Raw genomic sequence first — 55937 nt, forward strand, 5'->3', positions numbered from 1 at the left:
CGGCCACAGCGTGTTGATGCCGCCGAGCGGGTCGGTCACGCCCTGGTAGAGGAAGTAGCCCCAGGCGCCGACCGCGATGGCCGTCGCCAGGATGCTCGGCACCCAGGCGTTGGTCTGCTTGAACGACGGCACCGCCAGCCCGACCAGGTCCTGCACCATGAAGCGGCAGGCGCGGGTCCCCGCATCGACCGCGGTGAGGATGAACAGCGCCTCGAACAGGATCGCGAAGTGATACCAGAACGCCATCATCGCCTTGCCGCCGATGGCGCTGGAGATGATGTGCGCCATGCCGACGGCGAGGGTCGGCGCGCCGCCGGCCCGCGCGACGATGGTGCGCTCGCCGACATCGCTGGCGGTCTGGGCGATCACCTCGGGCGTGGTCGGGAAGCCGAGCTTCGTCACCGCGGCGGCGGCGGTCTCCGGCGTCGTGCCGAGGAGCGCGACCGGCGCGTTCATCGTGAAGTACACGCCCGGATCGATGACGGTGGCCGAGACCAGCGCCATCACCGCGACGAAGCTCTCCATCAGCATGCCGCCGTAGCCGATGAAGCGCGCATCCGCCTCGCTGGCGATCAGCTTGGGCGTGGTGCCCGAGGCGATCAGCGCGTGGAAGCCCGAGACCGAGCCGCAGGCGATCGTGATGAACAGGAACGGGAAGAGCTGGCCCGCCCAGACCGGCCCGGTGCCGTCCACGAACTTGGTCACCGCCGGCATCTGCATGTGCGGGGCGACGAAGGCGATGCCCAGCGCGAGGCCGACGATCGTGCCGATCTTCAGGAAGGTCGAGAGGTAGTCGCGCGGGGCCAGCAGGAGCCAGACCGGCAGGATCGAGGCGACGAAGCCGTAGCCGATCAGCATCCAGCAGAGCTGCGTCCCGGTGAAGGTGAAGGCCGGGCCCCAGACCGGGCTGTCGGCGATCGCGCCGCCGCCGAAGATCGCCGCCATCAGCAGGACGAAGCCGAGGATCGAGACCTCGCCGATGCGGCCGGGGCGGATGTAGCGGGTGTAGACGCCCATCAGCATCGCGATCGGGATCGTCGACATCACGGTGAAGGTGCCCCACGGGCTCTCGGCCAGCGCCTTGACGACGATGAGCGCGAGCACCGCCAGCAGGATCACCATGATCAGGAACGTGCCGAACAGCGCGATGATGCCCGGGACGGTGCCGAGCTCGGTGCGGATCAGCTCGCCGAGCGAGCGCCCGTCGCGCCGCATCGAGACGAACAGGACCATGAAGTCCTGCACCGCGCCGGCGAGCACGACGCCGGCGAGGATCCAGAGCAGGCCGGGCAGGTAGCCCATCTGCGCGGCCAGCACCGGGCCGACGAGGGGACCGGCACCGGCGATCGCCGCGAAGTGGTGGCCGAACAGGACGCTCTTGTTCGTCGGGACGTAGTCGAGCCCGTCGTTGTGGAGGACGGCCGGCGTCTCGCGCTTGGGATCGAGCCGCATCACCTTCTCGGCGATGAACAGCGCGTAGTAGCGATAGGCGATGAGGTAGACGCAGACCGCCGCGACGACGAGCCAGAGCGCGTTCACCGCTTCGCCGCGCTCGACGGCGACAATGGCGAGCGCCGCCGCCCCCAACGCACCGACCAGGGCCCAGGGGCCATGCCTACCGATCGCGCCCATCGTTCCACTCCCGAAGCCGGCACTCGGGGGCCGACGATCCCGCGCGTGATGCCGCAATTTTGGATTGAGGAAAATCCCCATCGCGGCAGCGAGTGGACAACCGCGCGGCGTTGTCGCGATCCGCTTCGCATCGTCGCCGCCGCGGTTTGACGCTGCGGTGCGCGATACCTAGACCGCTCCAGCAGCACACGAGACGGAGACGGATGATGGCGAAGGTCGCGTTCCTGGGGCTCGGCGTCATGGGCGCCCCGATGGCCGGACACCTGGTCAAGAAGGGCCACTCGGTCACCGTCTACAACCGCACGGCCGCCAAGGCTGAGGCGTGGGTGGCGGCCAACGGCGGCGCGCATGCGCCGACGCCGCGCGAGGCTTCCGAGGGCGCAGAGATCGTCTTCGCCTGCGTCGGCAACGACGACGACCTGCGCGGCGTCGTGCTCGGTCCGGACGGCGCGCTCGCCGGCATGGAGGCCGGTGCGATCTTCGTCGATCACACCACCGCCTCGGCCGAGGTGGCCCGCGAGCTTGCCGAGGCCGCGACCGCGAAGGGGCTGGGCTTCATCGACGCCCCGGTCTCCGGCGGCCAGGCCGGCGCCGAGAACGGCATGCTCACCGTGATGTGCGGCGGCGGCCAGGGCTGCTACGACAAGGTCGAGAGCGCGATCGGCGCCTATGCGCGCGCCTGCCGGCTGATGGGGCCGGTCGGGGCGGGCCAGCTCACCAAGATGGTCAATCAGATCTGCATCGCCGGCCTCGTCCAGGGGCTGTCCGAGGGCGTGCACTTCGCCAAGAAGGCGGGGCTCGACGTGGAGGCGGTGCTTTCCGTGATCTCGAAGGGGGCCGCCGGCTCCTGGCAGATGGAGAACCGCGGCTCGACCATGAACGCGGGGAAGTTCGACTTCGGCTTCGCCGTCGACTGGATGCGCAAGGACCTCGGCATCCTGCTCGACGAAGCGCGCCGCAACGGCGCCAAGCTCCCGGTCTCGGCCCTCGTCGACCAGTTCTACGCCGACGTCCAGGCCATGGGCGGCAACCGCTGGGACACGTCGAGCCTCGTCGCGCGCCTGGAGCGCTGAGATCCCTCAGGCGATTTCCGCCATCGCCGCCTCGGGCGCCAGCCAGCGCCACTCCGCTCCCATCTGGTGGCGGAACCAGGTGAACTGGCGCTTGGCGTAGCGCCGGGTGTCGGCCTGCCCGCGCACGATCGCCTCCTCGAGCCCGATCGCGCCGTCGAGATGCGCGATCAGGCCGGGCACCCCGTGGGCGCGCATCACCGGCAGCAGCGGGTCGAGGCGGCGCTCGCGCAGCGCCGCGACCTCGTCGAGGGCGCCCCGCTGCATCATCATGCGGAAGCGCGCGTCGATGCGGGCGCGCAGCAGCTCGCGCTCGGGCGCCAGGAAGATCTTCAGCAGCCTTCGCCCCGCGAGCGGACCGGGCACGCGTGGCCCGTGGAACGCGGCGATCGGCCGGCCGGTGGCGGCGAGGATCTCGAGCGCGCGCATGACCCGGGCGCGGTCGCTCGGCCGCAACAGGGCGGCGCCGGCGGGGTCGCGTTCGGCGAGATCGGCGTGCAGCGCCTCGGTCGGGCGGCCCTCGCTCTCGCAGCGGATCGCGGCGCGCACGGTTTCCGGCACCGGCGGGAGGTCGGACAGGCCCTCCTCCAGGCTGCGGAAGTACAGCCCGGTTCCGCCGACGAAGACGGGCAGTCGCCCGTCGAGACCGGCCAGCAGCGACGCGGCGTCCCGCGCGAAATGCCCGGCAGAGTAGTTCACCGCCCCGTCGACATGCCCATAGAGGCGATGCGCGACGCTTGCCTCCTCCGCCCGATCCGGTCGCGCCGAGAGGATGCGCAGGTCGGCGTAGACCTGCATCGAGTCGGTGTTGACGACGATCCCGCCGTGACGGAGCGCCAGCGCCGTCGCGAGCGCCGACTTGCCCGACGCGGTCGGCCCTGCAATGAGGATCGCCTCCGGCCGCCCCTGCGACGACGCACTTGAAAGCGGCAACACGAAATCGTCGGCTCCGATGACCCTTGTCGCGACCCTGATAGCAAACGAGGCCCGCCCCGCCATCACCGATGCGGTGCTGGCCGAGGCGCGCCTGGTTCTCGCGACCGAGCATCAGCCGCGCATCCTGCACGGCGAGGTCGCCGCCGAGTTGCTGGTGCCGGGGGCTGCGGTCGCCGCGCCGGCCTTCACCGCGCGGTTGCGGACGGCGCTCGCGGGCGAGCCGATCGACGTCGCGGTGCTGCCGGCGGACGCCCACCGGCGCAGGCGCCTGTTCCTCGCGGACATGGACTCGACCATGATCGAGCAGGAATGCATCGACGAGCTCGCCGACACGATCGGCCTGAAGCAGCAGGTCTCGGCGATCACCGAGCGCGCGATGCGCGGCGAGATCGCCTTCGAGCCCGCTCTGCGCCAGCGCGTCGCCCTGCTTCGCGACGTGTCGGCCGGCGTCGTCGACGCGCTGATCCGCGACCGGCTGACCCTGACGCCGGGCGGTCGCACGCTCGTGCACACGATGAAGGCGCACGGCGCACGCACCTGCCTGGTGTCGGGCGGCTTCACGCTGTTCACCGGGCCGATCGCCGAAGCGCTCGGCTTCGACGAGCATCACGCCAACCGGCTCGGTCTCTCGGACGGGCGCCTGACCGGCATGGTGGACGACCCGATCGTCGGGCGTGCCGAGAAGCGCGCGACGCTGATCGCGCTCCGCGATGGCCTCGGACTGGACGTTGCGGAGACGATGGCGGTCGGCGACGGGGCCAACGACCTCCACATGCTCGGCGAAGCGGGCCTCGGCGTGGCGTTTCGCGCGAAGCCGGCTGTGGCCGCCGCGGCGCGCGCCCGGATCGAGCACGGCGACCTGAGCGCGCTGCTCTACCTGCAGGGCTACATGGCGAGCGAGTTCGTCGCCTGACCGCCGTCAGTGCAGGCTGCGGACGAGCGCGACGACCGCGCCGAGGATCGCGACCGTCTGGAACCCGATCATCCCGAACATCCACTTGATGATGTCGGACTTCGCCGTCGCGATGTCCACGCGGGTTGCTAGATGCAGGGCATCGATGTCCGCCTTCGTCGAGAAGCGCAGCGCATCGATGTCATGTCGGACCGCGACGATGTCGGCCTGCGTCGTCACGCGGAACGCTTCGATGTCGTGCCGGACATCCGCGATGTCGGTCTTGGTCGGAATGCCGCTGGCGAACACCTCGGACATGGCGTCCGCCATCCCCTCCGCCTGCTCCGGCGTGAGGTGAGCCTTCTCGTGCAGGTTGCGCGCGAACTTCAACGTATCGAAGGCGATGGCGTTCACGGGGGCGGCCGACTCGCGCGCGGGCATCCGCCGGATGCGAAGGGTGACGGGTTCGGTCCTTGCGGGCAAGGCATCCGCCAGCTTTCGTCCGCCACCAAAGAGAACGCCGCCGCCCGGATCGGGCGGCGGCGTCGGTTCGTGCCGTTATCTTCGCGAAAAGGTTAGTCCAGGCCGATCGCCACGAACCGGACGTCGCCAGTCGCGCTGGCGACCAGCAGAAGCACCGACTTGCGGGAATCCTTGCGAAGAGCCTCGACGCGCTTGGTCACGTCGGCCGGCGTGTTGACCGCCTCCTGCCCGACCTCGACGATGACTTCGCCCGGCTGGATGCGCTTGTCGGCCGCGGTCGAGTTCGGGTCGACGCGGGTGACGACCACGCCCTTCACGCCGTCCTTGATGCTGTACTTCCGGCGAAGCTCGTCGGTGAGGCCCGAGAGGTTGAGGCCGAGCGCCTGACGCGTGGCGCTCTCGGCCTCGGGCTGGCGGAGGTTGGCGAGCTGCGGCTTGTCGCTGTCCTCGAGACGGCCGAGCGTCACGGCCTTGGTGCTCTCCTCGCCCTTCCGGACGACGACGACGTCGACCTTCTGCCCGACCGGGGTCGAGGCGACGATGCGCGGCAGGTCGCTCGAGGCCTTCACCGCCGTGCCGTTGAACTTGACGATCACGTCGCCGACCTCGAGACCCGAGGTCTTGGCCGGCCCCTTCTCGTCGACGCCGGCGATCAGCGCGCCCTTGGCGCCCCCCTTCAGCCCGAGCGCTTCGGCGGTGGCGTCGTCCACGTTCTGGATGCGCACGCCGAGCCAGCCGCGACGGACCTCGCCGAACTCGCGGAGCTGGTCGATCACCGGCTTGGCCGAGCTCGACGGAACCGCGAAGCCGATGCCGACGGAGCCACCGGTCGGCGACAGGATCGCCGTGTTGATGCCGATCACCTCGCCGTCCATGTTGAACAGCGGGCCGCCCGAATTGCCCTTGTTGATGGCCGCATCGGTCTGCAGGTAATTGTCGTAGGGACCGGACTCGATGTTGCGGCCGCGCGCCGAGACGATGCCGGCCGACACCGAGCCGCCGAGGCCGAACGGGTTGCCGATCGCGATGACCCAGTCGCCGGCGCGCATCTTGTCCGAATCGCCGAACGGCACCGCCTTCAGCGGGCGCTCGGCCGTCGGTTTCACGCGCAGCACGGCGAGGTCGATCTTGGAATCCTTGCCGATGATCTCGGCCTTCAGCTTCGTGCCGTCGTGCAGGATCACCTGGATGTCGTTGGCGTCGCCGATGACGTGGTTGTTCGTCACCACGATCCCGGACGCGTCGATGATGAAGCCGGAGCCGAGCGAGCTCGACTTGCGCTGCTGGCGCGGGTTGTCGCTCTCGCCGCGCTGCTCCGGGCCGCCGCGCCCGCCGCGCTTGTTGAAGAATTCCTCGAACAGGTCCTCGAACGGGGTCCCGGGCGGCAGCTGCGGGCCGGCGCGGTTGCCGGGGCGCGCTTCGACGGTGGTCGACGCCGAGATGTTGACCACCGCGTCGTCGACCTTCTCCGCGAGGTCGGCGAGCGAATCCGGGCCCTTGGCATAGGCCGGCATCACAACGGACGAGGATGCGATCAGGATCGCGGCGGCGACGGACCGCGCGGAGCGGCGGAACCGGGCGAGGGGATGCGCGGGCGCGCTCGCGGCGGGGTGCATGATCGACCTCTTCAAGAACGCGTTTCCGGTGCTGTCGGGTGCCGCCGATCGGCGGCTAGCGGTTCGATGGCCGCCTTAAGATCGGCGGCGGCCCGCCCCGTTCAAGGGCGGGCCGCCTGCGTCATGGTCAGCGTGCCGGGCCGGTCGAGCCGGTCGTCGCCGCCGGGTCGGACCCGCGCGGCGCCCCGCCCTGCGCCGCCTTGCCCTGCGGATCGCTGAAGTAGCGGAAGAAGTCCGAGTTCGGGCTCATCACCAGCCGGGTCTCGTTCCCCTTCAGCCCGGTCTCGTAGGCCTGCATCGAGCGATAGAAGCTGAAGAAGCCCGCATCCTTCCCGAAGGCCTCGGCGAGGATGCGGTTCTTGTCCGCGTCGCCCTGGCCGCGCAGCTTCTCCGCCGTCTGGGTCGCGTCGGCGAGGATCACGGTCACGTCCCGGTCGGCCTTCGCCTTGATCGTCGCGGCGATCTGGTCGCCGTTGGCGCGGATGTCGGCGGCCTCGCGCTCGCGCTCCGTCTTCATCCGGCGATAGACCGCGACGCTGTTCTGGGCGGGCAGGTCGACGCGGGTCATCCGCAGGTCGACGATCTGCACGCCGAGCGCCTTGGCCTCCCGGTTCACGTCCTCCTGGATCTGGTTCATCAGGCGGGTGCGCTCGGTCTTGACGATGGCGTCGCGTGTCGAGCGCGCCAGGACGTTGCGCAGGGACGAGTTGGTGAAGCTCGCGAGGCGCTGGTTGGCCAGCGCGACGTTGTTCACCGACTGGTAGAACCGCAGTGGATCGACGATCCGGTAGCGGGCAAAGGCGTCGACCTCGAGGTTTTGCCGGTCGGCGGTCAGGAGCGTCTGCACCGGCAGGTCGAGGTCGAGGACGCGCTTGTCGAAGAGCACCACGTTCTCGACGAAGGGCAGCTTGAAGTAGAGCCCGGGCTTGTCCTCGCCGGTCTGGTTCAGGACGGCGCGGACGCGGCCGAACTGTAGCACCAGCGCCTGCTGCATCTGCCCGACGGTGAAGACCGAGGCATAGAAGGCGAGTGCGAGGGCGGCGGCGACGACCGCCGAGCCCGTGCGGATGGCCTGTGCGTTCATCGGGCCGCTCCATTGGTCTGCGCCGGGGCGGGGGTGCGGGACCCGAACTCGGCCAGCGGCAGCACCGGCACGACGCCAGCGGCACCGGTCGCGCTGGAGCCGGCGACGCCCTGATCGATGATCACCTTGTTCACGGAGCCGAGCACCTTCTCCATCGTCTCCAGGAAGATCCGCTCGCGGCTGATCGCCGGGGCGGTCTTGTAGGAGGCGTAGACCTCGTCGAAGCGCGCGGCCTGGCCCGTCGCGTCGGCGGTCGCCTTGGTCTTGTAAGCTTCCGCCGCCTGGACGATCTGCGAGGCACGGCCGCGGGCCTGCGGAACCTCGCGGCTGGCATAGGTCTTGGCCTCGTTCTGCGCCGTGTCGGCGTCCTGCTGGGCCGCGTTCACGTCGATGAAGGCGGGCCGGACTTCCGGCGGCGGGTTGACGCTGACGAGCTGCACCACCTCGATGCGCACGCCGGCGCCGTACTCGTCGAGCGCGTTCTGGGTGATCTCCTTGACCTCCTGCGCGACGCTCGACTGCTCGTTCGTCAGGATCGCCTGGATGTTGCGGCGGCCGACCACCTCACGCATCGCGCTCTCGGCGATCGCCTTGATCGTGCCTTCCGGGTTCTGGAGATTGAACACGTAGTCCGAGGCCTTGAGCGGGTTCACGCGCCACTGCACCTCGAAGTCGAGGTCGACGATGTTCTCGTCGCCCGTCAGCATCAGGCTCTCGTCGGGCATGTCGCGCGAGCGCGCCTGGGTTCCGCCGCCGGAGCGGAAGCCGACCTGTATCGAGTTCACCTGGCCGACATTCGGCTTGATCACGCCGCCGACCGGATAGGGGAAGTTGTAGCGCAGACCCTCGCCCTTGGAGCCGACGTAGCGCCCGAAGATCGTCTCGATGCCGACCTGGTTGGGGGCGACGGTGTAGAAGCCGGTCGCGAGCCAGAGGCCCACCGCCAAGGCGCCGATCACCACGAAGCTCTTGCCGCCGCCGAGCGAGCCGCCCGGCATCACGCCGCGCAGGCGGTCCTGGCCGCGGCGCAGAAGATCCTCGAGATTGGGCGGTGTCTTGCCGCCACCGCCACCGCCGCTGCCCCAGGGGCCGCCGCCATTGCCGCCGCCGCCACGACCCCAGGGACCTCCCCCGCCGCCACTGCCGCCGCTCTGATTGCTCCAAGGCATGCTAGCCGTCTTCTCCTGCCTGCTGCGGGATTGCCCGCGCGCCAACGGTTCGAACCGCCCGAACGGCCCGCGACCGTGTCCAAACCTGCCCGGATGAGGCAGCCACCGGAACGAGCGGAGGCCTACGCACCTGCGAGGGACCGTCGCCTGCTGTCAAGGCAAGCAGGTGGGCATCGGCGCCGCCTTTGGCAACCGCGACCGGACGCCCCTCCACATCCGAGGGAAATCGTGGTTTTCACGGGATGCGTTCGAGGTTCACGAACGTGTAGGCGTGCTCGTCGTGCGGACCGGCCGGATGCGCCTCGCGGAAGGTCTCGCGAAACAGGGTTCGGTCGAAGGCGGGGAAGCGCGTATCGCCGTCCGGGCTCGCCGCGACCTCGGTCAGCCTGAGGGCGTCGGCATGGGGGAGCGCGAGCCGGTAGATCTCGGCGCCGCCGACCACCATCAGCTCCTCGGCCGCCGCGGCCGCCAGCGCCTGCGACCAATCGTGAACCGTCTCGATCCCGTCGGCCGCGAAGGCGGGATCGCGGGTCATGACCAGCGTGCGGCGACCCGGCAGGGGGCGGCCGATCGAGGCGTAGGTCTTGCGCCCCATCAGCATCGGCTTGCCCATGGTCACCGCCTTGAACCGTTTCAGGTCGCCGCGCAGGTGCCACGCGAGCCCGTTGTCCCGGCCGATCACGCCGTTCTCGGCCAAGGCTACCACCAAGGTGATCTTGACCGGCCGCATACCGGCCCCGTGCGTCGGGGACGGCATCAGACGGCCACCGGCGCGCGGATGGCGGGATGGGGCTCGTAGCCCTCGATCGCGATGTCCTCGTAGCGGAAGGCGAACAGGTCGCGGACCTCCGGGTTGAGGCGCAGCGTCGGCAGCGGCCGCGGCGCGCGCGTGAGCTGGAGGCGCGCCTGGTCGAGGTGATTCCGGTAGAGATGCGCGTCACCGAAGCTGTGGACGAAATCGCCGGGGCGCAGCCCGGTGACCTGCGCGATCATCGCGGTCAGCAGGGCGTAGCTCGCGATGTTGAACGGCACGCCGAGGAAGACGTCGGCCGAGCGCTGGTAGAGCTGGCACGAGAGCCGCCCGTCGGCGACGTAGAACTGGAACAGGCAGTGGCACGGCGCCAGCGCCATCCGGTCGAGGTCGGCCGGGTTCCAGGCCGAAACGATGAGACGGCGCGAATCGGGATTGCGGCGGATCTCGTCGACGACCCAGGCGATCTGGTCGACGGTGCCGCCGCCGGGCTTCTCCCAGGAGCGCCACTGCTTGCCGTAGACCGGGCCGAGATCGCCCTGCGCGTCGGCCCACTCGTCCCAGATCGTCACGCCGTTGGCGCGCAGCGCGCCGACATTGGTGTCGCCGGTGAGGAACCACAGCAGCTCGTGGATGATCGATCGCAGGTGCAGCTGCTTGGTGGTGACCAGGGGAAAGCCCCGGCCGAGATCGAACCGCATCTGGTGGCCGAACACCGAGAGGGTGCCGGTGCCGGTGCGGTCTTCCTTGGCGCAGCCCTCGTCGAGGATGCGGGTGAGCAGCTGGTGATACGCGTCCATCGTCCGACTTCCTGCCCGCGTTCGCGGGCGTTGCCAAGAGCGGGTCGCGGGCGGAGGGCCGACGGCGCGCCTGCGGCTTCGCGGGACTGGATGGAGCGGTCCGACCTGCTATCACTCGTTCATGGCTTCACGTGCGTCCGCTCCCCGTCCTCGCGAACAGGCACAGGGCGCGCGACCTCCCTCCGTCGAGCGGCTTCTCGGTGACGAAGCCTCCGTCGCGCTGGTAGAGAGGTTCGGCCGAACCGCTCTCCGGGACGCGATCCGCGACAATCTCGCCGCGATCCGGGCCGGCGGGGATGGCGTGCCGGAGGCGGCCGAGATCCTCGCCCGCGTCGGCCATGCTCTGGCCCGGCAGGCGAGCCCGTCCTTGCGGCCGGTCTTCAACCTCACCGGCACCGTTCTGCACACCAATCTCGGCCGCGCCCTGCTGCCGCCCGAGGCGGCCGCCGCGGTATCGGCGGTGATGACGGGCGCGAGCAACCTCGAGTTCGACCTCGCCACGGGCGAGCGCGGCGAGCGCGACGACCATGTCGAGGCGCTGATCTGTCGGCTGACCGGGGCGGAGGCGGCGATCGTCGTCAACAACAACGCGGCGGCCGTCTTCCTCGTCCTGAACGCGCTCGCGATGCGCAAGGAGGTGGTGGTCTCCCGCGGCGAGCTCGTGGAGATCGGCGGCTCGTTCCGCGTGCCCGACGTGATGGCGCGGGCCGGGTGTCGCCTGCGCGAGGTCGGCACCACGAACCGGACCCACCTGCGCGACTTCGACGAGGCGCTCGGCCCGCGCACCGGCCTCGTGATGCGGGTCCATCCCAGCAACTACGAGATCCGCGGGTTCACGGCGCAGCCCCGCGAGGAGGCGCTCGGCGCGCTCTGCCGCGAGCGCGGCGTGCCGCTGGCGCTCGACCTCGGCAGCGGCAGCCTGATCGATCTGGCCGCGCATGGCCTGCCGCCGGAGCCGACCGTGCGGGCCGCCCTCGCCCATGCCGACCTCGTCACCTTCAGCGGCGACAAGCTCCTCGGCGGTGTCCAGTGCGGGATCGTCGCCGGGCGCGCCGACCTGCTGCGGAAGGTTCGCAAGAGCCCGCTGAAGCGCGCGTTGCGGGTCGACAAGATGACCTACGCCGCGCTCGAGGCGACGCTGCGGCTCTACCTGCATCCCGAGCGCTTGGCCGAGCGCCTGCCGACGCTGCGCCTCCTGACGCGCCCGGCCGAGGCGATCGACGCCCAGGCGCGCCGGCTCGCGCCGGAGGTGGCACGTCGCCTTGCCGGCCGGGCGGAGGTCGCGGTCGCGGCCTGCAGCAGCCAGATCGGCTCGGGCGCCCTGCCGGTGGAGACCCTGCCGAGCGCCTGTCTGGTCCTGACCCCGCCCGCGGGCGAGGGCGGGCGCCGCGGCGGTGCCTGGCCGAAGCGCATGGCCGCCCTTCTGCGCGATCTGCCGGTCCCGGTGATCGGCCGGATCGCCGACGGCGCCCTGCACCTCGACCTGCGCACGCTCGAGGACGAGCCCGGCCTGCTCGCGAGCCTCGACGCGCTCGCCGCCTGAGACGGCAAGTGGCTCCATGCAATAAGTGGCTCTATGCAATGAGGTTTGCGACGGAATTTCACGTTCGCCCCCTCACCGATCGGACATATCGTGCTATGCGGGAAGGCCGGGGCGACGCGCGAGCGCGGCGGAGACTCGCGCGTGACGATGTGGGCGACTGAGATGGCGTGCATGACGGAGGCGACGCGGGAGGCGCCCGAGGCGGAAGCCGAGCGGACCAGGGATCCCCTGCTGCTCGACAATCAGCTCTGCTACGCCCTCTATGCGGCCGCGCACCGGATGACGAAGTCCTACCGCCCGCTGCTGGAGCGGATCGGGCTGACCTACCCGCAATATCTCGTGCTGATGGTCCTGTGGGAGACCGACGGGGTCACCGTCTCCGAGATCGGGCGGCGCCTGCGCCTCGATTCCGGCACGCTGACGCCGGTGCTCAAGCGGCTCGAGGCGGCCGGCCTGCTCCAGCGCAACCGACGCCGCTCCGACGAGCGCGAGGTCGAGATCGCCCTGACCGAGAAGGGGCGTGCCCTGCGCGCCGACGCGGCGGAGGTGCGCCAGAGCGTCATGTGCCAGCTCGACCTGACCGAGCCCGAGGTGCAGGCGATGCGCATCGACCTGAACCACCTCATCGACAGCCTGTCGAAGGACTGACCGCACGGCTCGCCTAGGGAGCGGCTTCCTTGGCGATGCCGGCGAGGCCCGCCTCGTAGACGCCGGCGATGTCGGCGACCGCCTCGGCCTCGGTCATCCCCTCCGCCTCGAAGCGCGCGGTCCAGGTGACCGTCGCGCCCTTGCCGATCGGCGTGACCGAGAGCGTCGACGTGTAGTCCTTCGCCGGCAACGGCCCGGAGACGAGCCTGTAGGAATAGCTCAGCGCCGCCTCGTCCCGCGCGGTCTCGATCTCGATGAGCGTGCCGAGGCCGCCCGCCGCGACGAGGGCGCGCACCGGGGCGCCGTCTTCCGACGACAGCGTGCAGCGCGTCACCTGCGGGTGCCACCGCGCGATGTCGCAGAAGCCGCCGATCAACGACCAGATCGCGGCGGGCGGCGCGGCGACGATGCGGGAGCGGGTCACTTCCAGCGCCGAGGCGGCCCCGGCATGCGCGACGATGCCGAGCGAGACCGCGAGGACGAGGTGTCCGGGCGACGGCTTGCGGATCCCGGTCGTGCGCGCTCGCGTCTGCATGGTCGGCCTCGTCCGCTTCACGATCTCCACCTAGGGCGGCGCGCCCGGCGATCACGCCTTTGCCGCGAGGATCGCCCATCCGTGCGGCGAAAGGCGGATGCGGGCCTGAGACTCGCCCTCGCCGATCACCTCGCCCTGCCCGGCTTCGAGGCCGAGCGCGCCCGGCGCCGGCTGCTCCGACGGCTCGTCCGACAGGTTGAGGGCGAGGAGGAGCCGTTGCCCGTCGCCGTGCGCTTCCAGCGTCAGGGCGGTGTTGGTCAGATGCAGCGCGCGCGTCCGCGCCGTGTGCAGCCACGGATGCCGCCGGCGCAGGGCGATGAGGTCCTGATGCAGCCGGTAGGTCGGCCAGCCTTCCGGCGCGAGGTCGTCGGGGCTCGGGGGGAAGGCCGGGCGGATGGCGTCGTCGCCGCCGGCCCGGTCCTCCTTGATGCCGCGGAAGGCCTGCTCGTCGCCGGCATAGATCGAGGGCGTGCCGCCGACGGTGAGCAGCACGGCCAGGGCATGGGGCAGGTGCCGGATGTCGGCGATCCGGCTCGCGATCCGGGTGACGTCGTGGTTGCCGACGAAGGTCATCGGCACGAAGGCGTCGAGAAAGTCGTCGTGCCGCTTCAGCGCGTGTGCCAGCTCGAACAGGTTGCAGTCGTTGAGACCGCTCCAGATCGCCTTCCACAGCTCGTACTGCGTCACCGAATCGAGGCCGGTCTCGGCGACTATGCCGGCGTAATCGCCGTGGATCACCTCGCCGACGAGGTAGGCGTCCGGATGCGCCGCGCGGACCCGCGGCAGGACGCGCGTCCAGAAGGCGCGCGGGACGGCGTAGGCCGCGTCGAGGCGCCAGCCGTCGGCGCCGCGGGCCAGCCAGTGGTTCATCACCGCGACGACGTGGTCGGCGACCTCGGGGTGGTCGTGGTTCAGGGTGACCAGGGCGCTGTGGCCCTCGAAGCAGCGGTGGTCCGGCACGTCGCCGGGGTTGGTGCCCTCCGGCCAGGACAGGTGGAACCAGCCGGCCCGGGCGGCGGACGGGCCCTCGTCGAGGACAGTGCGGAACGCCGGAAAATCCTGCCCGACATGGTTGAACACGCCGTCGAGCAGGACCTTCAGCCCGCGGGCATGGGCCGCCGCGATCAGCCGGTCGAAGTCGGCCTCGTCGCCGAGCCGCGGGTCGATGCGCAGGTAGTCGATCGTGTCGTAGCCGTGGGTCTCGGACGCGAAGATCGGGCCGAGCGCGAGGCCGGTCGCGCCGAGATCGGCGGCGTAGTCGAGCCAGGCGACGATGTGGTTCAGGCGATGCGCGACCTCGGCGCCGCGTCGGCGCGTGCCTTCCGCCCCGACGAAGCCGAGCGGGTAGACCTGCCACCACACGGTGTCGCGAATCCAGTCGGGCATGAAGGTGCGTGATCCTCGGCCGGCGCGGCCCTGCCCCGTGACATAGGGCGCACCCGGCAAAATCAGCGGCGCAGCCGGTTGCCGAGCACGAAGCCGTAGAGCCCCATAAGGATGATGCCGGCGGCGCCTTCGATGCCGACGAGCAGGTTGGTGAAGCGGCCGATCGGCTTGACGCCGATCTCCGGCGGGTTCGCCGTCATCATGTTGAGCGCGCTGTAGCTCAGCCAGTCGACGGCGTTCCGGGTCGGCTCGGTCGACCCGTCCGGGATAAGGCCGCCGGCGAAGCCGAACAGGACCGCGAAGACGACGATTAGGATGGCGAAGGCGCGCGCGATCCGCGACAGGCTCTCGCCGTAGTCGCACAGCCACTCGACGAAGCGGTCCGAGGTCCAGCGGTAGCCGTGGCGCAGGAACGCCCGCCCGTCCCGTGCGGTCCAGGCCACGCGGGTCTTCTCCCCGGCCTCGAACCGCCCCATCCTTCGGCCGCGCTTGTACGCCCAGCTCGCCTCGTCGTGGCTCCCGATGCTCTTCAGGTTCTGCTCCAGCGCGAGGTAGCTCGCCTGCGCGCCGGCGTAGTCGCCCGCGGCCTCCTCGCCGACCATGCCGCCGAGCTGCTCGATCCGCATCCGCGTGCCGTTGAGCCAGGCGCCGGCGAAGCGGGCATGGTGCAGCTTGCACGTGACGAAGTTGAGCCGGACTAGGCTGGTCTCCGAGAGGTCCGCGCCGGAGAGGTCGGCGCCGTCGAGCTTGACGTTCGAGAGGTTGGCGCCGCGAAGCCGCGAGCCGACGAGGCGCGCCTTGGTCAGGCTCGCGCCCTCGAAGTCCGCGTGCGTCAGGTTCACGTCGGAGAGGTCGGCCTCGTCGAGCCGCGCTCCCTTGAAGCTGGTGTCGTCGGCATCCGCCCCGGTGAAGTCCGCGCCCCACAGGTCGGCGCCGGAGAAGTTCGCGCCGTCGAGCAGCGCCTGCGGGAACTTCGCGAAGCGCAACGCCGCGTCGTCGAAGCGTGCATCCTCTAGCATCGCCTCGCGGAAGCTCGCCTGGCCGGCGACGATGCCCCGGAAATCGGTGCCGCTGAGGTCGGCCTCGCCGAGGTCGGCCTCTTCCAGGTTCGCGCCGGCGAAGGTGGCGGAGCGGCCGACCGCGCCGGAGAGGTTCGCCCGCCGCAGGTTCGCGGCCGAGAGGTTCGCCCCTTCCATCCGGGCCCTGTCGAGGACCGCGTCGGCGAGGTTCAGGCCGCCGCATTCGGGGTCCCACCACGCCGGCGCGGGCGCCTCCGGGTCGATGCGCTGCGCGAGCGTTGCGCCCGCGGCGTCGATGCGCACGAGATCGAGCCCGTGCTCGCCGGTCCCGAAGCGGGTGCTCCCCGCGGCGGCGATCCGGTCGAGGACCGCTTCGGTTCGGGCGTCGCGCGGGGCGTCTGCGGCGCGCGGCAGCGGGGTCTCGTTCCGGTCGGACAATCGGGGGCGTGCTTTCGATGATGGCCGGGGCGAGCCGTAGCACGGCCGACCGCCCGCCGCCGACCCTGCGCGCGCGCGATGTTTGCCGCACGCGCCCGACCGGACCCTTTCGCACCGACGGACGGTTCTTCCCCGATGATCGCGCCTTCGGCCCGATCCGCGAACGCGAAGTTGGAGTCTCGGGAATGACGGATTCGGTGCAGCTCGATCCCTACGAGGGGCCGGCCGGCGGCTGGGGGTCGGCGAAGTCGCTGACCGAGATCCTGCTGCGCGAGCAGATCCCCGTCACCGGCGGGTTGATGCTGCGCCACCAGAACAAGCCCGGCGGGTTCATGTGCGTCAGCTGCGCCTGGGCCAAGCCCGGCAAGCCGGCGGTGTTCGAGTATTGCGAGAACGGCGCCAAGGCCACCGCGTGGGAGGTGACGCGCAAGCGCGTCGGCGCCGACTTCTTCGCCGCCCATACCGTGACCGAGCTCGCCGGCTGGCGCGACTACGATCTCGAGGAGCTCGGCCGCCTCACCGTGCCGCTGCGCTGGGACGCGGCGACCGACCGGTACCGGCCGGTCTCGTGGGACGACGCCTTCGCGGAGATCGGCGCCGAGCTGAAGGCGCTCGAGCCGAAGCAGGCGGTGTTCTACGCCTCGGGCCGCGCCTCGCTCGAGACCTCGTACATGTACGGCCTGCTGGCGCGGCTCTACGGCAACAACAACCTGCCCGACTCGTCGAACATGTGCCACGAATCGACCTCCGTGGCCCTGCCCGAGAGCATCGGCTCGCCGGTCGGCACCGTGTTGCTGGAGGCGTTCGAGCATACCGACTGCATCCTATTCTTCGGCCAGAACCCCGGCTCGAACGCGCCGCGGATGCTGCACCCGCTGCAGGACGCCAGCCGGCGCGGCGTCCCGATCATCACCTTCAACCCGTTCCGCGAGCGCGGGCTGGAGCGCTTCACCAACCCGCAGGCGCCGCTCGAGATGCTGACGCGATCCGAGACGCGGATCTCGTCGCAGTACCTCCAGGTGAAGGCCGGCGGCGACCTCGGGGCGATCTACGGCATCTGCAAGGCGCTGCTGGCGCTCGACGACGCGGCGATCGCGAGCGGGGCGGAGCGGGTTCTCGACACCGCCTTCATCGCCGAGCACACCCAGGGCTTCGAGGCGTTCGCGGCCTCCGTGCGCGAAAAGACCTGGGACGAGCTCGAGCGGCATTCCGGCCTGACGCGGAAGGCCCTGGAGCAGACGGCCGCGACCTACGCCAAGGCGAAGGCGACGATCGGCGTCTACGGGATGGGGCTGACGCAGCACCGCATGGGCGTCGAGACGGTGCAGGCCCTGGTCAACCTGCTCCTGATGCGCGGCAACATCGGGAAGCGCGGCGCCGGCATCTGCCCGGTCCGGGGGCACTCCAACGTCCAGGGGCAGCGCACGGTCGGCATCACCGAGAAGCCGGAGCTGGTGCCGAACGACAAGCTGCGGCAGCTCTACGATTTCGAGCCGCCGATGGAGAAGGGCCTCAACACCGTCGAGGCCTGCGAGGGCATCCTCGACGGATCGGTGAAGGCGTTCGTGGCGCTCGGCGGGAACTTCATCCGCGCCGTCCCGGAGACCACGCTGATGGAGGCGGCCTGGAAGACCCTGCGCCTGACGGTGCAGATCTCGACCAAGCTCAACCGCAACCACCTGATCCACGGCGAGGTCGCCTACATCCTGCCCTGCCTCGGCCGGATCGAGATCGACCAGCAGGCCGGAGGACGGCAGGCGGTCTCGATGGAGGATTCGACCGCGTGCATCCACGGCTCGAAGGGCTATGCCGAGCCGGCGGGACCGGAATTGCTTTCCGAGCCGCGGATCGTCGCCGGGATCGCCAAGGCGACGCTGGCGCCCAATCCGCGAATCGACTGGGATCGCTGGGGCAGCGACTACGCCAGCGTGCGCGACGCGATCGAGGCGACCTATCCGGATCAGTTCAAGGACTTCAACGCGCGGATGTGGACGCCCGGCGGCTTCCGCCGTCCGATCCCCGCGGCCGACCGCGATTGGAAGACCGAGAGCGGCAAGGCGAACTTCGTCACCCCCCGCGGGCTGTCGGCCGATCCCGACACCGAGCAGGCCGATCCGGACGTGATGCGCCTCATCACGATGCGGTCGAACGATCAGTTCAACACCACGATCTACGGCTACGACGATCGCTTCCGCGGCGTCAAAGGCACGCGCATGGTGCTGTTCATGAACCGCGACGACATCGCCCGCCTCGGCCTGCGCGATGCGCAGAACGTCGATCTCGTCGGTGCGGCCAACGACCAGGTCGTTCGGCGGGTGGATGGGTTTCGGGTGCTCGCCTACGACATCCCGAAGGGTTGCGTCGGCGGCTACTACCCCGAATGCAATCCGCTGATCCCGCTCTGGCACCATGCCGAGCGCAGCAAGGTGCCCGCGGCGAAGTCAGTCCCGGTGCGGATCGAGGTCGCCTCGGTCTGAGACCGGTCGCGGGCGAGGGACGATCGGCGCCTGGCGGGCGCCGATCCGACGGGCGATCGATCATGGAACGCCGGCCCCGAGCCTTTCGGGTCGGCGTTGGGCCGTCAGCCCTCGGCCTGTATCTCGGGCGCCATGTAAGGGCGGCCCTCGGCGGTCAGCGCCCGGTCGACGGCCTCGATCGCGACGAGGATGCGGGTCAGGTCCTCGGCCATCGAGACCGGCGCGAGATCGATCCCGGCGAGCCGCTTGGTCATCGCGTTGCGCTGGCGTGCGAGCACGGTTCGGGCGCGGTGCAGGTCTTCGATTTCGTCGGCCATCATGATGTGAGTTTCCCTTCGGCCCGGCACGGTATCCGGCCGGCCGCAAAAAGCCCCGCGACCCTCTCGGCCGCGGGGCTCTCCTTCAGTTCGGCACGATGCCGTTACGGGCAGGAATGCCGCTGGCCGTCGTTGCCGAGGTAGGTCTGCGACCGCACATCGTAGGAGCGGAAGCGCTGGATGCAGTAGCTCACCGATTCCTGCGGCCCCGGCGCCACCTCGGTCTGAACCTCGGTGTATCCCGGATTGTAGCCGTAGCCGTAGCCGGCCGGCGCATAGCCGCCGCCGTAGTAGTTGTCGTCGTAGCCGTATCCGCCGTAGCCGTAACCCAGGCCGCCGCCGATCAGCGCGCCGGTCGCCAGCCCGAGGCCGAGCCCGGCGGCGCCGTATCCGAGGCCGCGACCGTACCCGCCGCGGTAACCGCGCCCATAACCGGCGCCGTAGCCCCGGCCGATCCCGCGGTTGGCGAAGCCCGCGTTGTTGGCGAAGCCGCGGTTTCCGACGAATGCGCCGCGATTGGCGAAGCCGGCATTGCCGCCGAACGCGCCTCGGTTGGCGAAGCCGCCGCCGATCCCGCGATTGGCGAAGCCACCGCCGCCGATGCCGCGACCCGCGAAGCCGCCACCACCGAAGCCACGGCCGCCGCCGAAGCCACGGCCGCCGCCGAACCCGCCGCCGCCGAAGCCGTGACCGCCGCCAATGCCGCCGCCGCGACCGCCGAAGCCACGGGCGTCGACCGTCGCCGGAAGCATCGCGAGGGCGCCGACCATCAGCGCGGATGTCAGAACAATCCGTTTCATAAGATTCTCACTCGTTCATCGACATGATGTTGTCGGATAAACAACGCGCGAGAGAGAGAAACGTACCGTTGTATCGTGTGCCCGCGGCGAAACATTCAATCGTCGCGGTCCTCCGTTCAGAAGAAGGCCTGCAGCCCGGTCTGCGCACGCCCGAGGATCAGGGCGTGGACGTCGTGCGTGCCCTCGTAGGTATTGACCGTCTCGAGGTTCTGGGCGTGCCGCATCACGTGGTACTCGCCCATGATGCCGTTGCCGCCGTGCATGTCGCGGGCGGTCCGCGCGATGTCGAGCGCCTTGCCGCAATTGTTGCGCTTGATCAGCGAGATCATCTCCGGCGCCATCTTGTCCTCGTCCATTAGGCGGCCGACGCGCAAGGACGCCTGCAGCCCGAGGGTGATCTCGGTCTGCATGTCGGCGAGCTTCTTCTGGATCAGCTGCGTCTGCGCCAGCGGACGGCCGAACTGCCTGCGCTCGAGGGTGTAGGACCGCGCCCGGTGCCAGCAATCCTCGGCGGCGCCCATCGCCCCCCACGAGATGCCGTAGCGGGCGCGGTTGAGGCAGCCGAACGGCCCCTTCAGCCCGGAGACGTTCGGCAGCAGCGCGTCCTCGCCGACCTCGACGCCCTCCATCACGATCTCGCCCGTGGTCGAGGCGCGAAGCGACAGCTTTCCCTTCAGCGTCGGGGCGGAGAGCCCCTTCATGCCCTTCTCCAGGATGAAGCCGCGGATCGCGCCGTCATGCGCGTCGGACTTCGCCCAGACCACGAACACGTCGGCGAAGGGCGCGTTCGAGATCCACATCTTGGCGCCCGACAGGCGGTAGCCGCCGTCGATCTTCTCGGCTCGCGTCTTCATCCCGCCGGGATCCGAGCCGGCATCAGGCTCGGTCAGGCCGAAGCAGCCGATGAACTCGCCGGACGCGAGCTTCGGCAGGAACTTGCGGCGCTGCGCCTCGGAGCCGTAGGCGTGGATCGGGTACATCACCAGGGACGACTGCACGCTCATCATCGAGCGGTAGCCGGAATCGACCCGCTCGACGGCGCGGGCCACCAAGCCGTAGGCGACGTAGCCGGCGCCGGCGCAGCCGTACTCCTCCGGGATCGTCACGCCGAGCAGGCCGAGCGCGCCCATCTCGCGAAACAGGTCCGGGTCGGTCTTCTCCTCGGCGTAGGCCTCGACAATGCCGGGCAGCAAACGCTCCTGCGCGAAGTCGTGCGCAACGTCGCGGATCGCGCGCTCGTCCTCGGTGAGCTGGTCGTCGAGCAGGAACGGGTCGTCCCAGACGAAGCCGGCCGACGCCTTGGCCGTGGGGCCGGCGCTTCCGGCAGGCGCGCGCATCGGTGCGTTCATGGTCGGTCCCTCTCCGAGACTGTCTTCGCCGGTTCGGTGGTCCGCCGGTCCGTTGCTCGCGAAGATAGACGGATGCGCGCCGACTTCCACCGCGCCCGGCGCGGCGAAGGGTCAGCCGCGCGCCGCTGTCACGCCCGGCCGAGCAGGGTCAGCCAGGCGATGGTGGTGAAGGGCGCGAGCAGCGTCGAGACCAGCAGGGAGGCCGCGATCAGCCCGGTCTCGGTGCGGTAGCGCATGGCGAGCAGGTAGGCGTTGATGCCGACCGGCATCGCCGCGAACAGGGTCGCGACGCCGGCATAGGCCGGCGGCATCGCGAACACCTTGGTCGCCAGCAGCCACACGATCAGCGGATGCACGACGAGCTTGAGCAGCGCGATCACCACGGCACCCGGCAGGTCGAACAGCACCCGGTAGCGCCGCAGCCCGGCGCCGAGCGCGATCAGCGCGCAGGTCGAGGCGGTCGCCGCGAACATGTCGATCAGCGACTTCGGGATGCCGGACGGGACGACGCCGCCCTGCTTCAGCGCCATCCCGATGAGCAGCGCCACGAAGATCGGGTTGCGGATCAGCACGAGAGCGAGGCCGCGCAGGCGCTGCCACAGGGAGCGACCGGCCTCCGCCTCGATCAGGAAGGTGGCGCAGCCCATCATCAGCGGCAGGTGGACGGCGAGCAGCAGGAAGAGCGGGAACGCGCCCTCCTCGCCGTAGGCCTGCAGGATGGTCGGGACGCCGACGAAGATCGTGTTGGACTGGCTCGCAGCGAAGCCGTGCAGGATCGCGCCCTGCCGCCCGATGCCGTCCCGCCGCCGCGCGATCAGCGAGCCGGCGAGCCACGACACGCCGGCGCCGCCGAAATAGGCGATCCAGTAGCCCCAGGCGATCTCGCCTTCGAGGCCGGGCCGGGTCAGCGTCGCGATGATCAGCGACGGCACGGCGATGGCGAAGACGTATTCCGACAGGCCCTCGCTCACCTTGTCGGAGAGCAGCCCGGCGAGCGCGGCGCCCCAGCCGATCAGGATGATCCCGAAGATCGGGACGATGATCATCACGGCGTTCACGGGATGGCCGACCGGTTCGTGTTCGAGGAGGTGCTGCGCATAGCACGCCCGTTGCGGCCGTCGCGCTGCGCCCGGCGCATGGCCGCAGCGAACCCTTGCGCCGGCTACGGCCCGGCCACCTCGGTCCGGGCCTTCAGGATGTCGATCAGCGCTCGGTCGCGGCGGGCTTCGAGGTCGGCGAGCGAGCGTCCGGCCGCCTCCGCCGCGACGCCCTCGACGATCGCGTCCTTCACCGCCTCGCTCAGGTCGGGATGGCCGAGGCTCTCCCAGCGGCGGACCTGGCTCGGGCCGAGATGATCGAGATAGTGCCGGATGCCGCCCGACCCGCCGCCAAGATGGTAGGTCATGTGCGGCCCCATCGCCGCCCAGCGCAGGCCCGGCCCGTTGCAGAGCGCGGCGTCGATGTCGGCGACGCTGGCGACCCCCTCGGCGACGAGGTTCACCGCCTCGCGGTACAGGGCCGAGGCGAGGCGGTTGGCGACGTGGCCCGGCATCTCGCGCCGCAGGATCACCGGGCGCCGTCCGAGCCCGGCGTAGAACGCCGCCGCGCGCTCGGCGACCGCGGCGTTGCCGGCGACGATCTCGACCAGCGGAACCAGGTGCGGCGGGTGGAACGGGTGGGCGACGATCACGCGCTCGGGCGTGCCGCAATCGGCGACGATCCGGCTGCGCAGCAGCGCCGAGGTGCTCGACGCGACGATCACGCCGGGGGCCACCCGCGCGTCGAGCTCGGCCAGGATCGCGCGCTTGACCGCCTCGTTCTCCGGCGCGTTCTCCTGGACGAAGACGGCGCCGGACACGGCTTGGTCGAGCGTCTCGCAGATCTCGAGGCGACCCGTGCCGGCCGGGCCGAGCTCGGCCAGCTGATCGCGGTATCGGGCGACGGACGCAAGCATCCGATCGGCGAAGCCGGGGGCGGTGTCGTAGGCCGCCACATCGAAGCCGTGCGCCAGGAAGAGCGCCGCCCAGCTCGCGCCGAGCGTGCCGCAGCCGACCACGGCTATCGGGCCGGTTTCATCCGTTTCAACAGCTGTCACCGCGTCGCCTCCCTGCGCTTTACTTTCAGTCGAGCCCGCGCCTAGTCAATGCGACGGCCGGCGTACAGCGTCGGGCCAAACGCAGGCGGGACGACCTGCGACTGGAGGACATGGATGTTCAAGCGCGCTTCGGCCGCCGCCGCCGCAATCCTGTTCCTGGCCGCCGGAGCGGCGCAGGCCGACGACGTCGTCCGCCTCGGGAACCTGAAGTTCGCCCATTACGGCGCGATCTCGTACATGAAGGAGATCGCCCCGAAGTTCGGCCTGAAGATCGACGAGAAGCAGTTCGCCAAGGGCGCCGACATCTATCCGGCGATGGCGGTCGACCAGATCGACATCTCGGCCTCGGGCGCCGACGGCGCGGTGGCGGCGCGCGGCAACGGCGTGAAGCTCTACGTCGTGGCGGGCTTCGCCAACGGCGGCGTGCGGATCCTGAAGCGGCCGGACCTCGACGCGGTGAAGACGCTGAAGGACGTGAAGGGCCTCAAGGTCGCCACCGTCCGCGGCGGGACGCAGGACCTGATGCTGCTCGCCGAGCTCGACAAGCACGGCATGACCTGGGGCGAGCGCGCCGGCAAGGACGTGCAGCTGATCTACTTCAACAACTACGCCGACCTGAACCAGGCGCTGGCGCAGAAGTACGTCGACGTGATCTGCCAGTCGGAGCCGCAATCGACCCAGGCGATCAGCGCCGGCTGGGGCGTAGAGGTGGTGAAGCCCTACGACACGCCGATCGGCATTCCGGTGCGTCCGCTCGTCATGACCGAGAAGATGTACAACGAGAAGCCCGAGATCGCCGGACGCGTCCTCAAGCTGTTCGTGGCCGCGACCAAGGCGTTCATCGACGACCCAGCGCTCGCCGAGAAGTACGTGCGTGAATCGGTGTTCAAGGGCCAGCTCTCGAGCCAGGACTTTCGCGACGGCATGGCCAACGCGAGCTACACCTACGACGTCCCGGCCGGCCACATGCAGACGACCACCGACTACATGATGAAGTACGGCCTGGGTAAGATGGTGACCCCGCCCAAGAGCGACGCCGAGTGGGTGAAGACCGATCTTCTCGACAAGGCCAAGGCCGAGCTGAAGATCAAGTGATGCGGCTGTCCTCGCTTCGCGGCGCGATCGTCCCGGTCGGGCTGCTCGTCCTCTGGGAGATCCTGACCCGGGTCGGGGTGTTTTCGCCGATCGTCCTGCCGCCGCCGAGCGCGGTCGCGGTGAAGTGGTATGCCGGCCTCCTGCCCGCCCTCCCCTACGAGCCGGGCCAGGAGAGCTACGCCGCCTGGCTCTTCTCCGGCGAGATGCCGCACGACGCGGTGTCGAGCCTGACGCGGGTGCTGTCGGGCTTCGTCATCGGGGCCGGGCTCGCGGTGCCGACCGGGCTGATGCTCGGCACTAGCGACCGCCTCTACGCGCTGTTCAACCCGCTGCTGCAGGTGCTGCGCCCGATCCCGCCGATCGCCTACATCCCGCTCGCCATCGTCTGGTTCGGGCTCGGCAACCCGCCCGCCCTGTTCTTGATCGCGCTCGGCACCTTCTTCCCGGTGCTGGTCAACACCATCGCCGGCGTCCGGCAGGTCGACTCGATCTACATCCGCGCAGCCCGGAACCTCGGGGCGAATTCCTGGACGATGTTCCGCCGCGTGATCCTGCCGGCGGCGAGCCCCTACGTGCTGGCCGGCATGCGGATCGGGATCGGCACGGCCTTCATCGTCGTGATCGTCGCCGAGATGATCGCGGTCTCCGACGGCCTCGGCTACCGCATCCTCGAGGCGCGCGAGTACATGTGGTCGGACAAGATCATCGGCGGCATGCTGACGATCGGCATCCTCGGCCTGATCATCGACGGCGCGATGAGCCGCCTCAACGACCACCTGCTGCGCTGGCATCGCGGCCTCGAGCGATAGGCCGTTCATGTTTGCAGAGATCGTCGTCGCGAACGCCGTGAAGGTGTTCGGCTCCGGAACCGCCGCGGTCGCGGCGCTGCAGGACATCACCGCCACGGTGCCCGAAGGCCAGTTCCTGTGCCTGCTCGGCCCCTCGGGCTGCGGCAAGTCCACCCTGCTGAACGCCATCGCCGGCTTCACCCCGCTGACCGACGGGCGGATCACGCTGGGCGGCCGCCCGGTGACCCAGCCGGGGCCGGACCGCGGCATGGTCTTCCAGGAATACGCGCTGTTCCCGTGGATGAACGTCGAGGACAACGTGCGCTTCGGCCTCGACATCAAGGGCGTGCCCAAGCCCGAGGCGACCGTCACCGTCGACCGCATCGTCGCGACGCTCGGCCTTTCCGACTTCCGCAAGCGCTATCCGAAGGACCTGTCCGGCGGCATGCGCCAGCGCGTCGCGATCGCCCGCATCCTGGCCCTCGACCCGCCGGTGATGCTGATGGACGAGCCCTTCGGCGCGCTCGACGCCCTGACCCGCCGAACGCTGCAGGACGAGCTTCTCCGGATCTGGTCGGAATACCGCAAGACGATCGTGTTCGTGACGCACTCGATCGAGGAGGCGATTTACCTCGCCGACCGCATCCTGGTGATGACCTACCGCCCGGGCCGGATCAAACGCGACGTCGTCGTGCCGATGCCGCGCCCGCGCGATCCGGCGAGCCAGGACTTCAACGCGATCAAGCGCGAGCTCGGCGCGCTGGTGATGGAGGAGCAGCAGCGCTTCACCAACGCCGAGCTGCACGCCCCGGCCGTCGATTAGGCGCGCGGCCGGCCATCCTCAGATTCGCCGTTTTCGGTGCGCACAGCCGCGGGGCGGCCTGCCGACCCGGTCGCGCCGAGGAGACCGGCCCGCGGTGATCCGCTTCGAGAACGTCACCAAGATCTACAAGACCGACGGCCACCGCCGCACGATCCTGGAGCGGGTGTCGCTGACGCTGAAGCCCGGCATCAGCTACGGCATCCTCGGGATCAACGGCGCCGGCAAGTCGACGACGATGCGCATGATCGGCGGCACCGAGGAGCCGACGAGCGGCAAGATCAAGCGGAACCTCCGGGTCTCCTGGCCGCTCGGCTTCGGCGGCGGCTTCCACCCGATGATGACGGGGCGCGACAACGTGATCTTCGTCGCCCGGGTGTACGGCGAGGACCCGAAGCGGGTGCTCGACTACGTCGAGGACTTCTCCGAACTCGGCAGCTACCTCGACGTGCCGATCCGGACCTACTCCTCCGGCATGGGCTCCCGCCTCGCCTTCGGGATGAGCATGGCGATCCCGTTCGACTGCTACCTGATCGACGAGGTCACGGCGGTCGGCGACGCGCGCTTCCAGCGGCGCTGCTCGGAGGTGTTCGCCGAGCGGCGCAAGTCGGCCGACGTCATCATGGTGTCCCACTCGATGGAGACCATCCGCGAGTGGTGCACGCAGGGCATCGTGCTGATCAACGGCCGCGCGATCATCTACGAGGACGTCAACGACGCGATCGAGGTCTATCGCCGCCTGAACGCGTGAGGATGCGCGGCGCGGCGGACATCGTTTCGCCGCGCACGAAGCCGAGGGTGGTCGCCGCCTCCGCCGGGACAACGGAAACAGCAGGTCCATGAACGTCGAGATCCGCAATCCCCAGGGCCAGCCGCTGACGACCGCCGACCGGTCCAAGGCGGTGGCGGAGTCGCTGAGCCAGATCGCGCGGCTGTCCCGCTTCGCCGACCGCAAGAAGGGCATCCGCTCCTACCAGAGCCACGTGAAGAGCGATCCGTGGCTGCCGATCCTGTTCGTGCTCTGCTTCGTCCTGCCGACCGCGCTCGGCGGGATCTATTACGGCCTCATGGCCTCCGACCGCTTCGTCACCGAGGCGCGCTTCGCGCTGCGCCCGGCGCTCGGCGGCGCCGAGAAGGCGACCCCCGACGCGGTCGGCACCAACGCCGGCGTTCCCAAGGAGATGCTGGCCCAGGACGTGCTGATCACGCACCAGTACGTCCTCAGCCGGCCGATGCTGGAAGTCATTCAGGCGAAGCTGCCGATCCGGGAATGGTTCAGCCGGGATCAGATCGACTTCCTCTCCCGCTTCGACGCCGAGAAGCCGATCGAGAAGTTCCTGAAATACTGGCGCGAGCGCGTGAACGTCGAGCTCGAGGGCAGCTCCGGCATCATGTCGCTGACGGTGTCGGCATTCGACCCGGCCGAGTCGCTGGCGATCACCAAGGCGGTGATGGCGGAAGCCGAGCGGATGGTGAACGAGCTCAGCATGCGCGCGCGCACCGACGCGGTCGCCGAGAGCAACCGCGAGATGCGCCTCGCCGAGGAACGCCTCGCCAAGATCCGCCTCGCGGTGCGCGACCTGCGCAACCGGGACGGCGTCCTCGACGCGCAGAAGGCCAACGAGACCAATCTGAAGGTGATCGGCGAGCTTCGTGCCGCGCGCATCAACCTGTCGGTTCAGCTGACGATGTCGCTGCGCGACCTCGCACCGGAATCGCGCCGGATCCAAGACATGAAGGCGCAGATCAAGGACCTCGACGACAACATCAGCCGGATCGAGCGTCAGTCGGCGAGCCAGGATCCGGAGCAGAAGCGCCTGCTTTCCGACGCGCTGACGCGCTTCGAAGCCTTGGACAACGAGCGCAAGGACACCGAGAAATACTACGCCAAGGTCATCGCCGCCAACGAGCGCGCGCGGATGATCGCGGCGCGGCAGATCGAGTTCTTCAGCCCGATCGTCGAGCCGGTGCTGGCGGAATCCTCGACGCAACCGCGGCGCCTGCTGATGAGCAGCCTGGTCGCGGCGGGCGCGGCGGTGTTCTTCGCCGCCGCCCTGTTCGCCCGCAAGCAGATAACCTGATCGCCGCAAGGCGACTAGGTTCGGGCGGTCAGCGGCGGTCCGATCCGAAGGTCTGGGTCGGCGCAGGCGGCGTGCCGGCGGCCTTGTGCTCCTCCGCCGGCTGCAGGGTGTGACCGCTCTCGGTGTCGAGCCCCGTCGTGGTCGAGCCCGCGGCGCCGATCGCGGTCGACCCGATCTCACCCCTCGCCCCGTCCGAGCCAGTCATCCCGCCGGTCCAGCCCTGTGCCCGCCAGCCCTGCGCCCGCTCGTCGAGATCGATCGAGCCGTGCCGATCGAGGATGGCGAGGACGCGGTCGGCATGGCCCTCGTCGACGCGCGCGGTGACGAGGGTCCCGCCCCGGCGCACGCCCTCCGTATAGGTCTCCGCCTCGTGCTCGCTGAGGCCGGCGCCGGTCAGCGCGCCGAGCAGCCCGCCCGCCGCCGCGCCGACGCCGGCGCCGGCCGCGGTCGCGATGAGCCAGCCCGCCGCCACCACCGGGCCGATGCCGGGAATCGCCAGCATCCCGAGCCCCGCCAGGAGGCCGGCGCCGCCGCCGAGCACGGTGCCGAGCGTCGCGCCGGTGCCGGCGCCTCCGACGTTGGCGTCGTTCGGGTCGGACGAGCGCGTCGGATCCCCGACGGGGGCCAAGCGCCCGGCGTGCCGATCCTCGGCGTTGTTCGCGACGATGCTGATGTCGCCGTGCGGAATGCCCTCGGCCTCGAGCTTGTCGACCGCGCGGGCTGCCGCGTCGTAATCGTCGAACAGGGCGGTGATGGCTCGCATCGCCATGGGCATTCCTCCGGTGTCGAACCTCGGATCGCGCAACCCGCCTGGACGGCGGGCCCGATCCCGAGCCCGTTCAAGCCCCGGGATCCGAGCCGGGTTCCAGCTTGGCCTTAGGCATCGATCGCGTCCGTTAAGGCGCCGCTAACCATCCGCCCGGCAGATCTTGCCGGGTCCGCCTATCGCGGGCGGGAGCGGTGGACATGAGCGAGACGGCGATCGCGTCGGAGCGGAGCGGAGGCCTGTCGGCGCTCGCCGGCTTCTCGATGCCGAACCGCGCCAGCCTCGATGCGCTCACCAAGCGCACCGACCTGTTCTTCGCCACCGCGGTGATGGGCATCCTCGCGGTGCTGATCTTCCCGCTGCCGTCGGTGCTGCTCGACCTGCTGCTCGCCGTGTCGATCATCATGTCGGTGCTGATCATGATGACCGGGCTGTTCATCGACAACCCGCTCGAGTTCACCGTCTTCCCGACGCTGCTGCTGATGGCGACCATGCTGCGGCTGGCGCTCAACCTCGCCTCGACCCGGCTGATCCTCGGGCACGGTCACGAGGGCACGGCGGCGGCCGGCCACGTGATCGAAGCCTTCGGCAACTTCGTGATGGGCGGCAACTTCGTCATCGGGATCATCGTGTTCGCGATCCTGATCATCGTGAACTTCGTCGTGATCACCAAGGGCTCGGGCCGCATCGCCGAGGTCGCGGCGCGGTTCACCCTCGACGCGATGCCCGGCAAGCAGATGGCGATCGACGCGGACCTCTCGGCCGGCCTGATCGACGAGAAGGTCGCCAAGGCGCGGCGCTCGGCGCTCGAGGAGGAATCGTCGTTCTTCGGCGCCATGGACGGCGCCTCGAAGTTCGTCCGCGGCGACGCGATCGCGGCCCTGCTCATCACCTTCATCAACGTTGTCGGCGGCATCATCATCGGCGTCGCGCAGCAGGACATGGCGATCGGCGCGGCGGCCAAGAGCTACACCCTGCTCACCATCGGCGACGGCCTCGCCTCGCAGGTTCCGGCGCTGATCGTCTCGACCGCGGCCGGCATCCTCGTCTCGAAGGCCGGCGTGAAGGGCTCGGCCGACAAGGCGCTCGGCAAGCAGCTCGCCAACTACCCGAAGGCGCTCGGCATGTCCTCGGGCGTGATGGTGCTGATCGCGCTGATGCCCGGCATGCCGATGCTTCCGTTCCTCGCCCTCGCCGGCGCCTCCGGCTACGCCGCCTGGCGGTTCGCGAAGACCGCCCGCGAGGCGCCCCCGCTCGATGCCGCCGGCGTGCCGATGGACGCGGCGGCGGTGGCGGCCGCGGCCAAGGAGAAGGAGGAGACGGTCACCGACCTCCTGAAGCTCGACGAGCTCAAGCTCGAGATGGGCTACGCCCTCCTCGCCCTCGTCAACGGCGAGGGACAGGACCGGCTGACCGACCAGATCAAGGCGCTGCGCCGGCAGCTGGCGGCCGATCTCGGCTTCGTCATGCCCTCCGTTCGGATCCTCGACAACGTCCAGCTCGATGCCAACGCGTACGTCGTGCGCGTGAAGGAGATCGAGGCCGGAACCGGCCAGATCTTCCCCGGCCAGTTCATGGCGATGGACCCGATGGGCGGGCAGGTGCAGCTTCCCGGCCAGCACATGCTGGAGCCGACCTTCGGCCTGCCGGCGACCTGGATCGACGCGTCCCTGCGCGATCAGGCCCAGCTCAAGGGCTACACGGTCGTCGATGCGGCCACCGTCGTCTCGACGCACCTCACCGAGATCATCAAGGCGCACGTCTCGGAACTTCTCAACCACGTCGAGGTCTCGAAGCTGCTGCGCGAGCTGTCCAAGGAGCACGCCGACCTGGTCAAGGAGGTCGTGCCCTCGCAGATCAACACCACCGGCATCCAGCGGGTGCTGCAGTTCCTGCTGGCCGAGCGCGTCTCGATCCGCGACCTCGGCGCCATCGTCGAGGGCATCGCCGAGGTCGCCGGATCGATCAAGAACCCGCGCGACATGGTCGAGCACGTCCGCGCGCGGCTCGGCCGCCAGATCTGTGCGCAGTATCAGGGCGCCGACGGCATGCTGCCGATCATCACCCTGTCGCCGGCCTGGGAGCAGGCCTTCCTCGATTCGATCGTCGGCGAGCGCGACGAGCGCTACCTGGCGATGCAGCCCTCGAAGCTCACCGAATTCGTGCAGACGGTGCGCGACCGGTTCGAGACCGCCGCCCGCATGGGCGAGATGCCGGTGCTCGTCACCTCGGTCCAGGCCCGGCCGTTCGTCCGCTCGATCATCGAGCGCTTCCGCCGCGAGACGCCGGTGATGAGCCAGGCGGAAATTCACGCGCGGGCGCGGCTTCGCAACGTCGGCTCGGTCTGAGGTCCGGCGGCGGATAATCGAGCGGCAGGCTTCGAACGCCGCGGCGATAGGGAAATCGCGCGCGTTGCAGCGGGTCCGGACCCGTGAAGATCAGGCGAACCCGGAAGGCGACCGGGCTCGCGCAGAGCAGGTAGTCGCGCAGGTTCGGCTCGTCCGGCAGGAACCACGCTGTGGTGAGGTAACGCGCGTCGTCCCGCACCCATCCGGGGATCGGCAATCCCCAACGGCGTACAAGATGCTCGGCGATCGCACCGAGATAGGCGTCCGCGCGCCGATCGCCGACGAGTCCGGGATCGCCGGCGATCATCGCCGCCTGGCGCTCGATCTCGCCGTCGAGCGCGTAGAATGCGTCGAGAAACTCGCGGCTGTGATGATCCCATTCGCCATCCTCGCGGATGCGGATGGCGAGCGCGTGCAGCGTGGCGGGTCTCACGGCGACGCGTCCAGGACGCCCGGAAAGCGGAGTTGCGCATCGATCGGCGGGGCTTCGTCGTAGATCGACGCGTAGAGGGCGTGCAGGCTTTCCAGGTCGAGGATCCCGAGATGGGCGGCGAGCGCGCGGGCATCGTCCATGTCGCGCGTTCCGCGATCGAGGCTGCTCAGGGCGCGGAGCTTCATGGCGAGGAGATAGTGCGGACGGGCCACGAGCGTCCTCAGCCCCGGGAGGCCCTCGCTGGGATAGGTGCCCGACACATCGAACAAGCTCTCGGGCTCGTCGAGGGGCGTGAACATGCCGACGGCATTGTTGAGCCAGTCGGGATCGAGGCCCATCAGCCCGGCGACCCGGGCGACGGATGGCGCGAGCGTCGCCTCGTCGAAACCTTCCCGCACCACCGCGTCGACGTCCCGCGTCGATCACCGCCATGCGACGCGAAGGATCAGAGCGCCGCCACGGTGCACGGCCAGTTCGACGAAAAGGCCGCGCGCGGCCAGATCCGCTCCAAGGGCCTCAAGGGCCTGCCGCAAGCGCTCGTGGCCGAGCGGTTGCGCCATAAGCCCTGTCTCTCACACCGTCTTCTGCTTCAGGTCCCGCTTGATCTTCTCGGATCGAGGCCGGGCGCGACGAGCGGCGGGTCCGGCGTGGGGGCTGCCGACGTCCCGGTCCCGCGCAGGGCGCCGGCCAGGCGGTTGCGCTCGTAGAGCAGCACCACGATCACCGAGATCAGGAACGGAAGCCAGAAATAGAACATCCGGAAGACGAGGAGCGCGGCGATGATCGAGGGCCGAGCGATGTCGGGCATCGCCACCACGAAGACCAGCTCGAACACGCCGAGGCCGCCCGGCGCGTTCGAGACCAGCGCCGCCGAGAACGAGGCGAGGAAGACCGCAAGGACCACGAGGAAGCCGGGATTGTGCGCCTCGGGCAGCGCGAAATAGATGATGCCGGCGGCCCCCAGCAGCTCCAGCGGGGCCGCGATGATCTGCCGGATCATGATCGGCGGGCGCGGGTACTCGAGCTTGAACGACCGGATCGTCAGCGGCTTCAGCCGGAGCAGCGAGCCGGCGATGTAGAGCGCGACCGCGCCGAGCAGGACAGCGCCGAGGGTGCGGGCGGTGCTCGGGTTGGTGAGGATCGCCGGCAGGTAGCCCTGGAGGCGCGTCAGGGTATCGGGGAGCGCGACGAGCACGAAGCCGCCGAGCAGGATCGTCCCGAGGCCGAAGGTGAAGGAGCACAGGGCCACGAGCACCGCGACCTGCGCGGCCGACAGGCCCTTGGCGGTGTAGGCGCGGTAGCGCACCACCGCCCCGGAGAACACCGAGGCGCCGATGTTGTGCGACAGCGCGTAGGTGGTGAAGGAGCAGACCGAGACGAAGAACGTTGAGATGTGCGTCACGCCGAGATGCAGCAGCGCGATCCGGTCGTACCAAGCCAAAGCGGCGTACGCGACCAGCGTCGACAGGGCGGCGAGCAGGAAGCGGTGCGGCGGGATGGCGGCGAGGCTACCCTTGATCTCTGACAGCGAGATGCCGCGCAATTCACGAAACAGCAGGTATCCGGAGACGATCACCGCGGCAAGGCCGACGATCGGCCAGATGAAATCGCTGATCTTCTTCATGGACACCGACACCTCGGGGGGAACGCCCCTGATGCGTCAGGACGCGACGCATCGCAAGCACGCCCGCGGGAGCGCGCCTGCGCGGTCTGATGTCATCGGATCATGACGGTTTCGTGCCGCCTTGCCTCTCGCGCGGACGCGCCCGCGCCTGAGGCGCTGGGGCGCGGCTCGCCTCAGGCGCGGGCGCGGGCGAGGCCGATCCCGTCCATCGCCGCCTGCTCGCGGACGGCTTCCGCAGCGCGCTCGGCCGAGCGCTCGCGATCGTCGAGGATCTCGACCTTCTTCAGGTCCTCGAACGCCTCGCCGAGCTCAGCCTTGGCCTCGGCGAGCTGGCCTTCCAGGGCGATCGCCGATTGGCGCATGTTGTCCCGGCGCGTGGCGGCGGCGCGGGCGTAGGTCGGGTAGGCGAAATGCCCGATGTCGGTGATACCGGCGCGGGCCTCCTCGTGGACGACCTCGCGGTCGAGCTCCATCGCCATGCGCTGGAAGTCGGCCATCATCATCTCGATCTGGGTGACGCGGCGGCGCTTCTCGTCGACCTGAAAGCGGCGCAGCCGGATCAGCGTGTCACGCGATTTCATGGGATACGCTCACTCCACACAACGCAGGAGATCCAGGCATATGACCCGAGGAGCGGAGGCGGCGAAGGGCCGCCGCACCGCACGTCTCAGGAACCGCCCACGATCTCCGCGAGCCGTGCGTAACCATCGCCGATGGAGGTTGCTTCTTCCTTACCCTGCCCCAGAAAAGCCTCCAATCGCGGCATGAGCGCCACCGCCTCGTCGACCTCGGCCGAGGCGCCGGCGCGGTAGGCGCCAAGGCGGATCAGCTCCTCCATGTCGGCGAAGGTCGCGAGCAGCTTGCGCGCCCGCCGCACCACCGGGAGGAAGGCCGGGTCGCAGGACCGCGGCATGGTGCGCGAGACCGAGCGCAGCACGTTCACCGCCGGATAGCGCCCGCGCTCGGCGATGGAGCGCTCCATCACGATGTGCCCGTCGAGGATGCCGCGCACCGCATCCGCCACCGGCTCGTTGTGGTCGTCGCCCTCCACCAGAACCGTGAACAGCGCCGAGATCGTCCCCTCCCCCACGCCGGGGCCGGCGCGCTCGAGCAGGCGCGGCAGCTCCGAGAACACCGTCGGGGTGTAGCCCTTGGCGGTCGGCGGCTCGCCGGCGGCGAGGCCGATGTCGCGCTGGGCCATGGCGAAGCGCGTGATCGAATCGATCATGCACAGCACCTTGGCGCCCTGATCGCGGAAATGCTCGGCGACGGAGAGGGTCACGTAGGCGGCGTTCCGGCGCATCAGGGCCGGCTCGTCCGAGGTCGCGACCACGACCACGGACCGGGCGAGGCCGGCGGCGCCGAGGTCGTCCTGCAGGAATTCCTGAACCTCGCGGCCGCGCTCGCCCACGAGACCGATCACCGCGACGTCGGCGGCGGTGTAGCGGGCGAGCATCGACAGCAGCACGGACTTGCCGACGCCGGAGCCGGCGAAGATGCCCATGCGCTGCCCGGCGCACATCGTCAGGAAGGTGTTGAGGCAGCGCACCCCGAGATCGAGTGGCGTCCCGACGCGGCGTCGGGCATGGGCGGGCGGCGGGTCGGCCCGCAGCGGGTAGATCTCCGGCCCGCTGGCGAGCGGGCCGAGGCCGTCCACCGGGCGGCCCAGCGCATCGACGACGCGCCCGAGCCAGGCCGGCGAGGGCCGGATCGCGCCCGCGGCCTCGTCGCGGACGAAGGCGGGGCAGCCGCGGCGGACGCCCTCGAGCGAGCCGAACGGCATGGCGAGCGCCCGGTCGCCCTGAAAGCCGATGATCTCGCACGGGATCAGCCCGGCGCTGCCGGCGCCCTCGACGTCGAGCCGCCCGCCGAGCCGCATCGCGGCGACGGGGCCTGCGACCTCGACGAGCAGGCCGCGAATCGCGACGACCCGTCCGTAGGTCTCCAGCGGCTCGACGCGCTCCAGCCCGGCGCGGATTCCCGAGAGCGTCCGTGCCGCGGTCCCACCCTGGTCCTGCGTCATTCCTGAAGCCCTAACGGTTCGTTTACCTCCCTCCTTAACACTGCGGTCATCGGGCTTGTAGCGGGGCCGATCGCAGTGCTGGTCCGGGTCCCTCGATCCGCTCAGGACATGCGTGCTGGATGTGGCGGAACGGTCACAAACGGGTGCGGCCCGTTACGGGGGAAGGACTTGGCTGGGGCGGGGGGCGCGGCGTCGGCCGCGGACGGTTTGTGCGGTGAGAACAGACCGCAAACACCGGACGCAAAAAGGTCGAGGCGGGGTCAAACGATCGCTTGCCACACAGAATCAGGTTTTGTTAACGATTAACGAATAGCGTTTCACGTCAATGACGATGGGGCGTCCGTCCACAGGCCGGTGGCGGACGAATGGCGGCGACGTGTCCGAACGCTGATACGGCCGGCCGGGCTGGGGATCGACGATGCGGGTACTTCTGATCGAGGACGACGGCGCCACGGCGCAGAGCATCGAGTTGATGCTCAAGTCCGAGAACTTCAACACCTACACCACCGATCTCGGTGAGGAAGGAATCGATCTCGGCAAGCTCTACGATTACGACATCATCCTGCTCGATCTGAACCTGCCCGACATGTCGGGCTACGAAGTGCTTCGCAACCTTCGCGTCGCCAAGGTCAAGACGCCGATCCTGATCCTGTCGGGCATGGCCGGCATTGAGGACAAGGTGAAGGGCCTCGGCTTCGGCGCCGACGACTACCTCACCAAGCCGTTCCACAAGGACGAGCTCGTGGCCCGCATCCACGCGATCGTCCGCCGCTCGAAGGGCCACGCCCAGTCGGTGATCACCACCGCCGACCTGATCGTGAACCTCGACCAGAAGACCGTCGAGGTCGCCGGCTCCCGCGTCCACCTCACCGGCAAGGAGTACCAGATGCTGGAGCTCCTCTCGCTGCGGAAGGGCACGACGCTGACTAAGGAGATGTTCCTCAACCATCTCTACGGCGGCATGGACGAGCCCGAGCTGAAGATCATCGACGTGTTCATCTGCAAGCTGCGGAAGAAGCTCGCCAACGCCAGCCAGGGCAAGAACTACATCGAGACCGTCTGGGGCCGCGGCTACGTGCTGCGCGAGCCGATGGACGCCGAGGAGCGCATCGCCGTCTGATCCTCGCCCGCCCCGGCTCTTCCCTCTACAGGCACCCGCGGATCGCTCCGCGGGTGCCTTCTTCGTTGCGGCGGCCGGTTTCGCCGCTCGGCCGGTCGACGGTTGCGCTTGTCTTCGGGCCCAACCAGGGATATCCACGCTGCCTGCGTCGCCGGCCCCGCACATCTCCGTGCGGTCCCGAGATCGGCGCCGAGGAGAGACGAGCCTTGGCCAGCGCCGGCTCAGCACCCGTCATCGTCGAGGCCGCGACCGCGGCGTCGCTGACGCGCGCCCTCCGCTCGCTTCTGCTTACCCGCCCCTGAGGGCCGTCCGGGCGTTCGCCTGGGCCTTCAGGGGATCGCATGGCCGACCTCACAGGCTTCGAAGGCCGCCCGATCCGCTCGGCGGGGGCGCGCCGCGACAGGGTGGACAACCGATGACCAGCGTTTCCGAGACGAAAAAAGACCGCGTCGTGATCTTCGACACGACGTTGCGCGACGGCGAGCAATGCCCGGGCGCGACCATGACCCTTGACGAGAAGCTCGCCGTCGCCGAGCTGCTCGACGCGATGGGCGTCGACGTCATCGAGGCCGGCTTCCCGATCGCCTCGAACGGCGACTTCGAGGCCGTCTCGGAGATCGCCCGCCGCGCCAAGCGCGCCACCATCGCCGGGCTCGCCCGCGCCATCCCCGCCGACATCGCCCGGGCCGGCGAAGCGGTGCGGCACGCCCGCCAGGGGCGCATCCACACCTTCGTCTCGACCTCGCCGATTCATCTCGCGCACCAGATGCGCAAGACCGAGGACGAGGTCGTCGAGATCATCCTCAAGACGGTGGCGCAGGCCCGCGACCTCGTCGCCGACGTCGAGTGGTCGGCGATGGACGCGACCCGCACGCCGATCGACTACCTGTGCCGCTGCGTCGAGGCGGCGATCAAGGCCGGCGCGACGACGATCAACCTGCCCGACACCGTCGGCTACGCGACGCCGGGCGAGTACCGCGCGATGTTCGAGGCGGTGCGCGAGCGTGTGCCGAACGCCGACAAGGCGATCTTCTCGGTCCATTGCCACAACGATCTCGGCCTCGCGATCGCCAACACGTTGGCCGGCATCGAGGGCGGCGCGCGGCAGGTCGAGTGCACGATCAACGGCATCGGCGAGCGCGCGGGCAACGCGGCGCTTGAGGAGGTGGTGATGGCAATCCGCACCCGCTCCGACGTGCTGCCCTACGAGACCGGCATCGAATCGACGATGCTGACCCGGGCCTCGAAGCTCGTCAGCCACGCCACGAACTTCCCGGTACAATTCAACAAGGCAATCGTCGGCCGCAACGCCTTCGCGCACGAGAGCGGCATCCACCAGGACGGCATGCTCAAGCACGCCGAGACCTACGAGATCATGACCCCGGCCTCGGTCGGCCTCACCAAGACCAACCTGGTGATGGGCAAGCATTCCGGCCGCGCCGCCTTCCGCTCGAAGCTCGACGAGCTCGGATTGAGGCTGTCCGACAACCAGCTGCAGGACGTTTTCGAGCGGTTCAAGGCCTTGGCCGACCGCAAGAAGAACGTCTACGACGAGGACATCGAGGCGCTGGTCGACGAGAATCTCGCCACCGCGCACGACCGCATCCGCCTGGTCTCGCTCTCGGTCATCGCCGGCACGCGCGGGCCGCAGCGCGCGACCATGAAGGTCGCCGTCGACGGCAAGACGCTCACCGAGGAGGCCGACGGCAACGGGCCGGTCGACGCGGTGTTCAACGCGATCCAGGCGCTTGTGCCGCACGAGGCGCAGCTCGAGCTCTACCAGGTCCACGCGGTTACCGCCGGCACGGATGCCCAGGCGGAGGTCTCGGTGCGGCTGAAGGCCGGCGAGCGCTCGATCACCGCACGCGGCGCCGACCCCGACACCCTCGTCGCCTCGGCCAAGGCCTACCTCTCGGCGCTGAACAAGCTCTCGGCCTCGGCCGTACGCCTCCACGCGCAGCACGCGGCGGCGGAGTAGGCCGAAAACCGACCGGCCCGGGGGAAAATTCCCGCTCGCGGGCAAAAACCGCGAACACGGGGTGGACAGCCCCCGGCCCGGTTGGTATCAGCCCGCATCGCAGCGGGACTTGGTGGACCGCGGCGGATCGCTCAATGCGATCGGGCGCATAGCTCAGTTGGTAGAGCAGCTGACTCTTAATCAGCGGGTCCTAGGTTCGAACCCTAGTGCGCCCACCAAAAGATTCCGAACTTCGATGATGTCTGGGCAGGACGCGGTCGCGCGTTCTGCCCTTCTTCGTTTGGTCCGGCGCCAGCGATCACGCGTGTCTCGCCGATTCGGCCTCGCGCCTGCATTCTGCATGCAGTTTGGCCCGGGCCTTGCTGGATCCCGCCGTCAGCGTGGAGCCGGTGATGGATGCGGTTGCGAACGGCCGGGTCGTGCAGCTCGCCCTGCGGGGCATCCGCAAGGCGTTCCCGGCGAAGGGTGGTGCCGTCCCGGTGCTCGACGGGCTGAGCTTCGACATCTACGAGCGCGACTTCGTCAGCATCATCGGGCCGTCCGGCTGCGGCAAGACCACGGTCTTCAACGTGATCGCCGGCCTGCTCGAGCCCGACGCGGGGACGATGCGCTTTCGCGGCGAGATCGTGCCCGGCCTGTCCGGCCGCGTCGGCTACATGATGCAGAAGGACCTGCTGTTCCCCTGGCGCACGGTCCTGCAGAACGTGATGCTCGGCCTGGAGATGAAGGGCGTCGACGCCAGGGCCGCCACCGAGACGGCACGGGACTACCTCGCCCGCTTCGGCCTGTCCGGCTTCGAGAACGCCTACCCCAAGACCCTGTCAGGCGGTATGCGGCAGCGCGCGGCGCTGATCCGGACGCTGATCATGGATCCGGACATCCTGCTCCTCGACGAGCCGTTCTCGGCGCTCGACTACCAGACCCGGCTCTACCTCGAAGGCGTGCTGCTCGACGCGGTCGAGACCTTCCACAAGACCGTCGTGCTCGTGACCCACGACATCGACGAGGCGGTGGCCCTCTCGAAGCGCGTCGTGGTGCTGGGCAATCGCCCGACCCGGGTGAAGGCGGTGCACGACATCGCGCTCAGCGATCGGTCGCCGATCGGCGCCCGCAGCGATCCGCGCTTCTCCGAGTATTTCAATACGCTCTGCGGCGAGCTCGACATCCAGACCAGCGCGAGGGCGGCCTGATGGCGATCCAGATCCTATCCCACGAACAGGCACCGCCGGAGGCGGCGAGCCGACCGACGCCGCCGGCCCGACGCCGCCGGCCCGGTGCCCTGGCACGGGCGATCGACACCACGCTCGGGCGCGGACTGATCCAGCTCCTCGCGGTGGCCGTGTTCTTCGCGGCTTGGGAGGTCGCGGTCGATGCCGGCTGGCTCACCGAGTTCCTGGTCGGCGCGCCCTCGGGCATCTGGCGGGTGTTCGTCAAGAGCGTGCTCGACGGCAGCCTCGCCCACGACACCTGGCTCACGGTGGTGGAGGCCATCCTGGGCTTCGTGATCGGCACCGCGATCGGCTCGGTCGCGGGGCTCGGGCTCTGGTACTCGGTGCTGGTGGCGCGGATCGTCGAGCCGTTCATCGTCGCGATCAACTCGGTGCCGAAGATCGCGCTCGCCCCGATCGTGATCCTGTGGTTCGGCACCGGGTTCGTCTCGAAGGTCGCGCTCGCGGTCTCGCTGACGGCGCTGGTCGCGCTGATCGCGGCGTACCAGGCCGCCCGGGACGCCGATCCCGACCTGCAGGCGCTGCTGGCCTCGATGGGCGCCTCGAAGAACCGGATCTTCCGCTCGGTGATCGTGCCGTCGACGCTGCCGGCGATCATCGGGATGTTCCGGATCAACATCGGCTTCGCGCTGGTCGGCGCGGTCGTCGGCGAGTTCATCTCGTCCCAGGCCGGGCTCGGCCACCTGATCTACAACGCCTCGTCGCTCTACGACCTCAACGCCGTCTGGGTCGGGCTGTTCGTGCTGATGTTCGTCGGCTTCCTGCTCTACCACGTCATCGATTTCGCCGAGCGCCGCATCCTGCCGTGGCGGCAGGTCGACACCGCCGGCAGCGTCCAGGTCTGAGTTCCAAGCCGGCGGAGCGCGGCTCGCCGCGGCCGTCCGCCCCGCCCTTCCCGCCAGCAGAACGAGAGCCTTCCGATGATCCAGCGTCGTCCCCTCATCGCGACCGTCGCCGCGGCCTGGCTGATGGGGGCCCTGCCCGCCTCGGCGGCGGCGCTGAAGGCGACCGTGAGCCAGGCCTTCCAGTCGATGCTCTACCTGCCGCTCTACGTCGCCCTGGACGAGGGCCTGTTCGAGAAGGCCGGCATCGACGTGACCAAGGAGACGGCCGGCGCGCCGAGCGTCGCGCTCTCGGCGGTGATCTCGAAGAGCGCGCAGTTCTCGATCCACGGCCCGGAATGGACCGCGGTGGCGGCCTCCAAGGGCGCGCCCGTCGGCGTCATCGCCAACGTCGTCAACGGTGCCGCCGTGTGGATCGCGACGACGCCGGACTTCGTCTTCAACGACGTGAAGGACCTCAAGGGGCAGACCATCGTCACCGGGTTGATGCCGACGACGAGCACCTCGCTGTTCCTCAAGCTCTTGAAGGAGAACGGCCTGTCGAAGGACGACGTGACGCTGACGCAGGTGCAGCTCGGCACCGAGCCGGGCCCGTTCCTCGCCGGCCAGGCCAAGGTCGCCGTGCTGTACGAGCCCGGCCTCGATCAGGTCGCCGCCAAGGGGATGAAGGTCGTCCTCGGCTTCCCCGAGAAGTACGGCCCCTACGCGTTCTCGGCGGTGAGCGCGCGCAAGGATGTCGATCCGGCGGTGGCGCAGGCCTTCGTCGACGGCATGCAGGCGGCGATCCGGCTGATGCAGTCCGATCCGGCCAAGGCGGTCGCGGTGGCGAAGAAGGAGTTCCCCAACCTCGATCCGACCGTGGTCGAGGCTGCGGTCAAGCGCATGATGGGCGACAAGGTCTATCCGGAAAGCGTCGACATCACGTCCGATGCCCTCAAGATCGCCCTCGATACGCAGATCGCCCTCGGCAACCTCGCGGCCCAGCCGGACTACGCCACCTTCGTGCGGCGCGATTTCATCACCAAGGCGATGGCCGGCCAGTAGCGCCCGGTGCCGTCCGCGATCTCAGCGCGGATGGTCCCCCGTCTCAGCGGGCGGCCGGACGCGACGATCGGAGGGACTTCGCTGCCATCGACGCGCTCGGTGGCAGATCGTTCGCGCTCGGAACCGCCGCGTCCTTCTCCGGGAGGGGGCCGGGCTTCTTCGCCTCCCGTTCGCGCTCGAAGCCGTAGCCGAGGTTCACGCCGGCATAGGCGCCGGTGAAATCCTCGGCCCTCGCCTGCTGCGCCGTGGCGAGGGCGAGCAGGATTCCGAACGGTACGGCACAACGCATGAGATGTCTCCGATTGCCGTCCCGGAACGCAAAACGGCGGCCCCGTGAGGGACCGCCGGTTCCAATCGCATCGGGAAGGCGGCGGAAGCGAGGCCGCCGCGTTCGCCAAAAACGCCGCCGATCAATCGTCGACGTTGATGCTCTGAGCCTCGCGGCCCTTCTGGCCGTCGACCACACCGAGCGTCACGGTCTGACCCTCGGCAAGCGACTCGAGGCCGGCCCGCGACAGGGCAGAGCGATGGACGAACACGTCCTTGCCGCCGTCGTTCACCGACACGAAGCCGAAGCCCTTGGCCGGGTCGTACCACTTCACGGTGCCCTGCATCTCGGTCGAGGGGCCCGAGGCGACGCGGCCACCGCCGCCGTAACCGCCGCCGCCGCCACCGAAGCCGCCACCGGCGCCGCCGTAACCACCGCCGGCACCGTAGCCGCCGGCGCCGCCGAAGCCGCCGGCGCGCGGGGGACGCGCATCGCGCATCTCGCGCCGGGGCGGAGCCGCCTCGGCCGTCGAGGTGTCGACGCTGGTCACGTTGGTGACCTGCGGACCCTTCTGGCCCTGCGCGGTCTGAACGGTGAGCCGGGTGCCCGGCAGCAGGTCGTCATGGCCGGCTGCCTCGACGGCGCGGATGTGGAGGAAGGCGTCGCCCGAGCCGTCGCCCAGCTCAACGAAGCCGAAGCCCTTCTCCTTGTTGAACCACTTGACCGTGGCATCGCGCTCCGGACCCGTAGGGGCCGCCGCAGCCCGGGGAGCGCCGCGATCGAAACCACCGCCGCCGCCACCGAACCCGCCACCGCCGCCGCCGAAGCCGCCGCCACCGTATCCGCCGCCACTCGGGGGAGCCTGATCAGGCCATCTCGGCTCTGCGCCACCCTCATCGAAGCCGCGCTTCTGCGGCCCCCGGAAATCACGACCACGTCCCATCGAAAGCTCGCCAAAAACCGTCCGCCGACCACGTCTCGAATACCGCGTGCGCGCCATCCCAGACAGCTCACGCCCCGCACTCCCATTACCCCCGGTCGCGGTAACCAAGAATAACGCCTCAGTCCTGACGCAATTGGCCGTTGACCGCAAGGACCTTGTTGTCGATCAGCTCGGAGTTCCATCACTTTCTTGTCGTCGTGAAACCCAGGCTTGCAGAGCGCGCCGTGTTAGGGAAGCGCAAAGGCCGGGCGCGTATGAAGGGGGACAGGCTCCCGCATCCGCCGGGCCCCGCGTGCCGCCCCCTCGATGATCGCGACCCCGACCTTCCCGGACTTCTCCGCCCTCGTGGTCGACGAGAGCCTCTACATCCGTCGAATCGTGCGCGACATGCTGATGCGCGTCGGCATCAAGCGGGTGCTGGAGGCGCCGGACGGGGCCGAGGCGCTCGGCGTGCTCGCCGAGAGCAAGCCCGACCTGACGATCATCGACTGGGACCTGGCGATCCTCTCGGGCGAGGAGTTCATCCGGCTGGCACGCACGCCCTCGACCTCGCCTTGCCCGACGATTCCCATCATCCTGATGCTCGCCCAGCCGCGTCGGAACGTCGTCGACCGCGCGATCACCCTCGGCGTCAACGAGATCATCGCGAAACCGTTTTCGCCCAAGACGTTGTGGTCGCGCCTCGACGAGGTGATCAACCGGCCGCGACCCTACTCCCAGGTGAAGAGCCTGCTGCGGCCGACCTCCCGCGCCGCCAGCCTCGCCAAGGCGATGGCCTGACGCGACCGCGTGATCGCGCATCGCATCCGATGTCTCGGCGGCCGGGTCTCGGCGTCGGGCGCATGGTTTTCGATCCTCGTCGCCGGCTGCGGTCGCGCCGACGGCCGTGGATGCAGTCCCGGCATTCGTGAACGGGACGTTGCAGTTCGCCGCCGAGCGAGTAGGGTCGAGCGTGAATGATGGCCGGGCGGTTCGCCGGGGCCAGGGATGGGAAAGCGCGGCGACGCCGATGAGGGACGAGAGTGGCGCGACCGCGCCGGCCCGCCCCCAGGGCGCGCCACCGGCAGGGGCACCCGGTTCCGCCCCCGCGGTCTCGCATCGCGACGTGCGCCGCAACGCCTACGCGGCCCTGGATCTCGGCACCAATAACTGCCGCCTGCTCATCGCCGAGCCGTCCTCGCACGGATTCCGGGTGATCGACGCGTTCTCGCGCATCGTCCGGCTCGGCGAGGGGCTCGGCAGCTCCGACCGGCTCAGCGAGGCGGCGATCGAGCGGACGATCGACGCGCTGCGGATCTGCAAGGGGAAGATGCGCGCCCGCGGCGTCGGGCGGGCCAAGATCATCGCCACGGAGGCCTGCCGGCTCGCCGTGAACGGTGCCGAGTTCGTCGCGCGCGTGCGGGCCGAGGTGGGCCTCGATCTCGAGATCGTCGACCGGCAGACCGAAGCCTATCTCGCCGTCACCGGCTGCGCCGCGCTCGCCGACCCGCAAGCCGAATCGGTGGTGATCTTCGACATCGGCGGCGGCTCGACCGAGATCGCCTGGCTCGACGGCTCGGCCGCCAACCCCTCGACCGATCCGACCCTGCGCATCCGCGCCTGGGATTCGCTGCCGGTCGGCGTCGTCACCCTGGCCGAGCGCCACGGCGGCTCCGAGGTGACGCGGATGATGTTCGAGGGCATGGTCGAGGAGGTGGCCGAGATGCTGGGCCCCTTCGCGATCCGCGCGGCGGCCGCGGCGACGGCGCCCGGCTTCCACCTGCTCGGAACCTCCGGCACCGTCACCACCATCGCGGCGATGCACCTGCGCCTCGTGCGCTACGAGCGTCGCCGGGTCGACGGGCTGTGGATGAGCGACGCCGAGGTCGCCGGTGCGATCGACGACCTGCTCGACACGCGGCTCGACCAGCGGGCGGAGAACCCGTGCATCGGCCGCGACCGCGCCGATCTGGTCCTCGCCGGCTGCGCGATCCTGGAGGCGATCCGCCGGGCCTTCCCGGCCGAGCGCCTGCGCATCGCCGATCGCGGCCTGCGCGAAGGATTGTTGATGAACATGATGCGGGAAGACGGCGTGTGGCGCCGCGGGGGCTACCGGTGACCGACAGGCGTGGCGGAGCGGGCGCGACGGGCGGAGTCCGCGGCGATCTCAAGCAGCGGGTGAAGACCGGGCGCGGGCGCACCCATTCGCAGAAGAGCTGGCTCGAGCGCCAGCTCAACGATCCCTACGTCCAGCGGGCCAAGCGCGAAGGATACCGCTCGCGGGCGGCCTTCAAGCTGATGGAGATCGACGAGCGCTTCAAGCTGCTGAAGCCCGGCCAGCGCATCGTCGATCTCGGCGCCGCCCCCGGCGGCTGGTCGCAGGTCGCGGCGAAGATCGTCGGCGAGACCGGCCGCATCGTCGGAATCGACCTGCTCGAGATCGAGCCGATGCCGGGCGTCGAGTTCATCACCCTCGACTTCCTCGACCCCGAGGCGCCGAGGCGCCTCACCGGCCTGCTCGGCGGCCCGGCCGACCTCGTGCTGTCCGACATGGCCGCCAACGCCACCGGCCACAAGAAGACCGATCACCTGCGCATCATCGGGCTCGCCGAGACCGCGGCCGAGTTCGCCCGGGAGGTTCTGGCGCCCGGCGGCGCCTACCTCGCCAAGGTGCTGCAGGGCGGCACAGAGACCGCGTTGCTCACCGACCTCAAGCGCGACTTCTCCCTCGTGCGGCACGTCAAGCCGAATGCGAGCCGGGCCGATTCGAGCGAGCTCTACGTGCTGGCGACCGGCTATCGCGGGCCGACGCCGGCCCTCGCCCTCGCCGAGGCGGACGGGGACTGATTCGCGGCGCTCCGCCTGCTGCGCGCACGGGTGGTTTGGCTCGAAACGCCGGTGCCGTGGCACCCATGCCGGCTCGGTGACCTGCCGCGAGAGCCTATCGCTCGACGCCCGCTGGCACTGCCGGGAGGCCTGGATCTCACGTCTCTCCGGCCCGTTCTCTGCGTCCGAGCGTATCCCGACCGGGTAAAGGCCGGATCGGCCCTTCGGGGACCGACCTTCGGATACGAAAAAGGCCGCCCCGGAGATCCGGGGCGGCCTGTCTCGCGGGAATGATGGCGTCTACTCGACTGAGGAGGCGCCGTCCGGTGCCTTGGTCTCCGGCGAACCTTCGCCCTCGGTCCCCTCGAAGCGCGGGCGCCGCCGGCGACGGACCTTCGGAGCCGGCGCGTCCTCGCCTTCGGCCGTGGGCGGGCTCGGCGCCTGCGCCTCCGCCACGGGCGCTTCGGCGGCCGGCGGCAGGCGGGGCGGCGTCATCAGGAAGGCCGGGAGGCCGGCCGCATCCTCGGCGACGGGCCGCGGCTCCTCGCGGCGACGCTCGCGCCGGGCCGGAGCCTCGGCCCGGGCCGGCGCTTCCGCACGCACCGGCGCCTCGGCGCGGGCCGGCATCTCGGTCCGGGCCTCCTGGCGCGGCTCGCGGCGCGGCTGCTCCGTGCGTCCGTTCTCGTAACGGTTCTCGCGGGGCGCTTCGGCGCGCGGCTGCTCCTGACGAGACGGATCCTGGCGCGAAAGGTCCTGGCGCGGAAACTCGTCCCGCGGCTGATCGCGGCGGTTGAACTCGGCGCGGTTCTCCTGCCGATTGTCCTGGCGCGGATACTCCTGCCGCCCGTTCTCCTGCCGCCCGTTCTCCTGCCGTCCATTCTCCTGCCGCCCGCTGTCCTGGCGGTTGAAGGTCTGCCGGGGCGCGTCCTGGCGATCGTAATCGGCGCGCTGGCCGTGCTCCTGGCGGCCCTGATCCTGCCGGCCGCCGTCCTGGCGGTTGCCGTCGGGACGCTGGTTGTCGAAGCGGGCGCCGTTGTCGAAGCGCGGCCGGTCGTTGCGGTTGTTCTGGAACCGGTCGCGGCGCTCCTGGCGGTCGCCGCGGTTCTGGTTCTGGCCGAACCTGTCCTGCTGGTTGCGATCCTGGCCGCGATCCTGGCGCCCGTCCTGCTGGCCGCCCTCGCTGCGGTTGTCGTAGGGCTGCGGCTGTTGGCCCGGATCGCCGTATTCGGGCGCGTAGCCGGCATAGCCCTGGCCGTTGGCCTCGCCGCCCTGCTCTTCGTCGCCGTCCTCCATGTCGTCGTCGTACGACCGCGAGGCGTAGCCGGCGCCGGCCTGCGGGCGGCCCTGCTCCTGCGCGCCGGAGATGATCCGGAAATAGTGCTCGCCGTGCTGGAAGTAGTTCTCCGCCGCCACCGGGTCGCCCGCCGCCTGCGCGTCCCGCGCGAGCTGAGCGTACTTGTCGGCGATGTGCTGGGCGGTGCCGCGGACTTTGACGTCGGGTCCGTTGGATTCGTAGGACCGGGTCAGCGGGTTCGGGCCCTTCGGCCGGTTCCGGCCGCGCACCCGTCGGTTCTGGTTTGGTCTCATCGGTCTCAGATGACCCTCGTTACTGCGAAAGGCGCGTCTGGTCGGGGGGAAGGCTGGGGGCCGGGCTCCCGAGGCGCCGCAGTGCGGGTCCTCGCCGGCGCCCGCGGACGGATCATCGGAATTGATCCACGACCCGCTCGCCTACCAGCCGTCTGTCCCGATCCCTCGGGGCCTACGCTTGCGTCCAAGACGCCCGTCGATTGTCAGGTTCGAAAACCGCCGCGCCGCTGCTCGAACCCGAGCCTGCGTCTGATCGACGGTGGAGCGATCGGCCGCCACCCCGCAAAGGATGCGCTATACCGAACCTACGGCTTTCCGTCTTAACGGATCGTCCGCGAACCGCAAGTCGAGACGGGGGATCCAGCGCGAAGTTGATGGGGATTCCGGCGAATTTTGCGTGATCGGTGCCATAAATCCCCTATGCGGGCGCCTTGTCGGGCAGACCGACGAACGACGCGACCCGCGTATGCCCGGCGAGATCGCGCGTGATGCCGCTCGGTCGAAGGCCCGCCTTCCGGCCCAGCTCCGTCACGGCGTCCGCCTGATCGTAGCCGATCTCGAGGTGGAGCGAGCCGCCCGGCGCGAGCAACCCGCCTGCCGTCGCATCGACGATCCGTCGATAGGCCGCAAGCCCGTCGCCGCCGCCGTCGAGCGCGGCCATCGGATCGTGCTCGCGCACCTCGCGATCGAGGCCGGCGATCACGGCGCTGGCGATGTAGGGCGGGTTCGAGACCACCCGGTCGAACCGGCCCACGAGCGCCTCGCACCAATCGCCGGCGACGAACAGGGTGCGATGGGCGACGCCATTGTCGAGCGCGTTCGCGCGCGCCGTGCGCAGGGCATTCCAGGAGCGATCGAGGCCGATGCCGGTCGCGTTCGGCAGCGCGCTCAACAGCGCGACCAAGATGCAGCCGCTGCCGGTGCCGAGGTCGAGGATGCGGAGGGGGGCCGCCGGGTCCGAAACCGTTTCCAGCGTGGCGTCGACCAACGTTTCGGTGTCGGGCCGCGGCACCAGCGTTTCCGGGGACAGCCGGAACGGCAGGCCCCAGAACTCCCACGTTCCGAGAATGCGGGCCACCGGTTCTCCGGCAACGCGCCGGCGCGCGGCGGCCTCCAACCTGTCCGCGCCCTCCGACTCGAGGGCTCGGCCGCCGTGCAGCGCGAGGTCGACGGCGCGGAGATCGAGCACGCCGAGCATCAGGAAGCGGGCATCGCCCTCGGGTATGCCTTCCGCGGCGAAGCATTCGGCGAGGCGCCGCAGGGCAAGGCTGCGCGTATGATCCGGGCGGACGATGCGCGCGTCGGCCCGTCCGCTCACGCCATGCCTTCGGCGGCGAGCAGCTCGGCCTGATGCTCCGTCACGAGCGCGTCGACCAGCTCGTCGAGGGCGGTGCCGGCGAGCATCTCCTCCAGCTTGTACAGGGTGAGGTTGATGCGGTGGTCGGTCACCCGGCCCTGCGGGAAGTTGTAGGTTCGGATGCGCTCCGAGCGGTCGCCGGTGCCGACCTGCGACTTGCGGTCGGCGGCGCGGACCGCATCCTTGGCCGAGCGCTCCGCATCGTAGAGCTTGGCCCGCAGCAGCGACATCGCGCGGGCGCGGTTCTTGTGCTGGGAGCGCTCCTCCTGGACGAAGATCACGATCCCCGACGGCAGGTGGGTGATGCGGATCGCCGATTCGGTCTTGTTGACGTGCTGGCCGCCGGCCCCCTGCGACCGCATGGTGTCGATCTTCAGGTCGGCGTCGTTGACGACGATGTCGACCTCCTCGGCCTCGGGCAGGACCGCGACGGTGGCGGCGGAGGTGTGGATCCGCCCCTGCGCCTCGGTGTCGGGCACGCGCTGGACCCGGTGGGCGCCGCTCTCGAACTTCAGGCGGGCGAACACGCCGCGGCCCTTCACCTCCGCCACGACCTCGCGATAGCCGCCGACGGTGCCCTCGCTCTCGGAGATGACCTCGACCTTCCAGCCCTTGGTGTCGGCGTACTTGGCGTACATCCGGAACAGGTCGCCGGCGAACAGCGCGGCTTCGTCGCCACCGGTGCCGGCGCGGATTTCGAGGATCGCGCTCTTCTCGTCGGCCGCGTCCTTGGGCAGCAGCATCAGCTGCAGGTCGCGGTGCGCCTTGATCAGCGCGTCCTCGGCGTCGGGCTTCTCGGCGGCGGCGAGCGCACGCATCTCCGGGTCGCCGCCGGGCTCGTCGATCAGCGCCTCGACCTCGGCCAGGTTGGCGGCCGCGGCGCGATAGGCGTGGATGCCGGCGACCACGGGATCGAGATCCGACAGCTCGCGGGAGAGCTGGACGATGCTCTCCGAGCTCGCATCGCCGGCGGCGAGGGTGCCGGTGACGATGTCGTGGCGCACGAGGATGGCGTCGAGGCGGTCGGGGGGAAAGGGGATCATCGACCGGGGTCTACTCTGGGACGCTGACGGAAACGAGCCTGGTCTTCACGCTGGGCGGGGTCAGACCGGGATGCCGTGGGTCTTGGCGAAGGCGGCGAGCGCCGGGCGGATCGAGGCGCCGTCATGGGCGCGGGCCATCTCGGCGTCGATCACGTCGGCGATCGCCCGCGCATCGAGGCTCAGCACCATCGCCTTGATCGGGCCGATCGAGGCGGGCGACATCGAGAGGTCGCGGAAGCCCATGCCGATCAGCGCCATCGCTTCGAGCGGCCGTCCGCCGATCTCGCCGCACACCGTCACCGGGCATCCGGCCGCGTCTGCGCGCTCGGCGATCAACCGGAAGGCGCGGATCGCCGCGGCGCAGAGCGGATCGAACCGGTCCGCGACGCGGCGGTTCTCGCGGTCGACCGCGAACAGGAACTGCATCAGGTCGTTCGAGCCGACCGACAGGAAGTCGGCCACCTGCGCGATCTCGTCGATCTGGAACAAGAGCGAGGGCACCTCGACCATCGCGCCGAGGCGGCAATCGCTCGGCAGCGGATGGCCGTGGCGGCGCAGATGCGCCTTCTCGCGATCGACGATCGCCTTGGCCCGGACGAACTCGTCGACCGTGGCGACCATCGGGAACATGATCTTGAGCGGCCGCCCGGCCGCCGCCCTCAGCAGCGCGCGCAGCTGCACCCGCAGCAGCGCCGGCCGGTCGAGGCCGATCCGGATCGCGCGCCAGCCCAGCGCCGGGTTCTCCTCCTCGAGCTTGGGCATGTACGGCAGGATCTTGTCGCCGCCGATGTCGAGCGTGCGGATCGTCACCGGCCGATCGCCGGTGGCGGCGAACACCGCCTCGTACAGCGCCTGCTGCTCGGCCGCCGAGGGCATCCGCTGCGCCACCATGAACTGCAGCTCGGTGCGGAACAGGCCGATGCCCTCCGCGCCGGTCTCGTTGAGGTGGCCGAGGTCGACGAGCAGGCCGGCATTGAGGTGCAGGCCGATGCGGATGCCGTCCCGGGTGGTCGCGGGGACGTCGCGCAGCGCCCGGTACTGCTCCTGCCGCTTGGCGCGCAGGCGCACCATCTCGGCATAGGCCGCCTCGATCTCCGGCCCCGGGCGGACCTGGACCTCGCCGGAGACGCCGTCGACGATGATCGCGTCGCCCGAATCGCACAGCGCCGTCGCGTTCTCGACCTCGCCGACGGCAGGGATGCCGAGCGCCCGCGCGACGATCGCGATGTGGCTCGTCGGGCCGCCCTCCTCCAGCACGACGCCGCGCAGGCGCGACGGATCGTAGTCGAGCAGCGCCGCCGGGCCCATCGAGCGGGCGACCAGGATCGCGTTGTCGGGCAGGTAGGCGCCCGAGCCCGCGCCCTCCTGCCCGGTCAAGCGGCGCAACAGGCGGTTGGCGAGGTCGTCGAGGTCGTGCAGGCGATCGCGCAGGTACGGGTCGCTCTGGCGCATCATCCGGGCGCGGTTGTCCGACTGGACGCGCTCGACCGCCGCCTCCGCGGTCAAGCCCGAAACCACCGCCTCGCGCATCCGGCGCAGCCAGCCCTTGTCGTGGGCGAACATGCGCACCGTTTCCAGCACCTCGCGCGATTCGCCGGTGCCGATCTTGTCGCCGCGCTCGACCAGGTCGTCGATCGCCGAGCGCACCGCCTCGATCGCGGCCTCGAGCCGGGCGATCTCGGCCTCGACGTTCTCGGCGATCAGCGTCTTCACGACGATGCGCGGCTCGTGCAGCACCACGTGGCCGAGGCCGATGCCGTCGGCGAGCACGACGCCGCGGGCGTTGACGGCGCGGCGCGCCGCGGTGCCGGCGTCGGGAGCCAGCCCCTGCAGCTCGCCAGACGCGATCATCTCCGAGAGCACCATCGCGGTGGTCTGGAGCGCCTCGATCTCCTCGTCGGAATAGACGCGGTAGGTCTTGTTCTGGACGGTGAGCACGCCGAGCGTGTTGCCGGCCCGGAGCAGCGGCACGCCGAGGAAGGCGTGATACGCCTCCTCGCCCGTCTCCGGGCGGTAGGAGAAGGCCGGGTGGGTCTGCGCGTCGGAGAGCGACAGCGGCTCGGCCGTCTGCGCGATCAGGCCGACGAGGCCCTCGTCGGCGCGCATCCGGGTCAGGTGGACCGCTTCGCGGTTCAGGCCCTCGGTGGCGAACAGCTCGAGCGTGTTGTCGTCGCGCAGGACGTAGACCGAGCACACCTCGGCGATGACGTTGGCGGCGATGACCACGACGATGCGGTCCAGGCGCGCCTGGGGGCTGACCGGCTCCGCCATGGCTTCGCGGAGGCGGCGCAGCAGCAGGCGCGGGCCTCCGGGCGCAGCGGGCATCGTCTGGTCAATCCCCTGTCAGCGCGACGCCGGGTGTCGGCGCCGGGCAATCTCAGGTCGCACCCGTCGGACGGGCCTGCAAGCCTCAGGCCTGATCCAGGCCGTATAGCGAGTGGAGCGTGCGGACGGCAAGCTCGGTATAGGCCGCGTCGATCAGGACGGAGAACTTGATCTCGGAGGTGGTGATCGCCCGGATGTTGATGCCCTTGTCGGCCAGCGCCCGGAACGCCTTGGCCGCGACGCCGGCATGGCTGCGCATCCCGACGCCGATCGCCGAAACCTTCACCACGTCGGTGGCGCCCTCGATCTGCGCGAACCCGATTGTGTCGTGCGCCCGGTCGAGCACCGTGCGCGCCCGGTCGTAGTCGGCGGCCGGCACCGTGAAGGTCATGTCGGTGGTCGACTGGTCGCCCGACACCGTCTGGATGATCATGTCGACGTTGATGTTGGCGTCGGCCAGCGGCCCGAAGATCGCGGCGGCGACGCCGGGGCTGTCCTTGACGCGGCGAAGCGTGATCTGCGCCTCGTCCCGCGCGAAGGCGATCCCGGTGATGATCTGCTGTTCCACGTCTGTGTCCTCGTCGCAGATGAGGGTGCCGGGGCGCGCGGCGTCCGGCGGATCGAAGGAGGAGCGGACCGTGGTCGGCACCCGGTGCACCATGGCGAGCTCGACGGAGCGGACCTGCAGCACCTTGGCGCCGAGCGAGGCCATCTCCAGCATCTCCTCGAAGGTGACGCGCTCCATGCGCCGCGCCTTCGGCACGACGCGCGGGTCGGTGGTGTAGACCCCGTCCACGTCGGTGTAGATGTCGCAGCGCTCGGCGCTGATGGCGGCGGCGACGGCCACCGCGCTGGTATCCGACCCTCCGCGGCCCAACGTCGTGATCCGGCCGGTCTCGGCATGGATGCCCTGGAAGCCGGCGATCACCGCGACCTCGCCGCGCTTGAACCCTGCGTCGAGCCGGGCGCCGTCGATCTCCTCGATGCGGGCCGAGCCGTGCGCGTCGGAGGTCAGGATCGGCACCTGCCAGCCCTGCCAGGAGCGGGCCGGGATCCCGGCCTTGCGCAGCGCGATCGCCAGGAGGCCCGAGGTCACCTGCTCGCCCGAGGCGACCACGGAATCGTACTCGGCGGCCTCGTATTCGGGGTCGGCGTCCTTGACCCAGCCGACGAGCTCGTTGGTCTTGCCCGACATCGCCGAGACCACGACCGCGACCTCGTAGCCGGCCGCGACCTCGCGGGCGACGTGGGCGGCCACGTTGCGGATGCGCTCGACGTTGGCGACCGAGGTGCCGCCGAATTTCATCACCAGACGGGGCATGCAGCGTCCGCGTTTCTCAAACTTCATCGAACGACCGATCCGGGCTCAGATGTCCGGGCGTGTTCGGCGGCCTCCAACGATTCGCGAACGGCCGCGCCGCCGGCTGTACCGGACCGGCGTCCGGCGGGTACAAGCGGGGTCGGGGGCTGTCAACACGCCGCCAAGCTCCACTTACCCGGAATGCAGGGTCGGCCGCACCCGCTCGGCCGGTCGCCCGTGCGCGGTCGGCGCGGGACTGCGACCACCGAGCGCGCGCCGTCCCCGAATGGAAAGAGATCGGATGACCATCGACGAGACCGCCGCCGGGATCGAGGCGGGTGCGAGCAGCAGCGCGGGCCTCGGCTTCGTCGACCCCGGCGAGGTCGCCCGGTTCGATGCGCTCGCCGCGACGTGGTGGGATCCGCGCGGTCCGATGCGGGTGCTGCACCGCTTCAACCCCGTCCGCCTCGCCTATATCCGCGATGCGGTCTGCCGTCATCACGGGCGGTCGGTCGAGACGCCGTTCGCGCTGCAGGGCCTCTCGATCGTCGATGTCGGCTGCGGCGGCGGCGTGCTGTCGGAGCCGCTCGCGCGCCTGGGCGCCGACGTCACCGGCCTCGACCCGGCGGCGCAGAACATCGCCGCCGCGCGCCGCCACGCGGAGGCCGAGGGCGTGCCCGTCGACTATCGCGCCGAGACCATCGAGTCTGTGGTCGCCGCCGGCAAGACCTTCGACGTGGTGCTGATCATGGAGGTGATCGAGCACGTGACTGACATGCCGGCCTTCGTCCGCACGGCGGCGTCGGCGGTGAAGCCCGGCGGCATGCTCTTCGCCGCGACGCTCAATCGGACGATGCGCTCCTTCGCGCTCGCCATCGTCGGCGCCGAGTACGTCCTCGGCTGGCTCCCCAAGGGCACCCACGACTGGGAGAAGTTCGTGACGCCGTCCGAGCTGTCGGCGGCGCTCGGCGGCGGCGGCCTGTCGGTCACCGACACCACGGGCGTCGTCTACAATCCGCTCACCGACGGCTGGCGGCTGGGCCGCGATACGGCGGTGAACTACATGCTGGCGGCCGAGCGCCCGGCCTAGGATGCCGGGCGCTGTTCGACCGGCGTCAGAAACGAAGGAGACCCGATGCTCGAGAAGATCCCCGCAGCGGTCGGTCAGGCCTTGTCCGGCCTCAAGGCCGGCCTCGAGAAGACCGTCTTCCACGCCGATTTCGCCGATGCCCCGGAGACGATCGCGCTGACGAGCCCGGCCTTCGCCGACGGCGCCCGCATGCCGGTCCGCTTCACCGCGGATGGCGACGGGACGTCGCCGCCGCTCGCCTGGAGCGGCTTTTCCGCGGGCACGGCGAGCGTCGCGATCCTCGCCGAGGATGCCGGCAGCCCGACGCCGCAGCCGCTGGTGCACCTCATCGTCTGGAACCTCGCGCCGGACGTTTCGGATCTGGCCGAGGGGGCGGCCTCCGCGAACGCGCGCGTCGATCTCGGCAAGAACAGCTTCCTCAAGGACGGCTGGCTTCCGCCCGACCCGCCCACCGGCCACGGCCCGCACCGCTACCTGTTCCAGGTCTACGCCCTCGACCGCCTCCTCGACCTGCCGGCCTCGCCGGGCCGCGGCGCCCTGGTCGATGCGATGCGCGGCCACGTCCTGGCCAAGGGATCGCTGGCGGGAATCTACGAGCGGCGCTGAGGCGATCGGCTGGCCTTGGGCAACTGGTGAAACGAACGGAAGGCGCGCGATGAAGGCTCTCCTGTGCACCCGGCTCGGCGGCCCGGACGACCTGTCGATCGCGACGCTGCCCGATCCCGTCCCCGGCCCGGGCGAGGCCCTGGTGCGGGTCACCGTCGCCGCGCTCAACTTCTTCGACACGCTGATCATCGCCGGGCGCTATCAGGTGAAGCCCGAGCTGCCGTTCTCGCCCGGGGGTGAGGCCTGCGGCGTGGTCGAGGCCCTGGGACCGGGCGCGGACGGCGTGCGGGTCGGCGATCGGGTGATCGTGCATGCCAAGCACGGCACCTGCCGCGAACGGCTCGCGGTGCCCGCACGCATGCTGACGCCGGTTCCGGCCGGGGTGGGCGACGAGCAGGCTGCCGGCCTCACGATCACCTACGGCACGTCCCTCCATGCCCTGCGCAACCGCGCGAAGATCCGGCCCGGCGAATGGCTCGCGGTGCTCGGGGCGTCGGGCGGGGTCGGTCTCGCGGCGGTCGAGCTTGGGGCGCTGCTCGGGGCGCGGGTGATCGCCTGCGCCTCCTCGGAGGACAAGCTCGCCATCGCCCGGCAGCACGGGGCGGAGGTGGGCCTCGTCTACGATCCGGCCACCCTGCGCGACGCCCTGAAGGACGCGACCGGGGGCAAGGGCGTCGACGTGGTCTACGACGCGGTCGGCGACGCCTTCGCGGAACCGGCCTTCCGCGCGCTGACCTGGCGCGGCCGCTTCCTCGTCGTGGGTTTCGCCGCGGGCGAGATTCCCCGCCTGCCCCTCAACATCATGCTGCTGAAGGAGCTCGACGTGATGGGCGTCCACTGGGGTGTCTTCACCGAGCGCGAGCCGGAGGTGCACCGCGAGAACCAGCGCCAGATGCTCACATGGGTCGCCGAGGGGCGGCTGACCGCGCGGGTGCACGGCGTCTACCCCCTCGAGGACTACGCCGCGGCCCTCGGCATCCTGAGCCGGCGCAAGGCGGTGGGCAAGGTGTTGCTCCGGCCCTGATCCTTCAGATCAGCCCCTGCGCCTTGGCGAGCGCGACGAGGTCGCCCTGCGGCCGGGCGCCGATGTGTTGGATCACCTCCGCCGCCGCGAGCGCGCCGAGGCGGGCCGAGGTGACGTAGTCGAGGCCGCGGGCATGACCGGCCAGGAAGCCGGCGGCGAAGAGGTCGCCCGCGCCGGTGGTGTCGACCACATCGCGCACCGGCGAGGCCTTGACCGAGCGGATCTCGCCGCCCTTCACCACCATCGCGCCCTCGGACGAGCGCGTGACGAGGCCGAGCAGGTGCCGCCCGCGGGCGTCGCGCTCGTCGCGGAGCGCCTTCAGCGCCGCGTCCGCGTCGTCGGTCTGGTACAGGCTCTG

The 55937-nt window shown here is 70.2% G+C and carries 53 protein-coding genes and 1 tRNA gene (1 of these 54 running past the window's edge); 23 read left to right on the forward strand and 31 right to left on the reverse strand.

All coding sequences use genetic code 11. The features are described 5' to 3' along the window. Positions 1 to 1632, reverse strand: a 1632-nt coding sequence (locus MKK55_RS22450; protein WP_243937725.1) for a carbon starvation CstA family protein, incomplete at its 3' end; no start/stop codon positions are given. 206 nt (positions 1633 to 1838) lie between these two features. Between MKK55_RS22450 and MKK55_RS22455 the strand changes: the two genes are divergently transcribed. Then, the gene (locus tag MKK55_RS22455; protein ID WP_147844058.1) at positions 1839 to 2705 is read left to right on the forward strand and encodes an NAD(P)-dependent oxidoreductase; all 867 of its coding nucleotides are present in this window, start codon (positions 1839 to 1841) and stop codon (positions 2703 to 2705) included. Between the two features lie 6 nt (positions 2706 to 2711). Here the strand turns inward: MKK55_RS22455 and miaA are convergent, their stop codons facing one another. After that, positions 2712 to 3635: a tRNA (adenosine(37)-N6)-dimethylallyltransferase MiaA gene (miaA, locus tag MKK55_RS22460; RefSeq protein ID WP_243937726.1), complete on the reverse strand. Its 924-nt coding sequence runs from the start codon at positions 3633 to 3635 to the stop codon at positions 2712 to 2714. Between the two features lie 19 nt (positions 3636 to 3654). On the opposite strand from miaA, the gene serB reads away from it, so the two are divergent. Then, positions 3655 to 4551 carry a phosphoserine phosphatase SerB gene (gene serB / locus MKK55_RS22465; RefSeq protein ID WP_243937729.1) on the forward strand — a complete coding sequence of 299 codons (897 nt, stop codon included), beginning with the start codon at positions 3655 to 3657 and terminating at the stop codon, positions 4549 to 4551. Between the two features lie 6 nt (positions 4552 to 4557). On the opposite strand, the gene MKK55_RS22470 is transcribed toward serB, so the two are convergent. The 6 genes from MKK55_RS22470 to MKK55_RS22495 form a co-directional block, all read right to left on the reverse strand. After that, a complete protein-coding gene (locus MKK55_RS22470) occupies positions 4558 to 4944 on the reverse strand; it encodes a DUF1640 domain-containing protein (protein WP_243937731.1) in 387 nt (128 codons plus the stop codon). 161 nt (positions 4945 to 5105) lie between these two features. Continuing rightward, a complete protein-coding gene (locus MKK55_RS22475) occupies positions 5106 to 6629 on the reverse strand; it encodes a Do family serine endopeptidase (protein WP_243937797.1) in 1524 nt (507 codons plus the stop codon). Between the two features lie 127 nt (positions 6630 to 6756). Beyond that, the gene (gene hflC, locus MKK55_RS22480; protein WP_147843690.1) at positions 6757 to 7713 is read right to left on the reverse strand and encodes a protease modulator HflC; all 957 of its coding nucleotides are present in this window, start codon (positions 7711 to 7713) and stop codon (positions 6757 to 6759) included. After that, on the reverse strand, positions 7710 to 8882 hold the full coding sequence (gene hflK / locus MKK55_RS22485) for an FtsH protease activity modulator HflK (RefSeq protein ID WP_243937732.1): 1173 nt from the start codon (positions 8880 to 8882) through the stop codon (positions 7710 to 7712). Before hflK ends, hflC begins: the two co-directional genes overlap by 4 nt. Positions 8883 to 9117: 235 nt before the next feature. Next, on the reverse strand, positions 9118 to 9639 hold the full coding sequence (locus MKK55_RS22490; protein WP_409566107.1) for a dihydrofolate reductase: 522 nt from the start codon (positions 9637 to 9639) through the stop codon (positions 9118 to 9120). Continuing rightward, positions 9639 to 10433, reverse strand: coding sequence for a thymidylate synthase (locus tag MKK55_RS22495; RefSeq protein WP_243937733.1), 795 nt, complete (start codon positions 10431 to 10433; stop codon positions 9639 to 9641). Before MKK55_RS22495 ends, MKK55_RS22490 begins: the two co-directional genes overlap by 1 nt. A gap of 121 nt (positions 10434 to 10554) precedes the next feature. Here MKK55_RS22495 and selA point away from each other — a divergent pair, with 121 nt between their 5' ends. Continuing rightward, entirely contained in the window at positions 10555 to 11976 is a 1422-nt protein-coding gene (gene selA, locus MKK55_RS22500; RefSeq protein WP_243937734.1) for an L-seryl-tRNA(Sec) selenium transferase, read from the forward strand. Between the two features lie 171 nt (positions 11977 to 12147). Next, positions 12148 to 12624, forward strand: a complete 477-nt coding sequence (locus MKK55_RS22505) for a MarR family winged helix-turn-helix transcriptional regulator (protein WP_147726067.1) — start codon at positions 12148 to 12150, stop codon at positions 12622 to 12624. Positions 12625 to 12637: 13 nt separating this feature from the next. On the opposite strand, the gene MKK55_RS22510 is transcribed toward MKK55_RS22505, so the two are convergent. From MKK55_RS22510 to MKK55_RS22520, 3 genes are all read right to left on the reverse strand, one after another. After that, entirely contained in the window at positions 12638 to 13159 is a 522-nt protein-coding gene (locus tag MKK55_RS22510; RefSeq protein ID WP_243937735.1) for an SRPBCC family protein, read from the reverse strand. A gap of 51 nt (positions 13160 to 13210) precedes the next feature. Next, a complete protein-coding gene (locus MKK55_RS22515; protein WP_243937736.1) occupies positions 13211 to 14545 on the reverse strand; it encodes an alpha-amylase family glycosyl hydrolase in 1335 nt (444 codons plus the stop codon). Positions 14546 to 14607: 62 nt separating this feature from the next. Beyond that, positions 14608 to 16002, reverse strand: coding sequence for a pentapeptide repeat-containing protein (locus MKK55_RS22520; protein ID WP_243937737.1), 1395 nt, complete (start codon positions 16000 to 16002; stop codon positions 14608 to 14610). A 185-nt stretch (positions 16003 to 16187) separates the two neighbouring features. On the opposite strand from MKK55_RS22520, the gene MKK55_RS22525 reads away from it, so the two are divergent. Continuing rightward, positions 16188 to 18479, forward strand: coding sequence for an FdhF/YdeP family oxidoreductase (locus tag MKK55_RS22525; protein WP_243937738.1), 2292 nt, complete (start codon positions 16188 to 16190; stop codon positions 18477 to 18479). Between the two features lie 104 nt (positions 18480 to 18583). Here the strand turns inward: MKK55_RS22525 and MKK55_RS22530 are convergent, their stop codons facing one another. From MKK55_RS22530 to MKK55_RS29235, 5 genes are all read right to left on the reverse strand, one after another. Further along, positions 18584 to 18799, reverse strand: coding sequence for a hypothetical protein (locus MKK55_RS22530; RefSeq protein ID WP_147726058.1), 216 nt, complete (start codon positions 18797 to 18799; stop codon positions 18584 to 18586). A gap of 101 nt (positions 18800 to 18900) precedes the next feature. Then, positions 18901 to 19596 (reverse strand): BA14K family protein, encoded by a 696-nt coding sequence (locus tag MKK55_RS22535; RefSeq protein ID WP_243937740.1) that lies wholly within the window; start codon positions 19594 to 19596, stop codon positions 18901 to 18903. A gap of 116 nt (positions 19597 to 19712) precedes the next feature. After that, positions 19713 to 20945, reverse strand: coding sequence for an acyl-CoA dehydrogenase (locus tag MKK55_RS22540; RefSeq protein WP_409566108.1), 1233 nt, complete (start codon positions 20943 to 20945; stop codon positions 19713 to 19715). A gap of 128 nt (positions 20946 to 21073) precedes the next feature. Then, positions 21074 to 21991 carry an AEC family transporter gene (locus MKK55_RS22545; RefSeq protein WP_279596327.1) on the reverse strand — a complete coding sequence of 306 codons (918 nt, stop codon included), beginning with the start codon at positions 21989 to 21991 and terminating at the stop codon, positions 21074 to 21076. A gap of 116 nt (positions 21992 to 22107) precedes the next feature. Next, the gene (locus tag MKK55_RS29235) at positions 22108 to 23040 is read right to left on the reverse strand and encodes a 3-hydroxyacyl-CoA dehydrogenase NAD-binding domain-containing protein (RefSeq protein ID WP_243937742.1); all 933 of its coding nucleotides are present in this window, start codon (positions 23038 to 23040) and stop codon (positions 22108 to 22110) included. A gap of 114 nt (positions 23041 to 23154) precedes the next feature. On the opposite strand from MKK55_RS29235, the gene MKK55_RS22555 reads away from it, so the two are divergent. The 5 genes from MKK55_RS22555 (at position 23155) to MKK55_RS22575 (ending at position 27824) form a co-directional block, all read left to right on the forward strand. Beyond that, complete coding sequence (locus MKK55_RS22555) at positions 23155 to 24135, forward strand: ABC transporter substrate-binding protein (protein WP_243937744.1); 981 nt, start codon at positions 23155 to 23157, stop codon at positions 24133 to 24135. Next, on the forward strand, positions 24135 to 24944 hold the full coding sequence (locus tag MKK55_RS22560) for an ABC transporter permease (protein WP_243937746.1): 810 nt from the start codon (positions 24135 to 24137) through the stop codon (positions 24942 to 24944). The genes MKK55_RS22555 and MKK55_RS22560 overlap by 1 nt, the downstream gene beginning before the upstream one ends. Before the next feature lie 7 nt (positions 24945 to 24951). After that, complete coding sequence (locus MKK55_RS22565) at positions 24952 to 25746, forward strand: ABC transporter ATP-binding protein (protein ID WP_243937748.1); 795 nt, start codon at positions 24952 to 24954, stop codon at positions 25744 to 25746. Between the two features lie 94 nt (positions 25747 to 25840). Continuing rightward, positions 25841 to 26494 carry an ABC transporter ATP-binding protein gene (locus MKK55_RS22570; protein WP_147726065.1) on the forward strand — a complete coding sequence of 218 codons (654 nt, stop codon included), beginning with the start codon at positions 25841 to 25843 and terminating at the stop codon, positions 26492 to 26494. Positions 26495 to 26582: 88 nt separating this feature from the next. After that, entirely contained in the window at positions 26583 to 27824 is a 1242-nt protein-coding gene (locus MKK55_RS22575) for a capsule biosynthesis protein (RefSeq protein ID WP_147726066.1), read from the forward strand. 28 nt (positions 27825 to 27852) lie between these two features. Here the strand turns inward: MKK55_RS22575 and MKK55_RS22580 are convergent, their stop codons facing one another. After that, a complete protein-coding gene (locus MKK55_RS22580; RefSeq protein WP_243937749.1) occupies positions 27853 to 28593 on the reverse strand; it encodes a general stress protein in 741 nt (246 codons plus the stop codon). 197 nt (positions 28594 to 28790) lie between these two features. Between MKK55_RS22580 and flhA the strand changes: the two genes are divergently transcribed. Further along, positions 28791 to 30938 carry a flagellar biosynthesis protein FlhA gene (gene flhA / locus MKK55_RS22585; protein ID WP_243937750.1) on the forward strand — a complete coding sequence of 716 codons (2148 nt, stop codon included), beginning with the start codon at positions 28791 to 28793 and terminating at the stop codon, positions 30936 to 30938. On the opposite strand, the gene MKK55_RS22590 is transcribed toward flhA, so the two are convergent. The 6 genes from MKK55_RS22590 to fliI all read right to left on the reverse strand — a co-directional run bounded on the left by MKK55_RS22590 (position 30850) and on the right by fliI (position 35018). Beyond that, positions 30850 to 31371, reverse strand: a complete 522-nt coding sequence (locus MKK55_RS22590) for a hypothetical protein (RefSeq protein WP_243937751.1) — start codon at positions 31369 to 31371, stop codon at positions 30850 to 30852. The two genes, flhA and MKK55_RS22590, sit on opposite strands and share 89 nt — an antisense overlap. Continuing rightward, complete coding sequence (locus MKK55_RS22595) at positions 31368 to 31769, reverse strand: hypothetical protein (protein WP_243937752.1); 402 nt, start codon at positions 31767 to 31769, stop codon at positions 31368 to 31370. Before MKK55_RS22595 ends, MKK55_RS22590 begins: the two co-directional genes overlap by 4 nt. 24 nt (positions 31770 to 31793) lie before the next feature. Beyond that, complete coding sequence (locus MKK55_RS22600) at positions 31794 to 31931, reverse strand: hypothetical protein (RefSeq protein WP_243937753.1); 138 nt, start codon at positions 31929 to 31931, stop codon at positions 31794 to 31796. A gap of 29 nt (positions 31932 to 31960) precedes the next feature. Beyond that, positions 31961 to 32995 carry a lysylphosphatidylglycerol synthase domain-containing protein gene (locus MKK55_RS22605; protein ID WP_243937754.1) on the reverse strand — a complete coding sequence of 345 codons (1035 nt, stop codon included), beginning with the start codon at positions 32993 to 32995 and terminating at the stop codon, positions 31961 to 31963. A 173-nt stretch (positions 32996 to 33168) separates the two neighbouring features. Continuing rightward, positions 33169 to 33576 (reverse strand): flagellar export protein FliJ, encoded by a 408-nt coding sequence (gene fliJ / locus MKK55_RS22610; protein ID WP_147728232.1) that lies wholly within the window; start codon positions 33574 to 33576, stop codon positions 33169 to 33171. Between the two features lie 86 nt (positions 33577 to 33662). Beyond that, complete coding sequence (fliI, locus tag MKK55_RS22615; protein ID WP_147858182.1) at positions 33663 to 35018, reverse strand: flagellar protein export ATPase FliI; 1356 nt, start codon at positions 35016 to 35018, stop codon at positions 33663 to 33665. Between the two features lie 418 nt (positions 35019 to 35436). On the opposite strand from fliI, the gene ctrA reads away from it, so the two are divergent. The 6 genes from ctrA (at position 35437) to MKK55_RS22645 (ending at position 41231) form a co-directional block, all read left to right on the forward strand. Beyond that, positions 35437 to 36138: a response regulator transcription factor CtrA gene (ctrA, locus tag MKK55_RS22620; RefSeq protein ID WP_147727979.1), complete on the forward strand. Its 702-nt coding sequence runs from the start codon at positions 35437 to 35439 to the stop codon at positions 36136 to 36138. 415 nt (positions 36139 to 36553) lie between these two features. Then, complete coding sequence (locus tag MKK55_RS22625) at positions 36554 to 38116, forward strand: 2-isopropylmalate synthase (protein ID WP_147727980.1); 1563 nt, start codon at positions 36554 to 36556, stop codon at positions 38114 to 38116. A 142-nt stretch (positions 38117 to 38258) separates the two neighbouring features. Further along, positions 38259 to 38334: transfer RNA gene (locus MKK55_RS22630), tRNA-Lys, on the forward strand. A gap of 174 nt (positions 38335 to 38508) precedes the next feature. Continuing rightward, positions 38509 to 39306, forward strand: a complete 798-nt coding sequence (locus MKK55_RS22635; RefSeq protein WP_243937756.1) for an ABC transporter ATP-binding protein — start codon at positions 38509 to 38511, stop codon at positions 39304 to 39306. Then, positions 39306 to 40190 carry an ABC transporter permease gene (locus tag MKK55_RS22640; RefSeq protein WP_243937758.1) on the forward strand — a complete coding sequence of 295 codons (885 nt, stop codon included), beginning with the start codon at positions 39306 to 39308 and terminating at the stop codon, positions 40188 to 40190. Before MKK55_RS22635 ends, MKK55_RS22640 begins: the two co-directional genes overlap by 1 nt. 75 nt (positions 40191 to 40265) lie before the next feature. Continuing rightward, positions 40266 to 41231 carry an ABC transporter substrate-binding protein gene (locus MKK55_RS22645; RefSeq protein WP_243937760.1) on the forward strand — a complete coding sequence of 322 codons (966 nt, stop codon included), beginning with the start codon at positions 40266 to 40268 and terminating at the stop codon, positions 41229 to 41231. A gap of 43 nt (positions 41232 to 41274) precedes the next feature. Here the strand turns inward: MKK55_RS22645 and MKK55_RS22650 are convergent, their stop codons facing one another. Both MKK55_RS22650 and MKK55_RS29110 read right to left on the reverse strand, forming a co-directional pair. Then, on the reverse strand, positions 41275 to 41520 hold the full coding sequence (locus MKK55_RS22650) for a hypothetical protein (protein WP_147727984.1): 246 nt from the start codon (positions 41518 to 41520) through the stop codon (positions 41275 to 41277). 121 nt (positions 41521 to 41641) lie between these two features. Continuing rightward, positions 41642 to 42442 (reverse strand): cold-shock protein, encoded by an 801-nt coding sequence (locus MKK55_RS29110; RefSeq protein ID WP_147858186.1) that lies wholly within the window; start codon positions 42440 to 42442, stop codon positions 41642 to 41644. 306 nt (positions 42443 to 42748) lie between these two features. Between MKK55_RS29110 and MKK55_RS22665 the strand changes: the two genes are divergently transcribed. The 3 genes from MKK55_RS22665 (at position 42749) to MKK55_RS22675 (ending at position 45268) form a co-directional block, all read left to right on the forward strand. Then, positions 42749 to 43222, forward strand: a complete 474-nt coding sequence (locus MKK55_RS22665; RefSeq protein ID WP_147729085.1) for a response regulator — start codon at positions 42749 to 42751, stop codon at positions 43220 to 43222. Between the two features lie 229 nt (positions 43223 to 43451). Beyond that, positions 43452 to 44540 carry a Ppx/GppA phosphatase family protein gene (locus tag MKK55_RS22670; RefSeq protein ID WP_147729084.1) on the forward strand — a complete coding sequence of 363 codons (1089 nt, stop codon included), beginning with the start codon at positions 43452 to 43454 and terminating at the stop codon, positions 44538 to 44540. Continuing rightward, positions 44537 to 45268, forward strand: coding sequence for an RlmE family RNA methyltransferase (locus MKK55_RS22675; RefSeq protein WP_147844395.1), 732 nt, complete (start codon positions 44537 to 44539; stop codon positions 45266 to 45268). Before MKK55_RS22670 ends, MKK55_RS22675 begins: the two co-directional genes overlap by 4 nt. Before the next feature lie 279 nt (positions 45269 to 45547). On the opposite strand, the gene MKK55_RS22680 is transcribed toward MKK55_RS22675, so the two are convergent. The 5 genes from MKK55_RS22680 to MKK55_RS22700 all read right to left on the reverse strand — a co-directional run bounded on the left by MKK55_RS22680 (position 45548) and on the right by MKK55_RS22700 (position 52880). Beyond that, positions 45548 to 46810 (reverse strand): DUF4167 domain-containing protein, encoded by a 1263-nt coding sequence (locus MKK55_RS22680; protein ID WP_243937761.1) that lies wholly within the window; start codon positions 46808 to 46810, stop codon positions 45548 to 45550. A gap of 442 nt (positions 46811 to 47252) precedes the next feature. After that, positions 47253 to 48152 (reverse strand): peptide chain release factor N(5)-glutamine methyltransferase, encoded by a 900-nt coding sequence (gene prmC / locus MKK55_RS22685; protein ID WP_409566110.1) that lies wholly within the window; start codon positions 48150 to 48152, stop codon positions 47253 to 47255. Next, entirely contained in the window at positions 48149 to 49234 is a 1086-nt protein-coding gene (gene prfA, locus MKK55_RS22690; RefSeq protein ID WP_147726318.1) for a peptide chain release factor 1, read from the reverse strand. Before prfA ends, prmC begins: the two co-directional genes overlap by 4 nt. A 60-nt stretch (positions 49235 to 49294) precedes the next feature. Further along, the gene (gene ptsP, locus MKK55_RS22695) at positions 49295 to 51559 is read right to left on the reverse strand and encodes a phosphoenolpyruvate--protein phosphotransferase (protein ID WP_243937762.1); all 2265 of its coding nucleotides are present in this window, start codon (positions 51557 to 51559) and stop codon (positions 49295 to 49297) included. An 85-nt stretch (positions 51560 to 51644) separates the two neighbouring features. Then, entirely contained in the window at positions 51645 to 52880 is a 1236-nt protein-coding gene (locus MKK55_RS22700) for an aspartate kinase (protein WP_243937763.1), read from the reverse strand. A 280-nt stretch (positions 52881 to 53160) separates the two neighbouring features. On the opposite strand from MKK55_RS22700, the gene ubiG reads away from it, so the two are divergent. The 3 genes from ubiG to MKK55_RS22715 are packed head-to-tail and all read left to right on the forward strand — an operon-like array spanning position 53161 to position 55579. Continuing rightward, positions 53161 to 53949: a bifunctional 2-polyprenyl-6-hydroxyphenol methylase/3-demethylubiquinol 3-O-methyltransferase UbiG gene (gene ubiG / locus MKK55_RS22705; RefSeq protein WP_243937764.1), complete on the forward strand. Its 789-nt coding sequence runs from the start codon at positions 53161 to 53163 to the stop codon at positions 53947 to 53949. A gap of 45 nt (positions 53950 to 53994) precedes the next feature. After that, entirely contained in the window at positions 53995 to 54555 is a 561-nt protein-coding gene (locus MKK55_RS22710; RefSeq protein WP_243937765.1) for a YbhB/YbcL family Raf kinase inhibitor-like protein, read from the forward strand. Positions 54556 to 54604: 49 nt separating this feature from the next. Further along, positions 54605 to 55579 carry an NADPH:quinone oxidoreductase family protein gene (locus tag MKK55_RS22715; RefSeq protein WP_243937766.1) on the forward strand — a complete coding sequence of 325 codons (975 nt, stop codon included), beginning with the start codon at positions 54605 to 54607 and terminating at the stop codon, positions 55577 to 55579. Between the two features lie 4 nt (positions 55580 to 55583). Here MKK55_RS22715 and MKK55_RS22720 read toward each other — a convergent pair whose 3' ends face one another. Continuing rightward, positions 55584 to 55937, reverse strand: the end of a protein-coding gene (locus tag MKK55_RS22720) for an adenosine kinase (protein WP_243937767.1). 660 nt of this gene lie beyond the right edge of the window; the window shows 354 of its 1014 coding nt (coding positions 661-1014); its start codon lies beyond the right edge, outside the window — the gene reads right to left on this strand; the stop codon is at positions 55584 to 55586.

This window comes from Methylobacterium sp. J-059 (genome assembly GCF_022829485.1).
Taxonomy (GTDB): Bacteria; Pseudomonadota; Alphaproteobacteria; order Rhizobiales; family Beijerinckiaceae; genus Methylobacterium.

Bases quoted from the DNA above. Each gene is read 5' to 3' on its own strand.
- MKK55_RS22455 (WP_147844058.1), top strand. From the start codon at position 1,839: ATGGCGAAGGTCGCGTTCCTGGGGCTCGGCGTCATGGGCGCCCCGATG.
- serB (WP_243937729.1), top strand. From the start codon at position 3,655: ATGACCCTTGTCGCGACCCTGATAGCAAACGAGGCCCGCCCCGCCATC.
- MKK55_RS22475 (WP_243937797.1), bottom strand. From the start codon at position 6,629: ATGCACCCCGCCGCGAGCGCGCCCGCGCATCCCCTCGCCCGGTTCCGC.
- hflC (WP_147843690.1), bottom strand. From the start codon at position 7,713: ATGAACGCACAGGCCATCCGCACGGGCTCGGCGGTCGTCGCCGCCGCC.
- hflK (WP_243937732.1), bottom strand. From the start codon at position 8,882: ATGCCTTGGAGCAATCAGAGCGGCGGCAGTGGCGGCGGGGGAGGTCCC.
- MKK55_RS22490 (WP_409566107.1), bottom strand. From the start codon at position 9,639: ATGCCGTCCCCGACGCACGGGGCCGGTATGCGGCCGGTCAAGATCACC.
- MKK55_RS22495 (WP_243937733.1), bottom strand. From the start codon at position 10,433: ATGGACGCGTATCACCAGCTGCTCACCCGCATCCTCGACGAGGGCTGC.
- selA (WP_243937734.1), top strand. From the start codon at position 10,555: ATGGCTTCACGTGCGTCCGCTCCCCGTCCTCGCGAACAGGCACAGGGC.
- MKK55_RS22505 (WP_147726067.1), top strand. From the start codon at position 12,148: ATGACGGAGGCGACGCGGGAGGCGCCCGAGGCGGAAGCCGAGCGGACC.
- MKK55_RS22510 (WP_243937735.1), bottom strand. From the start codon at position 13,159: ATGCAGACGCGAGCGCGCACGACCGGGATCCGCAAGCCGTCGCCCGGA.
- MKK55_RS22515 (WP_243937736.1), bottom strand. From the start codon at position 14,545: ATGCCCGACTGGATTCGCGACACCGTGTGGTGGCAGGTCTACCCGCTC.
- MKK55_RS22525 (WP_243937738.1), top strand. From the start codon at position 16,188: ATGACGGATTCGGTGCAGCTCGATCCCTACGAGGGGCCGGCCGGCGGC.
- MKK55_RS22530 (WP_147726058.1), bottom strand. From the start codon at position 18,799: ATGATGGCCGACGAAATCGAAGACCTGCACCGCGCCCGAACCGTGCTC.
- MKK55_RS22535 (WP_243937740.1), bottom strand. From the start codon at position 19,596: ATGAAACGGATTGTTCTGACATCCGCGCTGATGGTCGGCGCCCTCGCG.
- MKK55_RS22540 (WP_409566108.1), bottom strand. From the start codon at position 20,945: ATGAACGCACCGATGCGCGCGCCTGCCGGAAGCGCCGGCCCCACGGCC.
- MKK55_RS22545 (WP_279596327.1), bottom strand. From the start codon at position 21,991: ATGATCATCGTCCCGATCTTCGGGATCATCCTGATCGGCTGGGGCGCC.
- MKK55_RS22555 (WP_243937744.1), top strand. From the start codon at position 23,155: ATGTTCAAGCGCGCTTCGGCCGCCGCCGCCGCAATCCTGTTCCTGGCC.
- MKK55_RS22560 (WP_243937746.1), top strand. From the start codon at position 24,135: ATGCGGCTGTCCTCGCTTCGCGGCGCGATCGTCCCGGTCGGGCTGCTC.
- MKK55_RS22565 (WP_243937748.1), top strand. From the start codon at position 24,952: ATGTTTGCAGAGATCGTCGTCGCGAACGCCGTGAAGGTGTTCGGCTCC.
- MKK55_RS22575 (WP_147726066.1), top strand. From the start codon at position 26,583: ATGAACGTCGAGATCCGCAATCCCCAGGGCCAGCCGCTGACGACCGCC.
- MKK55_RS22580 (WP_243937749.1), bottom strand. From the start codon at position 28,593: ATGGCGATGCGAGCCATCACCGCCCTGTTCGACGATTACGACGCGGCA.
- flhA (WP_243937750.1), top strand. From the start codon at position 28,791: ATGAGCGAGACGGCGATCGCGTCGGAGCGGAGCGGAGGCCTGTCGGCG.
- MKK55_RS22600 (WP_243937753.1), bottom strand. From the start codon at position 31,931: ATGGCGCAACCGCTCGGCCACGAGCGCTTGCGGCAGGCCCTTGAGGCC.
- MKK55_RS22605 (WP_243937754.1), bottom strand. From the start codon at position 32,995: ATGAAGAAGATCAGCGATTTCATCTGGCCGATCGTCGGCCTTGCCGCG.
- fliJ (WP_147728232.1), bottom strand. From the start codon at position 33,576: ATGAAATCGCGTGACACGCTGATCCGGCTGCGCCGCTTTCAGGTCGAC.
- fliI (WP_147858182.1), bottom strand. From the start codon at position 35,018: ATGACGCAGGACCAGGGTGGGACCGCGGCACGGACGCTCTCGGGAATC.
- ctrA (WP_147727979.1), top strand. From the start codon at position 35,437: ATGCGGGTACTTCTGATCGAGGACGACGGCGCCACGGCGCAGAGCATC.
- MKK55_RS22625 (WP_147727980.1), top strand. From the start codon at position 36,554: ATGACCAGCGTTTCCGAGACGAAAAAAGACCGCGTCGTGATCTTCGAC.
- MKK55_RS22635 (WP_243937756.1), top strand. From the start codon at position 38,509: ATGGATGCGGTTGCGAACGGCCGGGTCGTGCAGCTCGCCCTGCGGGGC.
- MKK55_RS22640 (WP_243937758.1), top strand. From the start codon at position 39,306: ATGGCGATCCAGATCCTATCCCACGAACAGGCACCGCCGGAGGCGGCG.
- MKK55_RS22645 (WP_243937760.1), top strand. From the start codon at position 40,266: ATGATCCAGCGTCGTCCCCTCATCGCGACCGTCGCCGCGGCCTGGCTG.
- MKK55_RS22650 (WP_147727984.1), bottom strand. From the start codon at position 41,520: ATGCGTTGTGCCGTACCGTTCGGAATCCTGCTCGCCCTCGCCACGGCG.
- MKK55_RS29110 (WP_147858186.1), bottom strand. From the start codon at position 42,442: ATGGGACGTGGTCGTGATTTCCGGGGGCCGCAGAAGCGCGGCTTCGAT.
- MKK55_RS22665 (WP_147729085.1), top strand. From the start codon at position 42,749: ATGATCGCGACCCCGACCTTCCCGGACTTCTCCGCCCTCGTGGTCGAC.
- MKK55_RS22670 (WP_147729084.1), top strand. From the start codon at position 43,452: ATGAGGGACGAGAGTGGCGCGACCGCGCCGGCCCGCCCCCAGGGCGCG.
- prfA (WP_147726318.1), bottom strand. From the start codon at position 49,234: ATGATCCCCTTTCCCCCCGACCGCCTCGACGCCATCCTCGTGCGCCAC.
- ptsP (WP_243937762.1), bottom strand. From the start codon at position 51,559: ATGCCCGCTGCGCCCGGAGGCCCGCGCCTGCTGCTGCGCCGCCTCCGC.
- MKK55_RS22700 (WP_243937763.1), bottom strand. From the start codon at position 52,880: ATGCCCCGTCTGGTGATGAAATTCGGCGGCACCTCGGTCGCCAACGTC.
- ubiG (WP_243937764.1), top strand. From the start codon at position 53,161: ATGACCATCGACGAGACCGCCGCCGGGATCGAGGCGGGTGCGAGCAGC.
- MKK55_RS22710 (WP_243937765.1), top strand. From the start codon at position 53,995: ATGCTCGAGAAGATCCCCGCAGCGGTCGGTCAGGCCTTGTCCGGCCTC.
- MKK55_RS22715 (WP_243937766.1), top strand. From the start codon at position 54,605: ATGAAGGCTCTCCTGTGCACCCGGCTCGGCGGCCCGGACGACCTGTCG.